The sequence below is a fragment of the Pseudomonadota bacterium genome (assembly GCA_016719885.1).
GTDB lineage: Bacteria > Pseudomonadota > Gammaproteobacteria.
The window spans coordinates 1-57,671 of the sequence record JADJYF010000015.1 but is presented as its reverse complement, the minus strand read 5'-3'; the positions used below and the strand labels follow the sequence as shown (position 1 = coordinate 57,671).

The following is a 57,671-nucleotide window of genomic DNA, read 5'->3' as shown; positions in this document are numbered from 1 at the left end:
CAGGGTGTCGACGAGGGCCGCCTGCATCTGCACTCCGACCACAGCCACGGCATGGTGCGTACCGAAGTGACATGCGCGGCCTGCGATGCGCATTTGGGGCACGTCTTCGATGACGGTCCGCGCCCCACCTACAAGCGCTATTGCATCAATTCGGTGTCGCTGAAGTTCGACCCTAAAGCCTGAGCGTGATGGCCTGTTCGAACCATTTGAGGCGGTCGCGCAGGCCGACCACCGCGCCGACGATGATCAGCAGCGGCGACTGACAGCCGGCCGCCCGCACCAGCGCCGGCAAGCTGTCGAGCGTGCCGGTGACGACGCGCTGGGCGAGGGTCGTGCCGCGCTCCACCACCGCCGCCGGCATGGCGCTGTCCATGCCGGCGGCGACGAGACTCGCGCAGATGGCGTCGAGGTTCGACGCCCCCATGTAGAACACCAGCGTCTGGTGCGGCCGCACCAGGCCCGCCCAGTCGGGCTCGCCGCCGTCGGCGCGGTGATGGCCGGTGACGAACGCGCAGCTGTGGGCGAGATCGCGGTGGGTGAGGGGAATGCCGGCGTAGGCCGCGCAGCCCAAGGCCGCGGTGATGCCGGGCACCACCTGGAAGGCCACGCCGGCGGCGGCCAAGTCCTCGATCTCCTCGCCGCCGCGCCCGAACACGAACGGGTCGCCGCCCTTGAGGCGCGCGGCACGCTTGCCGGCCTTGGCCAGGCGCACCAGCAGCTGGTTGATTTCCGCTTGCGGCATCGCGTGCCGATCGCGCGACTTGCCGACATAGATGCGCTCGGCGTCGCGTCGGCACAGGTCGACAATGGTGTCGCCGATCAGGCGGTCGTAGACCACCACGTCGGCGTTCTGCATGAGGCGCAGGGCGCGAAACGTCAGCAGGTCGGGGTCGCCGGGACCGGTGCCGATGAGGTACACCTCGCCCTCGGGCGGGCGCTCGGTATCGACCGCGGCCAGTCCGCGCTCGATGCTGGCCAGCGCCTCGGCGCGCCGTCCGGCGAAGATCATTTCGGCGGCGGGGCCATCGAGCGTGCGCTCCCAGAAGCGCCGGCGCGCCACGCCGTCGGGCACGGCGCTGCGCACCCGTTCGCGCAGGCTGCCGAGCAGGCTCGCGAGTTCGCCGTAGGCTTGCGGAATCAGCGATTCGAGCTTGGCGCGCAGCATGCGCGCCAGCACCGGTGCATTGCCGCCGGTGCCGATGGCAATCACCACCGGCGAGCGGTCGACGATGGAAGGCATCACCACGTTGCCGACCTCGGGCTGATCGACCACGTTGACCGGCACGTTCAGACGGCGCGCCGCGGCCGCCACCTGCTCGTTGACGCCGGGCGCATCGGTCGCGGCAATCACCAGCGCCGCGCCGTCGACGTCGGCATCCACGAAGGCCCGCTGGCGGGTGGTGATGTGTCCGGCCGCGGCGAGGCGCAACAGCTCATCGCTCAAGGTCGGCGCCACCACCTCGACCCGGGCGCCGGCACGCAGCAGCAGGGCGAGTTTACGTTCGGCGATATGGCCGCCGCCCACCACCACGCAGCGACGCTCGCGCAGGGTCAGAAAAACGGGCAGGAAATCCATCGCGATTCGAAGCGGGCCAGCCGAACGTCAGGTCGTGGCAGTATAACAGCGCGGTGCCGACCCCGTTCGCGAGCGCAGGCCCCGGGCAGCAATCCACGAGAGTGTTCCATGAGTACAGAGCGACGCCGTTACTTTCGCATCGACGACAGCGCCTTGATCAAATACCGCGGCCTCGCCGAGCCGGAACTCGACGGCGCGCGCGCCGAACTTGCCGCGCATCAGCTCGAGGCGGACAACCTGCGCACCGCCCTCGAACCCCTGGACGCGCGCCTCGCCGAGATGATGCCGGCGCTGCGGCGCGAAAGTCGCGCGCTGGCCGAGGCCATCGACATCCTCAATCGCAAACTGGGCTTGCTGGCCGCCGCCACGACCCTCGCACCGGGGGCGGGCGTCGGCGAGGCCGGCGACGAGCATCAGCCGCGCGCGGTGAACCTGAGCGGTGGCGGTCTGGCCTTGCGCGCCGCCGAGGCGATGGCGGCCGGCACTCGACTGCTCATCGACCTCGTGCTGTTGCCGGCCAATCACGCCCTGCGCGCCATCGGGCGCGTGACCGACGTTCGCCGGCGCGGCGAGCAATACGAGATTGGTATCGAGTTCGAGTCCCTGCGCGAAGCGGACCGCGACGCCCTGACCAGCCATGTGCTGCGCAAACAGGCGCAACGCCTGCGCGACGAGCGTGACGGCCACAAGGGCCGCTAGCAGCGCTCAGGCGCGCGGCAGCGTCACGCCCAGCTGACCCTGGTACTTGCCGCCGCGATCGCGGTAGGACACTTCGCAGGGTTCATCCGACTGCAGGAAGATGACCTGCGCCACGCCTTCGTTGGCGTAGATCTTGGCGGGCAGCGGCGTGGTGTTGGAGAACTCCAGCGTCACATGCCCTTCCCATTCCGGTTCCAGCGGCGTGACGTTGACGATGATGCCGCAGCGCGCGTAAGTCGACTTGCCGAGGCAGATGGTGAGGATGTCGCGCGGTATGCGGAAATACTCGACGGTGCGCGCCAGGGCGAAAGAGTTGGGCGGGATCACGCACACGTCGCTGTGCACATCGACGAAGCTCGCCGAATCGAAATTCTTCGGATCGACGATGGTGGCGTTGATGTTGGTGAAGATCTTGAACTCGGGCGCGCAGCGCAGATCGTAGCCATAGCTCGAAGTGCCGAAGGAAATCACCTTGTGCCCTGCGACTTCCCTGACCTGGTTGGGCTCGAACGGCTCAATCAATCCATGAGAAGCCGCCATGCGCCTGATCCAGGCATCCGATTTGACCGGCATAGCCGTTGGTCTCCGCTCGCGCTTCGCGCTGTTCTAAGTGTTTTGAATGACGATCTTGGGGAATTTCGCCGAGAAGTCGCGCGCCCGTAGCGCCAGCTTGGCGGCCACGCGCCGCGCTATTTCGCGATACATGCCGGCGACCTGCGAGTCCGGCGCGATGGCGACCGTCGGGCGGCCATTGTCCACGCCTTCACGGATGGCGATGTCGAGCGGCAGGGACCCGATCAGGTCTACCCCGTACTGTGTCGCCATCGATTGGCCGCCGCCGGTACCGAAGATGTGCTCGGCGTGGCCGCAGTTGCTGCAGATGTGCACGCTCATGTTCTCGACGATGCCGAGCACCGGCACGTTGACCTTTTCGAACATCTTGAGCGCCTTGCGCGCGTCGAGCAGGGCGATGTCCTGCGGGGTGGTCACGATCACGGCGCCCGATACCGGGATCTTCTGGCACAGGGTCAGCTGGATGTCGCCCGTGCCGGGCGGCAGGTCGATGACCAGGTAATCGAGGTCGTGCCAATTGGTGTCGGAAAGCAGTTGTTCCAGCGCGCCGGTCACCATCGGACCGCGCCAGATCATGGGCGTGTCTTCTTCGATGAGGTTGCCGATGGAAATCGTCTGCAGGCCGTAGCTGACGCGCGGCTCCATGGACTTGCCGTCGCGGCTCTCGGGACGCCCGCCGCTGGCCAGCATGCGCGTCTGGCTGGGGCCGTAGATGTCGGCGTCGAGCACGCCGACCTTGCCGCCTTCCTGCTGCAGGGCCAGCGCCAGGTTGGCGGCGGTGGTGGACTTGCCGACGCCGCCCTTGCCCGAGGCGATGGCAATGATGTTGCGGACCTGGGGCAGCGGCTTGGTGCCTTTCTGCACTTCGCGCGCGACGATTTTCGCGCTGATGTCGAAATCCGCCGCGAGGCCGGCCTTGTCCAGCACACCGCGCAGGCGCTGCTCCAGTTCGGCCGCGTAGCGCGCGACCGGGAAGCCGAGTTCCAGCTTGACCCGCGGCGGCGAGACGGCGGTGTCGATGGCGACCACGGCGCCGGCTTTCACCAGGTCCTGGCCGAGATAAGGGTCGATGTCGGTGCCGAGGGCGGCGCGTATGGTTTCTTCTGTGTGATTCATGGCGGTGACTTTCGCGAGAGGGCCGCATTCTATACCAGCAATGGCCGTGCCCGTCGTCGAACCCTATAATTCCCGGCTCATTTCCCTGCGAACCGAGAGGCTATGACCGCCACACGCCAGATCCTGGTCACCAGTGCCCTGCCTTATGCCAATGGACCCATCCACATCGGGCACCTGGTCGAATACATCCAGACCGACATCTGGGTGCGCTTTCAGAAACTGCGCGGCCATGAATGTCATTACGTGTGCGCCGACGATGCCCACGGCACGCCCATCATGCTGCGCGCCGAGCAGGAGGGCATCAGCCCTGAACAATTGATTGCCCGCATCGGCGCGGCGCACCAGCGCGACTTCGCCGATTTCGGCATCGCCTTCGACAACTACTACTCGACCCACTCGCCGGAAAACCGCGCTATCGCCGAGACCATCTACACGCGACTGCGCGACGGTGGCTACATCGCCAAGCGCGCCATCCGCCAGGCCTTCGACCCGGTCAAGCAGATGTTCCTGCCGGACCGCTTCATTCGCGGCACCTGCCCGAAGTGCAAATCGGCCGACCAGTACGGCGATTCGTGCGAAGTATGCGGCGCGACCTACGCACCGACCGATCTCATCGACGCGGTGTCGGCGCTGTCCGGCGTCACGCCCGAACTGAAGGAGTCGGAGCACCTGTTCTTCCGTCTCGGCGCGTTCGAGGACGTGCTGCGCGGCTGGCTCACCGACAACGACCTGCAGAGCGGCATCGTCAACAAGCTCAACGAGTGGTTCGAGGCGGGGCTGCAGGATTGGGACATCTCGCGCGACGCGCCCTATTTCGGCTTCGAGATCCCGGATCATCCGGGCAAGTATTTCTACGTGTGGCTGGATGCGCCCATCGGCTACTTCGCGAGCTTCAAGAATTTCTGCGCGCGCAGCGGCGTCGACTTCGAGCATTTCGTCGGCGCGGACAGCCCCACCGAGCTCTATCACTTCATCGGCAAGGACATCATGTATTTCCATACATTGTTCTGGCCGGCGATGCTGAAGGGCGCCGGCTTTCGCCTGCCCAGCAATGTGTTCGTGCACGGATTCCTGACGGTCGATGGTTTGAAGATGTCGAAGTCGCGCGGCACCTTCATCACCGCGCGCACCTATCTCGACCATCTCAACCCGGAATACCTGCGCTACTACTTCGCGGCCAAGCTCGGCTCGGCCATCGAGGACATCGACCTCAACCTCGAGGACTTCGAGGCGCGCGTCAACGCCGACCTGGTCGGCAAGATAGTCAACATCGCGAGCCGCTGCGCGGGCTTCATCACCAAGCGTTTCGACGGCCGCCTGGCCGCTAGTCTGGACGACGCCGAACTCGTGGCCGAACTCACGGCCGCGGCGGACGGCATTGCCGGCTGCTATGAGGCGCGCGAATTCAGCCGTGCGATGCGTGACATCATGGCGCTCGCCGACCGCGCCAACCAGTACATCGACCGGCGCGCGCCGTGGGTCATCGCCAAGGACAGCGCGCGCGATGCCGAACTGCAGGCGGTATGCAGCATGGGCATCTTCCTGTTCCGCATCCTGCTCATCTATCTGAAACCGGTGCTGCCCGCCACCGCGGCGCGCGCCGAAGCCTTCCTCGGCGGCGCGACGCTGACCTGGGCCGACGTCAACAGCGTGCCACTCGGCGCCAGCATCAACAAATTCGAACCGCTCATGCAGCGTGTTGAACGGGAGAAGATCAATCTCATGGTGGAAGCAAGCAAAGAAGCACAGCCGTCCAAGGCCAGCGCACCGGCCAAGAGCGAAGCGCCGGCCAAGAGCGAGGCCGCAAGCGAAGTCGGCACCATCAGCATCGAAGACTTCGCCAAGGTCGATTTGCGCATCGCGCGGGTGGTCGAGGCCAAGGCCGTCGAAGGCGCCGACAAGCTCGTGCAGCTCACGCTCGACATCGGCACCGAGCAGCGTAACGTGTTCGCCGGCATCAAGGCTGCTTATGCACCGGAAACCCTGGTCGGGCGCCACGTGGTGATGGTCGCCAACCTCGCGCCGCGCAAGATGCGTTTCGGGATCTCGGAGGGCATGGTGCTGGCCGCCGGTCCCGGTGGCTCGGACCTGTTCCTGCTGGGCGTCGACAGCGGCGCCGAGGCCGGGCAACGGGTCAAGTAGGCGCGTCCCTGTCATGCGCGGCGACGCGAGCAAGGAGGCGTCGGATCTGGTCGCCGCCCTCGATGCGCTGCTACCGCAGAGCCAGTGTCGTCGTTGCGGATACGAGGGCTGTCGCCCCTATGCCGAAGCGCTGGTGACCGATGGAGTGTCGCCGGCGCTGTGTCCGCCCGGCGGCGAGACCACGCGACAACGCCTCGCCGCTTTGCTGAAGCGCGATGATGAACATGCCGCCCTGGAGGCCGAGCCGCAACGCGTCGCCGAGATCCGCGAGATGGACTGCATCGGTTGCCGACAGTGCCTCGACGCCTGCCCGGTCGACGCCATCATCGGCGCTGCCGGCCGCATGCACACGGTCTATGCGGCCTGGTGCACAGGCTGTGCGCTGTGCGTGCCAGTCTGTCCGACGGACTGCATAGTGCTGCCGGTGCGTAGTGACGTAGCGCCCGGCGCCGCCGACAACCGTGCGCGTCACGAGCGCCGCGTGGCGCGCCTCGATGGGCGTCATGCCCTGCGCCGCGCGCCCGCCCTGGTCGAAGTCGAATCGCGAACGGAAGACCTGCGCGCGGCGGTGCAGGCCGCCGTGGCGCGCAAGCGCGGTGGCGCATGAACAAGGCCGCCAAGGCGGAATTCTTCCGACGCCTGGCGGCGCGCGATCCGGCGCCGCGCACCGAACTCGAATACCACACGCCGTTTCAACTGTTGATCGCGGTCATGCTGTCGGCGCAGGCCACCGACGTCAGCGTCAACAAGGCCACCGCCACCTTGTTCAAGGTGGCGCCCGATGCCAAGGCGATGCTGGCGCTGGGCGTGGCCGGCGTGAAAGGCCATATCCGCAACATCGGCCTGTTCAACACCAAGGCCGAGAACGTCATCAAGACCAGCCGCATCCTGCTCGATGAATACGCCGGTGAGGTGCCACGGGTGCGCGAAGCGCTGGAGGCCTTGCCGGGCGTCGGCCGCAAGACCGCCAACGTGGTGTTGAACGTTGCTTTCGGTGAGCCGACCATCGCCGTCGATACGCACATATTCCGGGTCGGCAATCGCACCCGGCTCGCGCCCGGCAAGACGCCGCTGGCGGTCGAGCAGGCGCTGCTGCGCGCGGTGCCCGCCGAGTTCCTGCTGCATGCCCATCACTGGCTGATCCTGCATGGGCGCTACGTGTGCACGGCGCGCAAACCCCTGTGCGCGCAATGCGTGGTGGCCGATCTGTGCGAATGGCGAGACAAGCGCAAATATCTCGATGCTTGAAATGGCGCAGCCCGCTGGCGCGCTGGTAGAGTGCCACCATGTTCGTTGAATCCCGAGACCAGTCCCGGCAATTCTTTTTCCAGGTGTGGGAGAAGATGGCGCGCGGCGAGGCCTTGTCACCACTCGAGGCCTTGATTGCCGAGGTCATACGCGCGCATCCCGAGTACCACGTCGTGCTGGGGCAGGGCGAGCGTGCCGTGGAGCGAGACTTCGGCGGCGGCCAGGCCAACCCGTTCCTGCACATGGGCCTGCACGTGGCCTTGATTGAACAACTGCAGACCGACCGCCCCGCCGGCATCACGGCGCTCTACAGACAGCTCGTCAGCGAAGCCGGGCACGATGTGCACGGTCTCGAACACCGCATCATGGAACAGCTCGGCGCGGTGCTGTGGGCCGCCAGCCAGCGCGGCGCCATGCCCGACGAGCAGGATTATCTCGCGCGCCTGCGCGCGCTGCGCCGATGAGCGAGCCGGCGCCGCCCCGCGCGCATGCCGCGCCGGATCTCGCGGCCGGCTTTCTCGCCGATCTCACCCAGGACTTCGCCAGCTCGCTCGACATCGACGAGACCCTCAAGAACGCCATCGATCGCTTCATGGTGCACCTCGATGCCGAGGCCGCGTCGATATTCCTGCTCGAAGACGACGATGCGAGCCTGGTGTGTCGCGAATGCGCTGGGCCGGTGGACATCCGCGGCCTGCGCCTCGCGGCGGGGCAGGGCATCGTCGGCCAGACCGTCGCCCGCATCGAGCCGCGCATCGTGCGCGACGTGGCGGACGACGCGAGTTTCGCGTCCAAGGTCGATGCCGACACCGGCTTCGCCACGCGCTCCATCCTGTGCGTGCCCTTGGCGGTACGCGGTCGCTGCCTGGGCGCGCTCGAACTGCTCAACAAGCGCGGCGGCGACGGACTGTTCGAGCGCAAGGATCTCGAACTGGCAAGCGTGGTGGCGGCCGCCGCGGCACTTGCCATACACAATGCGCGCATGGCCGCCGCGCTCATCGAGCAGGAGCGCGTGCGCAAGGAGCTCGAGCTGGCGCGGCACATCCAGGAAAGCCTGTTGCCGCCGCGCGAAGGCGCTGATTTCGCGGTGCATGGCCTGAACATTCCGGCGCGTGAAGTCTCCGGCGACTTCTACGATTTCATGACGCTGGCCGATGGGCGCGTGTACTTCGCCCTCGCCGACGTGTCGGGCAAGGGCATGAACGCCGCGCTGCTGATGGCCAAGACCACCAGCCTGCTGCGTTGCCTGGCCAAGAGCGCGCCCGGCGCCGGCGCCTTGCTGCACGAGGTCAACAACGAGATCTGCGAACGTAGCACGCTCGGCATGTTCGTGACCGTGGTGGCCGGCTTTCTCGAGCCTGGCACCGGCCGCGTGGAACTTGCCAACGCCGGCCACCATCCGGCCCTGTTACGACGCAAGGACGGCGAGGTGGCCAGCCTGCCCGCCGCCGCGCCACCGCTCGGGGTGCTGGCGGATATCGATTTCCCGGCGGATGAGTTCACGCTCGATGGCGGCGTGCTGTACATGTACAGCGACGGCATCAGCGAAAGCGTGCTTCCCGGCGGCGCCGCGCTCGGCAGCGATGGACTGACCGCCCTGTTCGACGAGGCCGGTGGCCTGTCCGCCGCGCTGCGCCTCGACGCCGTGGTGGCGGCGTGGCGCGCGGCCGGCTATCGCTCGCACGACGACGTCACGCTGATGCTGGTCGAAGTGCCCGGCGAGCGGAGCAGCGCGGCGCCCACCCTCAACTGGCGTTTCGCCGCCGATGCCGCCGAGCTCAAGCCAATGCGCGAACGCGTGCGCGAACTGGGTGTGGCCAGCGGTTGGCCGGACAAGCTCACGACCGACCTGGTGCTGGCCATCAACGAAGCGTGCATGAACATCATCGAGCACGCCTACGGCCCGCAAGCCTCGGGTGAAATCGTGCTGGAGATCCATAATAATGAAAATGAAATCGAGATCGTGCTGACCGACTTCGCCGCGCCTGTCGAGCTCGGCGCCATCCATGGGCGAGCGTTGGAAGACCTGCGCCCGGGTGGCCTGGGCACGCATTTCATCAACACCATCATGGACCGCTCGAGCTATACGCATCTCGCGACCCGTCCCGGCAACGTGCTGCGCATGAGCAAGCGCCTGGACAAGCCCGCGACGGAACGCTGACCATGTGTACTGCCAATGCCTGCCCCGGGACTTCTTGAGTCATGTCGTATCGAGTGCAACAGGAAAGCGGCTACGCCATCGTGTGCCTGACGGGCGACGTCGACCTGTCCTGTTCGCCCGAAGCGCGCAAGACCATACTCGCGAGCCTGAGCCGCGGCCAGCACACGCTGGTGGACTTGAGCGCGGTGTCCTATATCGACAGTTCGGGCGTCGCGAGCCTGGTCGAAGGCTTCCAGACCGCGCGCAGAAAATCATTGCGCTTCGGTCTCGTCGGCGTCAGCGAGGCGGCCATGAGCGTGCTCGAGCTGGCGCGCCTCGACAAGGTCTTTCCCATCCACGCAACGCTTGCCGCGCGCCTCGAGGCGGATGGCTGAGGGCGCGCGGCGCCCGCTCGTCGCCGCGCTCGAGACCGTCGGCCGCGCCTCGCTCGATTTGATCGAGGAGTTCGGTTACTACCTCGCGCTGTGCGTCGAGTGTATCTACTGGCTGGCGTGGGGCACTTTGCGCCGCCAGCCGGTGCGTATCTCCGCCACCGTTCAGCAGATGGTCGAAGTGGGCCTGGCCGGCCTGCCAATCATTTTCATGCTGTCGTTCGCCATCGGCGTGATGCTGGCCATACAGGGCATCCATACCTTGAAGCAGTTCGGCGCCCAGACCCAGGTGGTGCTCGGCATTGCGCTGTCGGTGACGCGCGAGTTCGGTCCGCTCATGACCGGCATCGTGGTGGCCGGTCGTTCCGGTTCGTCGCTGGCGGCGCGCATCGGCACCATGAACATCAACCAGGAGATCGATGCGCTGCGCGTGATGGGCATCAACCCGGTGCGCTACCTGGTGGCGCCGGTGATGGTCGCGATGCTGATCATGATGCCGCTGATGGCCTTGTTCGCCGATTTCGCCGCACTGTTCGGCGGTGCGCTGTTCTGCAATCTCGAACTCGGCTTGAGCTACCGCGCGTTCTGGGACCAGTCCGTCGACTTCCTCGCGGTCGACGACATCATGCAGGGGCTGGCCAAAAGCGGCGTATTCGCGCTGGTGGTGGCGTTGGTCGGGGTCAGCAACGGCTTTTCCGTGGTGGGCGGCGCCGAGGGGCTGGGTCGCGCCACCACTCGCGCGGTGGTGCTGTCGATCTCCTACATCGTGCTCGCCGACATGCTCTTCACCTATTTCTTGAATCGCGGATGAGCGCCGCCATCGAGGTTCGCGAGCTGGTCACCCATTACGGGGCGCGGCTCATACTCGATCAGGTCGATCTGACGGTCGATAGCGGCGAGATCATGGTCATCATGGGCGGCAGCGGCTCGGGCAAGAGCACCTTGCTGCGACACCTGCTGGGGCTGAACCAGCCGACCAGCGGCTCGATCAAGCTGCTGGGGCAGGACATCACCACCGCCACCGCCGCCGAGATGCATGCCCTGCGCAGGAACATGGGTGTGTCGTTCCAGGGCGGCGCGCTGTTCGGTTCCATGAGCGTGCTCGAAAACGTCATGCTGCCGTTGCGCGAACACACCGCGCTCGACGAGCAGACCATGGCCATCATGGCGCGCATGAAGCTCGAAGTGGTGAGCCTCGGCGGGCTCGGGCATCTGCTGCCGTCGCAGTTGTCGGGCGGCATGATCAAGCGTGCGGCGCTGGCGCGTGCCATCGTCATGGATCCCAGGCTGCTGTTCTTCGACGAGCCCTCGGCCGGGCTCGACCCGGTGGTGTCGGCCGAACTCGACGAGCTCATCTTGAAGCTGCGCGACAGCATGCGCATGTCGATAGTGGTGGTGACCCACGAGCTCGAGAGCGCCTTCAAGATCGCCGATCGCATCACGGTGCTCGATCGTGGCAAAATCCTGCTGACAGGCACGGTGGCGGAAGTCCGGAATTCCTCCAACGAACGGGTCCAGGATCTTCTCAACCGTCGGCCACGCCAGGAAGTAATCGATGCCGATGCCTATCTGCGCCGTTTGACGGGGGACTGAATGTCGCGGAGGCGTCGACGCAGGACAGCATGAAGCGGGACAACATCAATTACCTGATGGTCGGCAGCTTCGTGCTCGCGATGGGCGTGGCGCTGGTCGTGCTGCTGTTCGCGGTCACCGGACGCAGCGGCCCGACCGACACCTACTACGTGATCTACGACAACGTGGCCGGGCTCAATTTCGGCACCGGCGTGTTTTTCGAGGGCTATCGTATCGGCCAGGTCGAAGCCATCAGCCCCGAGCCGCAGGCCGCCGGCATGCGCTACCGGCTCGATCTCAGCGTGCGGTCGGGCTGGAAGATCCCGAGCGACAGCGTTGCCACCGTCGCCGCCACCGGCCTCATCTCCGCGGTCACCATAGATATCCACCAAGGCCAGGCCGCCACCGCGCTGCGGCCCGGTGATGTCATCGATGGCCGTGCGCAGACCGACCTGTTCTCGGTGCTGAACCAGGCGGCGAGCGATTTTCGCGTGCTGTCCCAGGAAGGCCTGATGCCGGTGCTGAAAAATCTCGACACGCGCATCAGCACGGTGACCGACGAGATCCTGAAGTTTCGCCATGACGATCTGACGCCGCTGGTGACCATGCTGCACGAACGCCTCGACAAGGAGGTACTGGGCGGCACCATCTCCATCATCAAGCAACTGGATGAAAGCGCGCGCGGCCTCACGTCGATGTTCGGCGCGGCCAACCAGGCCCATGTCAAGGACATCCTGACCCACGTCGACGGCGTGGCGGTCAATCTCAACGAACTGGTCACGCGCGTCGAGACCAGCCGTGCCCAGGCGGACAAGCTGCTGGTGGCATTGGACCAGCTGGTGGCCGACAACCGCGGCGGCGTCGACGCCAGCGTGAGCTCGGCCCAGGTATCGATGCGCGAGCTGCAGCGGGCCCTGAAGACCGTCAACGAGCACCTGGCGCAGATCCTGGTCAATCTCGAAGGCGGCAGCCGCAACATGAACGAATTCGCGCGCACCATCCGTGGCAATCCCGGGCGCCTGTTGCGCAACGCCGAAACCAGCGAGCCGGGGCAGCAGTGAGGCGTACACCGCGCATCGCCGCGCTGGCGCTCGGCCTGTCGGTCCTGGCGGGCTGCGGTGGCGCACCGCCCAAGGACAGCTTCTACCGTCTGCCGGTGTTCGAGGCGGGCGACTCGATGGCGCCGGTCGACTCCGGGCCCATCATCTACATTCCGCCCTTCGCTGCCGACGGCCTGCACGGCGAGCGTGCGCTGGTGTATGCGCATGATGATGGCACGACGCTCGAACAGTACACTTACCACTATTGGGCCGACAGTCCGCGACTGATGCTGCAACAGGCCCTGGCGGCGCGCGTGCGGGGGACACGGCGCGTCGTCACTACGCCGAGCGCGGAGGCGCGCTACACCCTGCGTGGCCGCATCGACCGCCTGGACGTCAAGGGTACGGCCAAGGGCGCAACGGCCGAGGTCAGCCTCGAGTTCGAGCTGTCTCCCGTCGATACAGATGTGCCGGAGTTCACGCGCAGCGTGAAACGCAGCGTGGCGCTCGGCGATGATCGCACGAGCGCGCGCGCCGCGGCGCTGGCGGCCGCGGCCGAGGACGCGCTGGCAAGCTTTGTCAGCGATCTGAACACGAATTGGGGGCACCCGACCGGCGCGCGAGCCACGGTCCGGTGAGCGAAGAGCAACGGTCGCGCAGCCATCACGGCTGCGGGCTGACGGGCGCGGGCCCGAACTTGAGGAGCGCGGGGATTGGGGGCGATACTCGGTAAACTCAAAGACAACTGGGCCCGCGTCGCGATGAGCGCCGCGGTGCTGGTGCTGTTCCTGGTTCACGCCACCGATACCTGGCGTTTCGAATTCATCGAACAGATGGAGAACCTGGCCTACGACAGCCACCTCGAATTCACCATGCCGCGCACGGTGGACGACAGTGTGGTGATCGTCGACATCGACGAGGCCAGTCTCAGCGCCGAAGGGCGCTGGCCGTGGTCGCGCGACAAGCTTGCTCATCTGCTGGACCGCCTGTTTCAGCAGTACAAGGTCAAGCTGGTCGGCTTCGATATCGTGTTCGCCGAGCCCGACGAAAGCTCGGGCCTGAAAACTCTCGAGCGGCTGGCCAAGAACGATCTCAACGCCAACCAGGACTTCGTCAATCGCCTCGACGTCATCCGTCCGCAGCTCGACTACGACGGCATCTTTGCCGAGACCATCCAGAAGTACAACGTGGTGCTCGGGTACTACTTCAACTTCGACAATGAAGAGGAAGTGGCGAAGATTGGCGCACTGCCCGAGCCCTTGTTCGACAAGTCCGACTTCCAGGGCAAGGCCGTGCAGTTCCTGACCGCGACCGGCTACGGCGGCAACATCAAGGCCCTGCAGGCCAGTGCCCTCGGCGCGGGGCACTTTACCCAACAGCCCGATCGCGACGGCGTGGTACGGCGCGTGCCGATGCTGGTGCGCTACGACGACCACTATTACGGCTCACTGTCGCTGGAGATGGTGCGACGGGTACTGGGCGTCGATGCCATCACCACGCGTTTCGAGAAACCCTTGTTCGAGGCGCGCGGCTACCCGGGACTCGAATGGTTGCTGGTCGGCAACGCCGGCGTGCCGGTCGACAAGAACGTCAAGACCCTGGTGCCGTTCCGAGGTCCCAAGGGCAGCTTTCACTACGTACCCGCCACCGATGTGTTGAACGGCAAGGCCGATCCGGCGCTGCTGAAAGACAGGATCGTGCTGGTCGGCACCAGCGCACCGGGCCTGCTTGACCTGCGCGCCACGCCGATGGAAGAGGCGTATCCCGGGGTCGAGGTCCACGCCAATCTCATCGCCGGCATTCTGAACGGCAAGATGTTGGAATTCCCGGCTTACACCATGGGGGCGGAAGTCCTCATGCTGCTCGCCGTCGGCATCGGCATGATCCTGGGCGGCGTTCTGTTGAGCCCGCTCAACACCACGCTGTTCACCTTCATCGGCATCCTGGTCTACATCGCCTTCAACCACCTGGTGTGGACCATGGGCCACACCGTGCTGCCGCTGGCGTCGGGCATCATGATGGCCTTGACCATGTTCCTGCTGCACATGTCCTACGGCTATTTCGTCGAGACCCGCGGCAAGCGCCAGATCACCGGACTGTTCGGCCAGTACGTGCCGCCGGAACTGGTGGACGAGATGGCCAAGGCGCCGACCCAGTATTCGCTGGCGGCCGAGAGCCGCGAACTGACGGTGCTGTTTTCCGACGTGCGCGGCTTTACCACCATTTCCGAAGGACTGTCGCCCGCGGACCTGGCCGACCTCATGAACCAGTTCCTGACGCCCATGACCGAGGTCATCCATCACTGTCGCGGCACCATCGACAAGTACATGGGCGATGCCATCATGGCGTTCTGGGGCGCGCCGCTCGCCGACGGCGAGCATGCACGGCATGCGCTCGAGGCGGCGCTGGAAATGATCGTCAAGCTCGACGACATCAACGCCCAGTTCAAGAGCCGCGGCTGGCCCGAGATCAACATCGGCGTGGGCTTGAACACCGGCCTCATGAACGTCGGCAACATGGGCTCGTCGTTCCGCATGGCCTATACCGTCATCGGCGACGCCGTGAACCTGGGCTCGCGTCTCGAGGGTCTGACCAAGAAGTACGGCGTGCGCCTCATCGTCAGCGAGACCACCAAGGACGCGGTACCGGAATATGCCTACCGCGAACTGGACCGCGTGCGAGTCAAGGGCAAGGCCAAGCCGGTCGCGATCTACGAACCCCTGGGCTTGCTCGAGCAGCTCGATCCGCAGTGGAAAAAGGAACTGCGCCTGTTCGCCGAGACCATGCGCCTGTACCGCGCTCAGCAGTGGGACACCGCCGAGCTGAATTTCGTCAACCTGCAGCGCGGCTCGAAGTCACCGGCGCTGTACAAGGTCTATGCCGAACGAGTCGCGCATTTCCGCAACGCGCCGCCGCCGGCGGACTGGGACGGTGTGTTCGAGCACGAGAGCAAGTAGCGGCGAATTTTCTCGCACCGTCGTGAACAGTCAGGCTGAAGCCTGACCCACAGAAGAAGAGCCTCCTTGTGGGTCGGACTTCAGTCTGACACTCCATTGCAGGCTGCCGGGCGTCAAGCCGGTCCCAATGTGCGAATGAATTCGCACCTACGGGAGCGAGCCAGCGGGGAGGGGATGACGCCCCCGCCGCGGACGCGGCGAGGGCGGAAGAGCGTTACTTGACGAGGCTGAATTCCATCTTGATGCCGGCCAGTTCGATGATGTCACCGTTCTTGATGGCATAGGCCTGCGGGCCTATCGGGGTGTTGTTCACCACCGGGAAGTTGTCGTTCTTGCCGTCGCCTTCGATGTGGGTCAGGAAATAGCCCTGCGGGCGGCGCGAAATCACCGCCACCTGGGTGCCGGGCTTGCCGAGCGTGATGAGCGCCTTGGTCAGCTCCAGTTCCTTGCCGGCAATCGGCCCGTTCAGCACATGCAACTTGGCCAGCGGCATGCCGCCGCCGGGCACCGGCGCGATGGGCGCCACGCGCGGCGAACCGCCGGCGGTGTGGTCCATGGCCGGCGCCGGCGCCTTGGCGGCGGCCTTCTCGACGGCCTTGGCGGCCTCGACGGCGGCGCTTGCCGAGCCGGGCCGGATGATCATGGTCTTCTCGAATTCTTCGTCGTCGGCGGTGGCGTGCTCATTGATGTACTTGAGCTCGTGCTTGCCGAGACCGATCACGTCGCCGTTACGCAACGCGTGCTTCTTGACCAGCTTGCCATTCACGTAGGTCCCGTTCGTACTGCCGAGATCTTCGAGAAAGGAGTCGTCGAGAATCGTGATGATGAGTGCGTGCTTTCCGCTGACGGCCAGGTTATCGATCTGGATATCGTTGTCGGGCTTGCGGCCGATGGATATCCGTTCCTTCCCCAGCTGGAATTCCCCCTGCACCGCCCCGTTCATGCTCAGAACCAACTTCGCCATTGTTCTGTCCTATTCAGCTGCCCTTTTTCAGAAAGCTATTGAATCTAGCCATGATGCCCGCCTGCCCATTGGACGGGTTCTGCGGTCGTACCAGCACAACGGATACGTTGTCCTTGCCGCCATTTTCGTTCGCCAGTCGGACCAGTTCAGTGGCCGCTTCGCCAAGATTAGCACTATATTTACTTAGGGTTAAGTGAATTTCTTCATCATCTACCATATCATTGAGGCCGTCCGAACAGAGCAGGTAGATCTCGCCCGCCTGGCGGTCCTGCTCCTGCACGTCCACCTCGACCGACTGCTCGATGCCCAAGGCCCGGGTGACGAGATTCTTGGGGGTGTTCTCGGCGGCCTCCTCGGGGGTGAAGAATCCGCGGTCGATCAGCTCCTGGATGAGCGAGTGGTCGCGCGTAATCTGCTTGAATTCATTGCCGCGCAGGCGATAAACCCGCGAATCGCCGACGTGCGCGATGCTGACCTTGTCACCGTGATAGAACACCACCACCACGGTCGTGCCCATGCCCTGGCATTGGGGTACCTCTTGGGCGGTGCGGAACACCTCGGCATTGGCCTTGGCCACCGCGTCGCGAATGACCAATGTGGCGCGGCTCAAGCCCGAGTCGCCGACCTTGCTGTTGGCGTTGCCGTTGGCGAGCCCGGCCCGGACCTCGTTCAGGATCAGCTGAGCGGCGATGGCGCTGGCCACTTCTCCGGCCTTGTAGCCGCCCATGCCGTCCGCCACCACCGCCAGTCCCAGGGCCGTGTCGGTCACCGCGCTGTCTTCGTTGTGCGGCCGCTTCAGACCGGTGTCTGAAATGTTCGCGACTTCGATGATGCCCTTGCCCACGGTCACTGGTCCTTGATGTCAGGCTGACTGGGTTTGTTTGGCGCAGCGTTGAATGTCGCGCGCCATGTCCGCGCCGGTCTGGTAGCGCTTGGTCGGATCCTTCTCCAAGGCGCGGTCGATGATGGCCGATACGCAGGGCCGCTGCTTGGCCAGTTCCGGCCGCAGGCTGGTGACTTCGATATGCGCTTCGTTGGCAATCTTGTACATGAGGGTCGCCATCGAATCCCCCTGGAAGGGCAGCTTGCCGGTGATCATCTGGTAGAACATCACCCCCAGCGAGAACAGGTCCGAGCGGCCGTCGACCTTCTTGCCCGACAGCTGTTCGGGTGACATGTACGACGGCGTGCCGAGCACCATGCCGGTCTTGGTCTTGCTCGAATCCGTGATGCGCGCGATACCGAAGTCGGTCAACTTGACCTGCTTGGAGTCGGGCTCGTACATGATGTTGGCCGGCTTGATGTCACGATGCACGACGTTGTGCTTGTGCGCGTAATCGAGCGCCATGGCGGCCTTGAAGATGATGCCCATGACCGTCGGCAATGGCAGCAGGGTGTCGGGCTTGGTGTAGCGCGCCAGATCGTGCCCGGCCAGGAACTCCATGGCGATATAGGCCAGATCGTGTTCCTCGCCGACGTCGTAGATGCGCACGATGTTGGGCTGGTCGAGACGGCCGGCGGTCTCCGCTTCGCGGAAGAAGCGTTCCTTCACTTCGGTCAGTTCGTTGGCGTCGAATTCCTGCGACAGCGCCATGGTCTTGATCGCCACCACGCGGTTGATCTTGGGATCCTTGCCGAGATACACGACGCCCATCGCGCCCTTGCCGAGCTCCTTCTCGACTTCGTAGCGGCCGAGCATGGGCTTGGAGATGCTGCCATCGAGCAACATGGTGCTGGCGGCCGAGGCCGCCGCCGCCGAGCCGCCGATGATGACGGTGTCGTTGAGCTGCTTGGCGCGATTGACCTTGTTGCGGATGTCGCGGAAGTTCGGGTCCTTGGCGGCGATGTACTCGTAGGCCGCGCCGGCCTTGTTGAACTGGCGCTTGCGCTCGAAATCTCCGGCCAGGATGTACACCGCTTCCAGCAGGCTCTCGTCCACCGGGCAGCGACGGAAATACTCCAGCGCCATGTCGAGCTCGCCTTCCTTCTGGAACTTGAGCGCGAGCTGCTTGTTGCTCTGCGCCGAGTCGTAATCGAGACGCCGCTTGGTCGCCTCCGTGACCAGGAAACGCTTGGTGGTGAGCAACACATGGCCAATCACCAGCAGGGTCGCCGCGCCCATGAGCTTGAGCCAGATGGCCTGCGACGCCATGAGGCCAATCTCGGTCGCGAATACCACCACGAACAGGCCGAGGCTGATGAGCGCCGCCGGGCCGGCATTCAGTTTGGGCAGCAAGGCTATGAGGTAACCCGCGACCAGGGCCAGGATCAGCAGTTCCGTCAAGGACGCCCACGAGGGTGAGACGAAGAAGTTCTCGTTGAGGATGCTGGCGACGGTGTGCGCCATGATCAGCACCGGGCCGCTGACGTCGCCGAGTGGCGTGTAGAGCGTCGAGCCGACGCCGAAAGCGGTGGCGCCGATCAGGACGATTTTGTCCTTGAAGTTTTCCATCGGCACGGCGCCCTGCTGGACGTCGTAGAAGGAGTACACGTCGAACGGCGGCCGGTCGCCCTGGCGCTTGCCGTAGAAGAAGGTGTTCATGTTGAGATTCAGATCGGTCTTGATCTCGAGATTGCCGAGCTGAACGCTGTCGCCGAGATTGACCTTGATGTCTTCGGCCTTGAGGTTGTGGTAGGCGGCCGCGACCATCAAAGACTGTGACGGGTAGAACGCGCCGTAATACTCGACCACCAAGGGTTCGAAACGGATACCGCCGTCGACGTCGGGTGGCGTCAACAGGTGGCCGATGCCGCGCGCTGCGCCACCGATGACCGGGATCGGCGAATTGGCGAGGATGGTCTGGATGGGCATCGGGAAGTCGCCGGTCGGGTCGACGACCTTGTCTTCCTTGATGGCGTTGTGCAGCACGTAATCGGGCAAGGCCTTGTCCGGCTTGCCAACTGGCTCGCCCGGTGTGAACTGCATGCCGAGTACGACGTTGCCGGCCTGCTTGAACGAATTGCCGAGCACCGTGTCGGTGTCGAGCGCGAGTTCGGCGGCGGAGAATTTTGCGTTGAGCGCGTCGACCGAGGCACCGGCCTGGGCCAGCTTCTCGGTCTCGGAACGGAATTCTCGTATCCAGTCGAGGCCCGGCGGTACTTCCGGCTCGGAATAGAAAATGGTCGAGCCGATGGTCTTGGTGCCGGCGGCCGTGAGCTTATCGATCATCGCGGCGTGGACCTTGCGCGACCACGGCCAGCGGCCGATGTTCTGGATGCTCTTGTCGTCGATGGCGACCACCACGACCTTGTCGCCGGGATCGCGTGACGAGACCTTGACGCCAAGGTCGTAGGCGTCCCGTTCTATGCTTTCCAGCACAGGCGCACGCCCCCACCAGGCGATGAAAAACACGAAGGACAGGGCGGCGCCGACAAACCAGTCGGATTTCCAGAACGCTTTATTCATCCGGTCATCAGGTCTAGCGAGTCAAGTAGATTCGCCATGTTACCTTCCTTTGTATCGAGAAAATAGGCAGATAGGACGGCGTTTTAAGGCTGATCGCAGGAGTCGGCGACGGCCTCGCGCGCTTTGTCTATCACTTGTTTGTGCTCGGCTTCGCCCAGCACCCTGCGCTCGCCCTGCGGCGTGTACTCGTACATCACGTTGACGCGCTCCGCGGTTTGCCGCCGCGCCTTGGCGCGCATGCAGGCCTGTTCGCGTTGCTCGTCTTCCGCCAGCGCGGCGGCGCGGGATGCCTCGCGCGCCTCGCGCTCCTTCGCATAGCCGTCGAGTACCTGCTTGAGCCGCTCCTGGCTGTGCTCATTAGCGGCCGCCGGCGCCGCGCTCCGTATGGTCACGCTCTCGGCATGGGATTGGGCCGCGGGCGGGCGGTCGCCGAAATGCAGGTGGCCATCGGCATCCCGCCATTTGTAGACCTCGGCGGCACAGACGGGGCCAGTCACCGTGAACAAGCCGGATAGCGTGGCCGCTGCACTCAGCTGTGCCAGCAACGACGCTGCCCGCCTGGGTGTTGGCCGCCGGACAGGCGCCAGGCGCGGGTAGGCTGGGCGAGGTGCTGAGTCGGGCGCGGGAAAATTTCCCGAGTGCTTGCCTGCCGTCACCGTGTCGCGCTCCGTCTTATGCCCTTAAGTCTTTGTCGCCAAAGTGTAAAACTCCATAGCGGCGGCACTCGGGACAAATTTGAGCGGGACACGTGGAGATGGCCAACTAGGCACACGGTGCGTATTCAGCAACGCACCTGCCGCCGCCAGGGATGGCAGCATCCACATCGATACGGGGTGGGGATAGGCGGCGGACCAGGGGTCGTCCAGGGACGGGCGGCTCCTGGTCCACTTTACTGCGCGTCTGGCCGCGCGCGATGCAGGCGGCCGATGTGCATGTCAGCGTTCGAGCAGGTCGAGCTTGCCGGGCTTGCCTTTCCAGTCGTCGGCATCGCCGGCCGGGTCCTTCATTTCGCTGATCACCGGCCATTGCTTGGCGAGTTCGGCGTTCAGACCCAGGAATTGCTGTTCGTCGTCGGTCAGGTCGTCCTCCGACTTGATGGCCTCGGCCGGGCATTCCGGCTCGCACAGCGTGCAATCGATACACTCATCCGGGTCAATCACGAGCATGTTCGGGCCTTCGTGAAAGCAATCGACCGGGCATACCTCGACACAGTCCGTGTACTTGCACTTGATACAGTTTTCTACAACAACAAACGTCATGGCTGCTCTTCGTCAAATTCGGAGGGCCGCATTATATCTGCGTGTCGCGCGCTGCCAAACACTTCATGAGCGCTCGGCCAGGGCGCGCAGGCGATAGAGCGCGTCCAGCGCCTCGCGCGGCGTCAGGGCATCGGGTTCGAGTGCACGCAGCGCCTCGAGCGCCGGATGGGGGCGCTCGAACAGCGGCAATTGCGGCAGTTCGGCATGGCTGGCCCGCGAGTGGCGTTGCTCGAGGGTGTCGAGCAGGGCGCGCGCGCGGGCGATGACGGCGTTCGGCACGCCGGCCCGTCGGGCCACCGCGATGCCAAAGCTGCGCGAGGCTGGCCCCTCGCTGACGCTGTGCATGAACACCACGTCCTCGCCGTGTTCCAGCGCATCGAGCCGCACATTGGCGACCGCCGGTACTTCGTCGGCCAGCGCCGTCAATTCGAAGTAATGGGTGGCGAACAGCGTGAAAGCCCGGTTGCGCGCAGCAAGGTGCTCGGCCGCCGCCCACGCCAGCGACATGCCGTCATAGGTGCTGGTGCCGCGACCGATCTCATCGACGATGACGAGGCTCATGGCGGTGGCGTGATGCAGGATGTTGGCGGTCTCGGCCATCTCGACCATGAAGGTGCTCTGGCCGCCGGCCAGGTTGTCGCCGGCGCCGATGCGCGAATAGATGGCGTCGATGGGCCCCAGCAGGGCGGACCGCGCCGGCACGAAACTGCCGATGTGGGCGAGCAGGGTGATGAGCGCGGCCTGGCGCATGTAGGTCGACTTGCCGCCCATGTTGGGGCCGGTGATGAGCAGCAGGCGGCGTTCGTCGTCGAGTTCCAAATCGTTCGCCACGAACGGCGTGTGCTGGAACTGTTCGACCAGTGGATGGCGGCCGGCGCGGATGCGCAGGCGCGGCTCGGTGCAGAACTCCGGCGCGCACAGCTGCAGGCTTTCGGCGCGCTCGGCGAAGCTCGCCAGCACGTCGAGCTCGGCGAGTGCCGCGCTGGTGTCCTTCAGGCCGCGCACTTCGGGCAGCAGCTCTATCAACAGGCTCTCGTATAGCTCGCGTTCGCGGCGCAGGGCGCGATCGGCGGCCGTCAGGATATGGGTCTCGAAGCCTTTCAGCTCCGGCGTGATATAGCGCTCGACGCCTTTCAGGGTCTGGCGCCGCGTGTAGTCGGCCGGCGCGCGCTCGGCCTGCGCGCGGCTGATTTCGATGTAATAACCATGCACGCGGTTGTAGCCGACCTTGAGATTGGCGATGCCGCTGCGTTCCCGCTCACGCTGTTCGAGCGCGACCAGGAAGGCATCGGCATCGGCGCTGGCGTTGCGCAGTTCGTCCAGTTGGCTGTCGTAGCCCGGCGCCAGCACGCCGCCGTCGCGGATGAGGTGGGGCGGCGATTCGACCAGCGCGCGTTGCAGTCGCGCGCGCACCTCGGGCATTTCGTCGATGGCATTGCGCAGCGCATCGAGGCGCGGGCAGAGATCCGCCAGCAGCAGGCCGCGAATGTCGGGCAGCGCGACCAGCGCATCACGCAGGCGCGCCAGGTCGCGCGGCCGCGCGGTGCCGAGCGCGATGCGGGTGACGATGCGTTCGATGTCATGCACGCGTTTCAGGGATGTGCGCAGGCTGGCCACGTCGTGGCGGGCCATGAGCATGGCCACCGCCTGCAGGCGCGCCCTGAGCGTGCCGTGATCGCGCAACGGCCGCTGCAGCCAGCGGCGCAGGAGGCGCCCGCCCATGGCGGTGCGCGTGGTATCGAACACCGCGACCAGCGTATGCGCCTCGTCGCCGGACAGCGCGCGGGTGATCTCGAGATTGCGGCGCGTGGCCGGGTCCAGGTGCAGGGCATCGCGGGGATGTTCGACCGCCATGCCGAGCACGTGCGCGAGGGCGCCGCCATGCATGTCCTGGCTGTAGGCGAGTACCGCGCCGGCGGCCGCGATCGCCAGGTCCATCTCAGCGCAGCCGAAGCCGTGCAGGCTGCTGACGCCGAATTGCCCGGTGAGGCGCCGCTGTGCGGCCGCGATGTCGAAGCGCCACGCCGGCACGCCCTGGGCGCGCGCCGCCCACGCCGCCGGCAGGTGTGCGCGCTGGTCGTCCGCGACCAGCAGTTCCGCCGGCTGCAGACGTTCGAGCTCGGCTTCCAGCGCCACGGCGCCGTCGGCCTCGCACACCAGGAAGCGCCCGGCGCTGACGTCCAGCCAAGCCAGCCCGCAGCGTTCACCGCCGAAGCAGAGCGCGGCCAGCAGCGTGTCCTGTCGCGCTTCGAGCAGCGATTCGTCGGTGACCGTACCGGGCGTCAGGATGCGCGTGACCTTGCGCGCCACCGGCCCGCGCGACTCGGCCGGGTCGCCTATCTGCTCGCACACGGCGACCGACACGCCGAGTTTCAGCAGCCGCGCCAGGTAGGGATCGGCGGCATGGGCCGGCACGCCCGCCATCGGGATCGGCTGACCGTCACTCACACCGCGCGCGGTGAGCGTCAGGTCGAGCAGCTGAGACGCGCGCCGGGCGTCGTCGAAGAACAGCTCGTAGAAATCCCCCATGCGATAGAACAGCAGGATATCGGGATGCTCGGCCTTGATGCCGAGATACTGCTGCATGACGGGCGAATGGGCGGCTTTATCGGTGGCCATGGCGAAAATTAAGGTCGGCACGCCCTGTGACGCGCGCGCGTACGTCCCTCGAAACGATGCGGTCGCGGGGCGCGACCGTGGGGCGCTATGGTAGCGCGGCGGCCGCGCCGGCGCGCGAAGGACTTGAAATCACCGGGCCGCGACCATAGTTTGCCCGCCTCATTCACGCGACCGCAGAGGACACCATGGCGCTCGATACTGCCAAAGAACAACGGGGCTTCCAGTCGGAGGTCACCCAGCTGCTCGATCTCGTCATCAATTCCCTGTACAGCAACCGCGAGATCTTCTTGCGCGAGCTGGTCTCCAACGCCGCCGACGCCGCCGACAAGCTGCGCTTCGCCGCGCTGTCCGATGACAGCCTGTACGAGAACGACGGCGAACTCGCCATCGAACTCGAATTCGACGCCGAGGCGGCCACCATCACCATTCGCGACAACGGCATCGGCATGACCCGCGACGAGGCCACCGAGCACCTCGGCACCATCGCCAAGTCCGGCACCCGTGAGTTCTTCGGCAAGCTGTCGGGCGATGCGCGCGCCGATTCGCAGCTCATCGGCCAGTTCGGCGTGGGCTTCTACGCGGCCTTCATCGTCGCCGACAAGGTCACGGTCACGTCGCGCAAGGCCGGCCACAAGAACGAGGAAGGGGTGCGCTGGGAATCAGAGGGCAAGGGCGAGTTCACGGTCGAGACCGTCACCGCCAAGCGCCGCGGCACCGAAATAGTGTTGCACCTGAAGGACGACGCCAAGGATCTCGCCAACGAGTATCGCCTGCGCGAGATCTGCAAGCGCTACTCGGACCACATCTCGGTGCCGATCAAGATGCAAAAGACCGGCGAGGAGAAAGGCTGGGAGACCATCAACCAGGCCACCGCGCTGTGGCGCCGCTCGAAGAACGAGATCTCCGACGAGGAATACAAGGAGTTCTACAAGCACGTCTCCCATGACTTCAGCGATCCGACCAGCTGGCTGCATTCCAAGGTCGAGGGCAAGAACGAATACACCACGCTGTTCTACCTGCCGGCGCGCGCGCCCTTCGACCTGTGGGACCGCGAAGTCAAGCACGGCGTCAAGCTCTACGTGCAGCGCGTGTTCATCATGGACGACGCCGAGAAGCTCATGCCGCGTTACCTGCGCTTCGTGCGCGGCGTGATCGACACCAACGACCTGCCGCTCAACGTGTCGCGCGAGATCCTGCAGCACAACAAGACTCTCGAGACCATCCGCAGCGCCTCGGTCAAGAAGGTGCTGGGCATGATCGAAACCCTCGCCGAGGGCGACAAGTACGCCGAGTTCTGGCAGGCCTTCGGCCGCGTGTTGAAGGAAGGCGTAATCGAGGACTACGCCAACCGCGATCGCGTCGCCAAGCTGCTGCGCTTCGCCAGCACCCACACCGATACCGACACCCAGGATGTCAGCCTCGCCGCCTACCTGGCGCGTATGAAGGAAGGCCAGGACGCCATCTATTACATCGTCGCCGATGGCTTCTCGACCGCGCGCAACAGCCCACACCTCGAATACTTCCGCAAGCAGGGCATCGAAGTGCTGCTGATGCACGAGCCCATCGACGAGTGGCTGGTCACGCACCTGTCGGAGTTCGAGGGCAAGCCCTTGAAGTCGGTCGTGCACGGCGACATCAAGAGCGAGGATGAAGCCGACCAGGACAAGCAGCAGGACGAGCAAGTCAGTCCCTTGTTGAAGCGCATCAAAGGTGCGCTCGATGCGCGCGACGAGGACGTCAAGCGCAGTCAGCGCCTGACCAGTTCACCGGCCTGCCTGGTGTCTGCCGATGCGGCCATGAGCGCCAACCTCGAGCGCCTGCTGAAAGCCGCCGGCCAGGACGTGCCGGCCGCCAAGCGCATCCTCGAACTCAACCTCGAGCACCCCATGATCAAGTTCATGGACGACATGCAGGACGAGCAGCAGTTCGCCAACTGGGCGAGCCTGTTGTTCGAGCAGTCGATACTGGCCGAAGGCGGCAAGCTCGACGACCCGGCGGGCTTCGTCAAGTGCATGAACGACGTGGTGCTCGAACTGGTCGTCGTGCGTGGCTGAGGGCGCGACGCCGGCCACGGCGCGCGCGCTGATTGACGATGCGGCCCGGCGCTTTCATGACGCCGGCCTGTATTTCGGACACGGCACGGACAACGCTCTCGACGAGGCGGCGTTCCTGGTGCTGCATGGTCTCGGCCTGCCGCCCGACGCCGGCGATGCGCTGCTCGACCAGGCGGTGACGACCGAGGCCTGCGCGGCGGCCGAGCAATTGGTGAGTGCGCGCCTGGCGCGCCGCTGTCCGGCCGCCTATCTCACCCACCGCATGTGGTTCGCGGGCCATGAGTTCTATGTCGATGAGCGCGTGCTGGTGCCGCGCTCGCCGCTTGCCGAACTCATCGGCCAGCAGTTCGCGCCATGGCTTGCGCCGGACGGGGTCAAACGCATCCTCGACATCGGCACCGGCAGCGGCTGTATCGCGCTGGCCTGCGCCCTGGAATTTCCCGACGCCGAGGTCGATGCGACGGATCTCAGCGCCGACGCCCTCGCGGTGGCCGACATCAACCGCGCGCGCCATGGTCTCGAGTCGCGCGTGCGGCTGTTCGAAGCCGATCTGTTTCCGCCCGCGGGACGCACTTACGATCTCATCGTCAGCAATCCACCCTACGTGCCGGCGCCACGCAAGAACGAACTTCCCCAGGAGTATCTCGAAGAACCGGCCCTGGGCCTCTACGCCGGCGACGAGGGCTTCGATTGCGTCGACGGCATTCTCGCGCGCGCCGCCGAATACCTGGCGCCGGGCGGCGTGCTGGTGGTCGAGGTGGGCGAGATCGCCGCGGCCGTGGATGCGCGTCATGCCCATCTGCCCTTGACCTGGCTGGAGTTCGAACACGGTGGCGAAGGCGTGTTCGTGATCTCGCGTGAAGACCTGGTGGCCGCCAGCCATCGATGACGCGCGCGGCGCATGGTGGCAAGCCTGTCCGGCGAGTTTGCCTGCTAGAATACCGCCATGGCCGGTAACACGATTGGTAAACTGTTTTCTCTTTCCACCGCGGGCGAAAGCCACGGGCCGGGCTATGTCGCGATCGTCGACGGATGCCCACCCGGCCTCGCGCTCAGCGAAGCCGATCTGCAACATGATCTCGACAGGCGCAAGCCCGGTCAGTCGCGCCACACCACGCAGCGACGTGAAGAAGACAAGGTGCGCATCCTGTCTGGTGTGTTCGAAGGCCGCACCACCGGCACCTCGATTGGCCTGTTGATCGAAAACACCGATCAGAAATCCAAGGACTACTCCAACATCCAGGACAAGTTCCGTCCTGGCCATGCCGATTACACCTATATCCAGAAGTACGGCGTGCGCGATCATCGCGGCGGCGGACGTTCCTCGGCGCGCGAGACCTGTATGCGCGTCGCGGCCGGCGCGATCGCGAAGAAATACCTGCGCGAAAGCTGCGGCGTCGAAGTGCGCGGCTACCTCGCTCAACTTGGTCCCTTGCGTCTCGCCTGCGAAGATCTTGCCGCGGTCGACGGTAACCCGTTTTTTTGCGCCGAGCCGTCGCGTGTGCCCGAGCTCGAAGCCTACATGGACGCGTTGCGCAAGGAAGGCGATTCCATCGGTGCGCGCGTGACGGTGATCGCGACGGGTTTGCCGCCCGGCTGGGGCGAGCCGGTGTTCGACCGCCTCGATGCCGATCTGGCCAAGGCGCTCATGAGCATCAACGCGGTGCGCGCGGTGGAGATCGGCGACGGCTTCGCGGTGGTCGAGCAGAAGGGCAGTGCGCATCGCGATGCGATGTCGCCGCGCGGCTTTGCCAGCAATCACGCCGGCGGCATCCTGGGCGGCATTTCCACCGGCCAGGACATCGTCGCCAGCATCGCCTTGAAGCCGACCTCCAGCATTCGACTGGATGGCGACACCATCGACATGAACGGCGACGCGACCTCGATAGTGACGCTCGGGCGCCACGACCCGTGCGTCGGCATACGCGCGGTGCCGATAGCCGAGGCCATGGTGGCGCTGGTCCTCGTCGATCACTTCCTGCGCCAACGTGGACAGAACGCCGACGTCGAGGTGCGTACTCCGGTCATCACCCGCGATTCCTCGTGCTGAGTAGTGACGCGCATGGCGTCTGAAGGCGAAGCCGGCAGCGTCCGCGCCAGCGTCGACGAGCCGGCGGTCGCGGCGCTGGTCGCGCGCGTCAAGGCGGCGAGCGCCAACGCCACGCCGCTGCGTATCCAGGGCGGTGGCAGCAAGTCGTTTTACGGCCGCGTCCTGCATGGCGAGCCGCTCGATACGCGGGCCTTGAACGGCATCGTCGCTTACGAACCGACCGAACTCGTCATCACCGCCCGCGCCGGCACGCCGCTCGCCGATATCGAACACACGCTGGCGGCACAGAACCAGATGCTTGGTTTCGAGCCGCCGCACTTCGGCGGCGGCGCCACCCTTGGTGGCGCGGTCGCCAGTGGCCTGTCGGGCCCGGCGCGCCCCTACCACGGCGCCGCCCGCGACTTCGTGCTCGGCGTCGACATCATCGATGGGCGCGGTGAACTCTTGAGTTTCGGCGGCCAGGTCATGAAGAACGTCGCCGGCTTTGACGTCGCGCGTCTGCTTGCCGGTTCCCTCGGCACGCTGGGCGTGATCGTGCAGGTGTCGTTGCGTGTGCTGCCGCGGCCGCGCGTCGAGCGCAGCCTGTTGTGGCGACTCACCCCCGAAGAGGCGCGGCAGCGCATGACGGAACTCGCCGCGGCGCCATGGCCGATCACGGCCATGTGTTACGACGGCGAGCTGCTGCGCCTACGTGCGTCCGGTAGCGAAGAAGCGGTTGGCCATGCCTGCGCCGAACTCGCGCCCGATGTGGAAAGCGATGCGCTCGATTACTGGCGCGACCTGCGCGATCTGCGCCTCGGTTTCTTCTTCGACGACCCACGGCCCGTGTGGCGCATGAGCCTGCCGCCGGTCGCGCCCGACCCGCAGGATGTCGGCCCGGTGCTGCACGATTGGGGCGGCGCGCAACGCTGGCTGCATGGCGCGCTCGATGATCCACGGTTGCGCGAACATGCCGCCGCGCTCGGTGGTCATGCGACCTGCTTCGCGGTCAGCGATGCACCGTTCGCGGCGCCCGCCGCACCGCTGCGCGCGCTGATGCAGCGGGTCAAACGCGGGCTCGATCCGCAGGGCATATTCAATCCCGGCCGACTCTACGACTGGTTATAACAAGCCATGCGCAGTTTGTTGAACGAGCGTTTGCAGGACGATCCGCTGGCGGGCGAAGCCGCCGATATCGTACGCAGCTGCGTGCATTGTGGTTTCTGCAATGCCACCTGTCCGACCTACCAGGTCAGCGGTGACGAGCGCGACGGGCCGCGTGGACGCATCTATCTCATGAAGTCATGGCTGGAAGCCGACGCCGCCACGGCCACCACCCAGGCCCATCTCGAACGTTGCCTGCTATGCCGCAGTTGCGAGACCACCTGCCCGTCGGGGGTGCGCTACGGGCGCTTGCTGGATCTCGTGCGCCCGCGCGTCAACCAGGCGGTCGGTCTCTCGGCCTGGCAACGCGCCACTCGCGCGGTGTTGAAACATGTCATTCCCTATCCGCGCCGCTGGCGCGCCGCGGTTGCGATGGGTCGCCTGTTGCGGCCACTGCTGCCGGCCGCCATCACGCGGCTATATGCCTTGTCCGACCCGCCACCAGTCTACGCGCCCGCCGCGCACACGCGCCGCGTGCTGCTGCTCGGAGGCTGCGCGCAGGCGGTGCTCAATCCCGCCATCGACACGGCGGCCATGCGTGTCTTCGACGCCGTCGGCATCACGCTCGAACGCCTGCCCGGCGTCGATTGCTGTGGCGCCCTGCCTTACCACCTCGGTGACGAGACGATGGCCGCGCGCCTGGCGCGCGCCAACATCGACGCCTGGTGGCCGGCCATCGAGGCCGGCGCCGAGGCGGTGATGGCGACCTCGTCGGGTTGCGGTCTGCAGCTGCGTGACTATGGCCAGGTGCTGGCCGGCGACCCGCTGTACGGGCCACGCGCGTCGCGCCTGGTGTCGATGGTGCGTGACCCGCTGGAGTTGATCGAAGCCAAGGCCTTGCATGCGCGGGTGCGTGGCGCTGGTCGGCGCGTGGCCGTGCAGACGCCCTGCACCCTGCAGCACGGTCAGCGCCTCGGCGGCCGTATTGAAGCTTTGCTACGCGAACTCGGCTGGGACATCGTGCCGGCCAACGAAGGCCACCTGTGCTGCGGTTCGGCTGGCAGCTACTCGGTGCTGCAACCGGGCATGTCGAACACGCTGCGCGAGCGCAAACTCGGCCATCTCATGGCTGGCGGACCGAGCGCCATCGTGACCGCCAATATCGGCTGCCAGCTCCACCTCGCGGCGCAGGCCGCGGTGCCGGTCAAACATTGGCTGGAAGTCTTGGCAACGGCCCTCGATTGAGCCGTGGCCGTTGCCGCGAACCAGGGCGGTTCGCGGCCTTCGGGCAGGGACGGGAGCGAGCGGGACCTCAGTAGACGCGCAGTACCGCGGCGTCGCCCTGGCCTTCGATGTAGTCCTCGTAGCCATCGCCGGGCGGGTTGCCGTCGTAGATGTCGTATTCACGCTGCTGGCGCCACGCCTCGCGCACGAAGGTATAGGGGTCGAGTGCCGCCTGGTCGCGGATACGGGTCGCGTCCAGCAGGTTGGCGCGGGTGTTGACCGCGCTCACCACGCCGGCCGGGATGGTCACCACCGACGCGAAGTAGGTCAGCGGGTTCAGGAACATGTCCATCACCGGCGAGCCGATGTCGCGGAACGAACTCGGACCCATCAAGGGCAGCATCAGGTAGGCGCCTTCCTTCGCGCCCCACGTGCCGAAGGTCTGGCCGAGATCTTCGTCGTGCTGCTTCAAGCCCATGCTGGTGGCGGGGTCGAACAGGCCGCCGATACCGATGGTGCTGTTGACCAGGAAGCGGCCGGAGTCCGACGCGGTCTGGGTGAACTTGCCCTGCAGGAGATCGTTGGCGATGGTGTTCAGGTAACCGGTATTGTCGAAGAAATTGGTGATGCTGTTGCGGACCGGGTCCGGGGTGTACTGGGCATATTTCTTCGCCACCGGCTCGACGAAATGCTTATCGAGCGTGTCGTTGAAGGTGTAGAACTTGCGGTTCATGTTCTCATAGGGGTCGCCGCTGTTCTTGGCCGCGTCGTTGGACGCGCAGCCGCTAACGGCAAGCAGGACGACAGTCGCGGCAAGCAGGCGCGACAGGACACTGAACTCAGTCATGTTGAAAGTTCCGCAGGCTTGGGTATTCAGTAAGAATATTGCCACAAACGTTGTTGATCCGCACTACGGTGGCCAGCCAACCGCTCACGAACCCTTACTCATTTCGGCTACCTTCTTCTCCAGGCGATTGATCAATGAATCAAAGCCTTCGGTCTTGATAACGGCCGTGTAATCGGCGCGCTTGAGCGACAGGTCGGAAACGCCCTGCGCGACCACGTTCATGATGCGCCATTCGCCGTTGGCCTGACGCAACAGGTAGTTCAAGGGCACCGGCTCGCCATCGGTGGGGCGCAGGGTGGTGCGCACCACCAGCGCGTCGTGGTCGGCCTCGCTGCCCTCGGTCTGGAACTTCTCGCCGGAGAAGCTGGCGAAATTGCTGGCATAGGTGGCCACGCTCAGCCTTTTGAACACTTCGATGAAGCGCGTCTTCTGTTCGTCGCTGGCCGATTTCCAGTAGCGGCCGGTGACGATGCGGCAAATCGAATCGAAATCGAAACTGCCGGCGATGACCGGCGCGAGCATGTCCTCGCGCCCCTTGAAGCCAGCCGAGGCGCCGGCCTGCATGGCGCCGAGCAAGGCTTGGTGGAGTTTTTCGACCACCGCCTTGGCGTCGGCGTCGTCGGCCGCGGTGACGACGCCGGATAGCAGCAACAGCGCGGTGGCGAGCACGGATTTCAATATTTTCATCGCGATTGATCCTTTCCCGCCGAAACAGCGTGGTGTGAGGTCGGCCCCGGCGCTGGCGGTCGCCACGCGAGGGTGGATTCAAGGAACTCCGAGCGCGGCCGCTCGGCGCAGTTCAATGGCCTTCGATCTTATCGTAGCTGCGACTCTTCCAGCGGCTGCGTTCCCCCGTCCAGTAGCGCCAGGCCGAGGTCCAGGTCATGGCCAGGAACAGGCAGGCGGCGACGCTCAGGGTCGCGACCCACAGCGGATTGAGATCGTAGAACTTGATGGTGGGGCGGTAGGACCAGCTCATCGCCGCCAGCGCCACCAGCGCCGCGCCGGTCGCGGGCGCATTGCCGCTCACCAGTCCAATCAGGGGCGCGATGAACGACAGGCCCAGCATCAAGGTGCAGATCACCAGCAGGACATTCGAATAACGCAGCTGTGTGAAGGCGGTGCGCGCCACCATGTTCCAGATATTGGCCAAGGTCTCGTAGGGGCGGATGGCGCGCACGTCGCGGCTCAGGCCCAGCCAGGTCCGACCGCCGTTGCGCTTGATGCGCTGGGCCAGCGTGCAATCGTCAATGATCGCCTCGCGCAGGGAGGCGAAGCCGCCGATCGCGCGCAGGCTTTCGGTGCGCAGCAGCACGCAGCCGCCGGCCGCCGCCGCTATCGGCGAACGCGGCCGGTTGGACAGCGCGAAGGGATAAATGAGCTTGAAGAAATAGATGAACGGCGGCAGCAGCAGCTTCTCGAAGGCATTGCCCATGTGCAGGCTCGCCATCACCGAGGCCAGCGTCAGGTCGTGGCGCTGCATGTGCTGCTTGAGCGCCGCCAGCACGCGCGGGCCGAGTTCGATGTCGGCGTCGAGCAGCAGGGTATAGGGTGTCTCGGCCCGCGCCGACGCCTGCTCCAGGGCCCACAGCTTGCCGCTCCAGCCGACCGGCAAGGGCGTGCCGTCCAGCACCACGAGATTGTCCAGGCCGACGCCGCGCGCCACCGCGCCGGTGCCATCGCTGCTTTGGTCGTCGACCAGCACGATGCGCGCGATATTGCCCTGCGCGGCCAGCGCCCGCAGGGTGGCGGCGATGCAGCTCGCCTCGTCGCGTGCCGGGATCAGTACGGTCACGTCGCCAAGATCGATTTCGCCGAGATCGTGCGGAATGCGCAGGCGTTCAGCGGTGGACCACGGCCGCCAGGGCAGCACCAGCACGGTCAGCCACAGCAGGGCGGACAGGGCCGTCGCGGTCAATAGCATGGGGGAGGAGGGGATTGGCGCCGGCCGCGCACGCTGGCGCGGTCCGGCTGGCCCGGGCCCGTATCAGGCCACTCGCTTGGAGCTGCAGCTCGCGCCGCTGGCGGCCTCGACCGACGCCACCAGGCGCGGCTTGGCCGTTTCTTCCTCGTAGGTGAACGGCAGTTCGGGCGCCATCGGTCCGTCGGTGCGCGGCCCGAACAGCGCCACGCGCGCGGCTTTCAGGGGATGGGCGAAGGTGTCATCGACCGCCGTCATCTCGTAACCGCAATGCATCATGCAGTTGTCGCACTTCGGATTGCGGCCGGTGCCGTACTTCTCCCACGGCGTGTCGTCGATCAGCGAGCGATAGGTTGGCGCATAGCCTTCGCCGACCAGCAGGTAGCAGGGCTTCTGCCAGCCGAACACGTTACGCGTCACGGCGCCCCACGGCGTGCACTCGTAGGTCTGGTTGCCGGCCAGGAAGTCCAGGTACATGGACGACTGGTTGTAGCGCCACTTGCGGCCCTTGCCCAGGCGGAAGATGTCGCGGAACAGCTGCTTGCTGCGCTGCCGGCCGAGGAACACGTCCTGCTGCGGCGCGCGCTCGTAGTTGTAGCCGGGCGCGATGGTCACGCCTTCGAGGCCGAGCGCCATCATCTGGTCCATGAATTCGCCGACTTCCTCGGCGGTCTCGCCCTGGAACAGGGTGCAGTTGGCGGTCACGCGGAAGCCCCGCGCCAGGGCCTTCTTGATGACTTCGATGCACTTGTCGAACACGCCCTGACGGCAGACCGAGGCGTCGTGGCGCTCACGGCCACCGTCGAGGTGGATGGAGAAGGTCAGGTAGGGGCTGGGCTTGAACTCGTCCATCTTCTTGTCGAGCAACAGTGCATTGGTGCACAGGTAGACGAATTTCTTGCGCTCGATGAAGCCTTCGGCGATGCGCACGATGTCCTTATGGATCAGCGGTTCGCCACCGGCGATGGAGACCACCGGCGCACCGCACTCGTCGACTGCCCGCATGCAGTCGTCGAACGACAGGCGCTTGTCGAGGATCTCGTCGGGGTAGTCGATCTTGCCGCAGCCGGCACAGGTGAGGTTGCAACGAAACAGGGGTTCCAGCATCAGCACCAGCGGATAGCGCTTGTTACCCTTAAGCTTCTGCCCAAGGATATATCGACCCACGCGATACTGCTGAATGAGAGGAACGCCCATGCTTTAACCCTATAAAATAAACAGGAATTTCTTTTTGTGTTTCAAATAATTGCGGTTTGAAGCACAATGGCGCGCAACCTTACTGTAATGACACACGAAAGTACAGGCCCATGGTCGGGAACCACCGTGTCGCGGGGCATGCAAAGCATCGCGCATCCGGCCCTCACAGCGACGTCGCCGAGGCCCTTTCGATGCGGTCGCGGATGCCCCTCCTTGCTTGCACTGATCCAACCTGCTCCCCATAATTCACGGCCCGCCGCCGGGCTGCCTGTATCGGTGAGATTCGACGCTCCATGACACAAAGTTCCCATTACCCCCTGCTCGACAAGATTGACCTCCCCGCTGATCTGCGCGCCCTGCCGGAATCAGCGCTCCCGCAGGTGGCCGCCGAGGTCCGGGCCTTCCTGCTCGACTCGGTCAGTCAAAGCGGCGGCCACTTTGCCGCCGGTTTAGGCTCCGTCGAACTCACCGTCGCACTGCACTACCTGTACAACACCCCCGAGGATCGCATCGTGTGGGACGTCGGCCACCAGGCCTACCCGCACAAGATCCTGACCGGCCGCAAAGACCGGCTGCGGACCATCCGCAAGGCCAACGGCCTCGCGCCCTTCCCGAAACGCGAAGAGAGCGTCTACGACACCTTCAGCGTCGGTCATTCCAGCACCTCCATCAGCGCCGCCCTCGGCATGGCGATCGCCGCCAAGCTGACCGGCTCCAACCGCCGCGCGGTGGCGGTGATCGGCGACGGCGCGATGACGGCGGGCGTGGCCTTCGAGGCCCTCAACCATGCAGGCGATCTCAGCACCGACCTGCTGGTCATCCTCAACGACAACAACATGTCGATTTCGCCGAACGTCGGCGCGCTGTCCAACCGCTTCGCCCAGATCCTGTCGGGCAAGCTCTATACCACGGTGCGCGAAGGCAGCAAGAAAGTGCTGTCGCAGATGCCGTCGGTGTGGGAACTGGCGCGGCGCGCCGAAGAGCACGTCAAGGGGCTGATCGTGCCCGGCACCCTGTTCGAGGAATTCGGCTTCAACTACATCGGCCCCATCGACGGGCACGACATGGACGCCCTGCTGCATACCCTGCGCAACGTCCAGCAGCTGCACGGCCCGCAGCTGCTGCATGTCATCACCAAGAAAGGCAAGGGCTACGCGCCGGCCGAGGCCGATCCGGTCAAGTACCACGGCGTCAGCCCCTTCGACCCGCACAAGGGCATCGTGCCGTCGGCGAAGAAGAGCGCCCTGAACTACTGCGACGTGTTCGGCAACTGGGTGTGCGACATGGCCGCCAAGGACCGTCGCCTGGTCGCGATCACGCCGGCCATGCGCGAAGGCTCGGGCCTCGTGCGTTTCGAGCGCGAGTACCCGACGCGCTACTTCGACGTCGCCATCGCCGAGCAGCACAGTGTCAACGTGGCGGCCGGCATGGCCTGCGACGGCCTCAAGCCGGTGGTGGCGATTTATTCGACCTTCCTGCAGCGCGGTTACGACCAGGTCATCCATGACGTCGCCAACCAGAACCTGCCGGTATTGTTCGCGCTCGACCGCGCCGGCCTGGTCGGCGCCGACGGCCCGACCCACAACGGCAGCTACGACATTTCCTTCATGCGCTGCCTGCCCAACATGACGGTCATGACGCCGGCCGACGAGAACGAGTGCCGGCAGATGCTCTACACCGGCTTCACGCTCGACGGCCCGTCGGCGGTGCGTTACCCGCGCGGCACCGGCCCGGGCGTCGATATCCAGGAAGACATGCAGGCGCTGCCCGTCGGCAAGGCCGAACTGCGGCGGCGCGGCCGACGCGTGGCCGTGCTGGTGTTCGGCGTGTTGCTGGCGCCGGCGCTGGAAGTGGCTGAAAAGCTCGACCTGACGGTCGTCAACATGCGCTTCGTCAAACCGCTGGACGAGGCCATGGTGCTGGAAATGGCCCGCAGCCACGAACTGTTGGTGACGTTCGAGGAGAACGTTGTCGCTGGCGGCGCCGGCAGCGCGGTCAACGAATGCCTGGCCGCCCACGGTGAAAGCGTGTCCATCGCCAACTGCGGATTACCCGATCGCCTCATCCAGCACGGTTCGCGCGAAGAGATGCTGACCGATGCCGGCCTCGATGCGGCGGGCTTCGAGCAGTTCGTGCGTGCGCGGATCGCGATGCTGGACGCGCAGGCGCCGGCGGTGCGCCGCGCCTGAACCGTCGCGGCGGCACCTAGTCCGCCAATACTTCCCTGAAGGCCCGGCACAGCCGGGCCAGGTCCTCGGCGCTGATGTCGCCCATCGCGGAAACGCGGAACACGCGCTCCGACAAGGCGCCTTGCCCGGCATAGATGATGAAGCCGCGCGCCTTCAGCGCATCGTGCAGCGCGGTGTAGTTGCGGCCTTCCGGCAATTCGAAGGCGTGCAGCACGCACGAAGTCTCATCGACGGGTAACAGCGCGCGCACCTTCAATTGCGCCAGTGTCTCGTCCACCTGCGCCATGCGCGCTTGAAACAGCTGCTGGCGGGCGCCCATGCCGCCGGCTTCGAAGAATTCGTCGAGCGCCGCATCCAGCGCGTAGAAGGTCTGCACCGACTGGGTGAAGGGCGTGCCCTGGCCGTCCTGCTTCGCCAGGTATTCCTTGAGATCGAAATACACCGAGCGCGATATGTTCGCGGCCGCCGCCAGCGCGGCGCGCCGCACCATCACGAACGCCGTGCCGGGCACGCCGTGCAGGCACTTGTTGGCGGTGGCCGCGCAGGCGTCGATGGCCCACGCTTCGAAGTCGATGTGCTCGGCGCCAAAGCTCGACACGCCATCGAGCAGCAGGCGCGTGCCGGTCTCGCGGCACACGGCCGCCAGCGTCGCCAGTTCGTTCAAACGCCCGGTGGTGGTTTCATGGTGGACGACGGCGACATGGCTGTGCGGCGTCGCGCGCAAGGCACTGGCAATGGCCGCCACATCGAGGCGCGCGCCCCACGGTGCCTGGATGCGCGTGGTGGCGATGCCGTGGCAGTCGGCAATGCGGCTCATGCGTTCGCCGTAGACGCCGTTCTCGGCCACCAGCAGGCGCGCGTCGCGCGGCACCAGGCTCGTGATCATCGCTTCCACCGCCGCCGTACCCGAGCCGGTCAGCAAGGCGGCGCCCCACTCGTCCGCGGGCAGGGCATAGACCGCCAGCAGCTTGCGGCGCAGGCCATCCTGCAGTTGCGCGAACTCCGTTTCGCGATGACACAGGTCGGGACCGAGCAGCGCGCCGCGTACACGTTCGCTCAAGGTCACCGGGCCGGGGTTGAGCAGGATGGTTTTCATGGCGCGCTGCCGATGTGTTGCATGAGTCGCGCGCGCACCTCCGGCGGGGTGATGGCCGGGCGCGGCAGGTCGTCGCGCGCACCGGTCGCGATCTTCATGTGCATGAAGGCGCTGCCGTCGGTCTGCCGCACAGCGAGGAAGCGCGCGAGTTCGTCGAGGTCGTCGCTGCGCATCACGCGTGCGTAACCGCAGGCGGCCGCGATCGTCGCGAAATCGGTGCAGGCGCTGACGGTGGCCTGCGCGCCGGTGGAGTCATGGGCTTCGTTGTCCAGCAGCAGGTGCACGAGGTTGGGCGCGTTGTAGGCGCCGAGCGTGGCGAGGTTGCCCATGCGCATGAGCGCCGCGCCGTCGCCATCCACCACCAGCACGCGGAGATCGGGGCGCGCCAATGCCAAGCCAAGACCCAAGGACGAGGCACAGCCCATCGAGCCGACCATGTAGAAATGCTGGGGCCGGTCGGCCAGCGCGTACAGTTCGCGGCCGCTGAAGCCGGTGGTGGCGATGACCACGCTGCGCCGGTCGTCACTTGCGGCCAGCACCTGTTCCAGGGCTTGCGTGCGCGTCGCGCGCCGATTCACGGCGCGTTGATGCCCGCTGCCCTCGACCGCGCTCGCTGGGCGCGGCGCCGGCATTGCCGCGGTGGCCAGGGCGAAGGGTTCACAACTGCCCTTCTGCATGATCAAGGCAAAGGGCTGAGAATGATCGCGCATGTGCGCGTCGACGCGCTCGAGCATACCGTCGATGGCCGCCGCGTCGCGCGGGAACGTTGCCCACGGGATGCCCATGGTCTCGAACAACTGCTCGGTGATGGTGCCCATCAAGGCATGTTGCGGTTCATCGCTGACGCCCGGCGCGCCGCGGTGCGTGCAGATCACCAGCACCGGTATGCCGAAGGTATGGGTCAGGGAGGTGAGGGGACTGACGGCATTGCCGAGCCCCGAGTTCTGCATCATCGCGATGCCGCGCCGGCCGCCCAGCCATGCGCCGGCCGCCATCGCCACCGCGTCGCCCTCGTTGGCGGCCGACAGGTAGCGCAAACCGTCCGCACCGATCACGTAATTGATGAATGGCGTCAGAAACGAACAGGGCACCCCGGCGTAGACATTGAAGCCACGCCGCCCGGCGGCGTCGACGAAGTCGCGCGCATGAATCATGACAACAAACCCTCAGCGTTGGCCGGCGGTGAAACGCCCGGCCTGTTCCAGGTCGCGGAGCGAATTGACGTCGAGCCAGTGTCCGTGAATGTAGATGACGCGCACCGCATGGCCGCGTGCGACGATGTGATTGAGCAGGTCGCCCATGTCCAGACTGTCGAAATCCTCGCGCTCGGCGAGCGCGTCGAGCGCGTTCTCCAGCCATTCACGGCCGCGCGCGCGGGTACGCAACATGCCTATCCAACGGCCATGGGCGGGGCCGTCGCACGACTCGGCGAGTGACGAGATGCGCTCCAGCAGCACGTCCTGGCCCCATAGCGAGCGATCGTCGGGCACGCTGCAGTAGGCGTAATCGGGTTTGCCGCTGCCGCCGCTGCTGGCAACGCTGTACTGCGAGTCCACCACCACCGTCAGGTCGCGGTCCGATTCCATGAGGCCGCGCAGCACGTAGCTGCGGAAGATGAGGTCGCCATACATCACCACCATGTCGTCGCGAAAGATGGGCCGCGCGCAGGCGAGGGACGCCAGTTCGCCGCTGTCGGCATAGCGCGGGTTGTGCACGATGTCGATGCCGCCGACATCGATGTGTTCGGCCTTGTAGCCCGCCACCACCGTCACCGAGTCTACCTGCTGTTTGCGGCAGCGCTCGACCAGGCGTTTCAACAGCGGCTTGCCGTTGACCGGCAACATGACCTTGGGCCGTTCGCGGGTCAGGTCGTCGAGGCCCTCGCCGCGGCTCGCGGCCAGGATCACGGCGCGCGTGTCGCGCCGCGCTTCGTACACATAGCGTCGCTCGGCTTCGGCCAGTTCGTCCGCGCCCTGCAGGCGGAAGATCTCCTTCACGCTCGCGATCTGGTCTTCGACCGTCACCAAGGTCTGGTCGGCGTGGATCTGGCGCGCGGTTTCCTGCATGGCATCGACCGCGCTGCGAATGAGGTGATTGGCCCAGATCACGAGGCTGATGCCGGCCTCGCGAAACACCGGGGTGGGCGTCGAGTAGTACTTGGTCGGCACGATCACGAGCGGCGCGCGATTGGCCCACTCGCGCGCGAACTCGAGGATCTGATCCGGCGTCGACCAGGCGCTGTGCACCAGGATCGCATCGGCGCCGGCGGCGTGATAGGCGCTCGCGCGGCGCAAGGCTTCACGCGTGTCCCAGCCGGCGATGTAGGCCTCGATGCGCGCCACCACGCAGAAGTCGTCGTCGCTCTGCGAGTCCTTGCCGGCGGCTATCTTGCCGCAGAACTCGTCGATGTCGGCCAGTTCCTGGCGTTCGCCGTCGATGAAGCTGTTGGTCTTGGGAAACAACTTGTCTTCGATGCACACGCCGGCCACGCCGCGCTGTTCGAGCTTGCGCACCAGGCGACGCATGTTGTTGAAGTTGCCGTAGCCGGTATCGCCGTCGAGCAGGATCGGGATGCGGGTGACATCGGACATGAATTCCACCATGTCGACGACCTGCGTCCAACTCGCTTCATTGTTGTCGCGCACGCCGAACTGCGCCGACAGCGCGAGACCGCTGGCCCAGATACCCTTGAAGCCGGCTTCCTCGACGATGCGCGCGCTGATGCCGTTGTGCGCTTCGAGGATGAACTCGAGTTCACGGCTGGCCAGCAGCTGGCGCAGCTGGGTGGTCTTGCGCGCGCCGGGCGCGAGATGGCGATCAGCGTTCATCGAGCAAGGGCAACACCTGTTGTTCGGCACGCACCAGGTCCTCGGGGAAATCGATCTCCAGCCATGGCAGGCCGGTGATGTCCTCGACGCCGATGTCGAGTTGCGGGCACAGCGCCAGATCGCGCAGCGCTTCCTCGTGGGGTTGGTCGCGGCGCCCGTCGGCGACGTAGGCGTCCATCAACCGTGCCAGCCGCAGCGCGGTGGCGGCGTCGAACTTGAAGAAGCCCACCGATTCGCCGATGCGGTCGTAGACCAGGCCGTCGGCCACGCGCTTGCGGAACTCGACGATGCGCGGGCCGTGCGTGCACAGCTTGACCGGTTCATCGCCCGCGACGAAATCACGATCGAGGAGGAAACAGTTGCGCATTGGACTCGTCACCAGGCGCTGGAGTATTTGCGGGTGATAGAGCACGTCGGCGTCCATCACCAGTACATCATCGCCGCAGGCGAGCGCGGCGCGCGCGCTCCACAGGCTGACGCTGGAACCCAAGGTGTAGAGCGGGTTGTGGCAGAGCAAGGTGGCGGGGCGCGGCAAGGCGTCGAGGGCGCGCGCGATTTGATCCGACTCGTGGCCGACGCTCACCGTCAGCGTCTCGACGCCGCACGCGAGCAGATTGCGACAATGGCGCTCCAACAGCGTCATGCCGCCGAACTCCAGCAGGCACTTGGGCTTGGGCTGACCCTGGTTCAGGCGTCGGCCGACGCCGGCGGCGAGGAGGATGGCGTGCAAGCGCGTGACTCAGGAGCGCTTGACGCCGGAGAACACCTGGCGAAAGCCGAAGTAGGCGATGGCGTCCTTCATGTTGGAGACGAAGCGGCGCAGCGGATGCATGCCGAGCGTGGTCACGTATTCCAGCGTCAGCGCCACGCGACGTTCACCGGCGGCGGCCGGCGTCACGCGATGCCAGAGCTTGTCGCCATTGAACACCACCAGCATGCCGGGCGTGAGCGCGGTGCCGCCACTCACGCTCGCGCGTTGCGGATCGTCGCGATGGAGCTCGTACTCGAGGCGGCAGCTCGACTCGTCCACCAGGCCCAACAGCACCGTGTAGCGCGCGCCCTTGTAGTAGGACGTGTCGTAATGCCAGCCGATGTGATCGCCGGCTTCGGTGTAGTAGTACAGCGCGTAGGTATGCGGGTCGTCGGCCGGACATTCCAGCAAGGGCCGGCCGCACAGCGCCTCGAGAAAAGACCTGAACGCCGGGCTGCGGTAGAACTCGGGGAAGGCCGGCGCGCTGGCATCGAGGTCGTAGCGCGAAATACTGCCGCCTTTCTTGTGTCCCGGGATGAAGTTGCGATGCACGCGCGCTTCGAGCGCCGGCAGGGCGTTCACCAGCGGCGCGATGTCATCGGCCGACAGGAAGTCCGGGATCGCGATGAACTCCGCGTTGGCTTCGAACTCGGCGCGCAGCGCCGCCGTGTCCAGCGCCGACAGGCGAGCTTGGAGCGCGGCGAAAGGCGGCGACTCAGACAGCAGGGATGGCTTCATGGCATGAATCAATGACGGCGACGATGCCGAGCAAGGGTACTTGGCCCGTTGCGCGGTCGCAACCGTGGCGGCGGCACGCGCGGCGCGGCGTATTGCGCGAGATCAAGTGAGGCGCGGCTACACGTCCGGCGCGTCGCGACGTGGTCTGCGGCGCGCGCCTGTGCGATAGTCGCGCCTGCATGCGAGACCGCCGCGGTGGGCGGCGCGGCGCGAGAAACCATGGTCCGATTCGCCAAACTGTCATTCCTTCTGCTCGGCCTGGTCTTGCTCGGCGTGGTGCTGCACAACACCGACCTGGGCGCGTTGTGGCAGCAGGTCGAGCGCATCGGCCTTGGCGGCATGCTGGCGGTGCTGTGTGTTTATGCGCTGTATTTCGGCGCCGACGCGGTGAGCTGGCACATCGTGCTGCCAGCAGTGGCCATCAACGGACGCTGGCTCGCGCGCATGTTCGCGGTGCGCATGATCGGCGAGGCCTACAACAACATCACGCCCACCGCGTCGATGGGCGGCGAGCCGATCAAGGCCTGGCTGCTGAAATCCAACTGGGGCATTCCGCTGCGCGACTCGGGCGCGTCGCTGGTGATCGCCAAGACCACCAGCATGTTTTCGCTGGTGCTGTTCGTCGGCATCGGCGCGGCGATGCTCATCGATCACGAACGCTTCAGCGCCCAGCACAAACTGATGGCCGTCGCCGGCTTTGCCTTCATCGTGCTGTCGGCGGTGGTGTTCTTCCTCATGCAGCACTTGCGGCTCTCGACCCATGTCGCGCGCTGGGTGGGGCGCACGCGTTTCGGTCAGCGTCTCGGCGGGGCGCTGCGCGCCGCCGAGGACATCGATCGCCAGTTCGCGGCGTTCTACAGCGGTCATCGCCTGCGTTTGCTGTGGTCGCTGGTGTTCGCGATGGGCAACTGGGTGCTGGGCGCGGTCGAGGTCTACCTCATCATGACCCTGCTGGGATTTCCCCTGAGCTTCGCCGAGGTGTGGATGATCGAATGCATGGTGCAACTGGTGCGCACCATCGCGTTTTTCATCCCGGCCGGACTCGGCGCGCAGGAAGGCGCGTTCCTGGTCGCGGTCGGCGCCTTGACCGGCGTGCCATCGGCCGGCGTGGCAACCGCCCTGGTGCGGCGTTTTCGCGACGTGCTGTGGATAGCCTTGAGCCTCGCCGTGGCGGCCGCCTACGCGGTCACCCCGGGGCGCTACGCGCGCGGCGAACTCGACGCCGCCAATTCCTGAGCGCTGGCGCTCAGCCGAGCATGCCCTGGGCGCGAAACCACGCCACCGCATCGGCGATCGCCTCGCCCGCCGGGCGGCTCCGGTAGCCGAGTTCACGGCGCGCGCGGCCGGCGTCGAAATACATCTGCTTGGCCGCCATCTTCAGACCGTCCATGGTGACCTGCGGTTCGGGCAGGTTGCGCAGCCGCGCGTGCGCTTCCGACACCCACGCCACCGGGTAGAGCAGGCGTAGCGGCAGTTCGATGGTGGGCGGCTTGCGTCCACACAGACGCGCCACCAGGGTCAGGATTTCACGCAGCGCAAGATCGTCGCCGCCGAGGATGTAGCGGCGGCCGATCACGCCGCGCTCGAAGGCCAGCAGGTGGCCGTGCGCGACGTCATCGACGTGGGCGACGTTGAGCCCGGTGTCGACGAAGGCGGGTATGCGGCCGAGCGCCGCGTCGCGTACCACGCGGCCGGTCGGCGTGGGCTTGATGTCGCGCGGGCCGATCGGCGTCGACGGGTTGACGATCACGGCCGGCAGAGCGCGGTTCGCCACCAGTTCGTCGACCACGCGCTCGGCGAGGAATTTCGAGCGCTTGTAATGACCAATCATGTCGTCGATGGTGACCGGCGTGTCTTCATCCGCCGCGCGGCCATCGCGGTGGTAGCCGAGCGTCGCGACGCTGCTGGTGTAGACGATGCGCTCGACGCCGCTGTCGAGCGCCGCCAGCATCAAGGCGCGCGTGCCTTCGACATTGCTCTGGTAGAGCTCGTTGGTGTCGCGCACCCACAGACGATAATCGGCGGCCACGTGGTACAGCCCGGCGCAGTCGCGGCAGGCGGCGAGCAAGGACGCCGGGTCGCGAAGGTCGCCGTAGGCGATGTCGACCGGCAGACCTTCGATGTTGGCGCCCGCGCTATGGGGCCGCACCAATACCCGTACCCGTTCGCCGCGCGCCAGCAACAGGCGCGCCACGGCGCTACCGAGAAAACCGGTGGCGCCGGTGACGAGCACGGTCATACGCGCTGACCGCGCGGTTCCCGCATCACGCGCAGGTAGCTGACGCCGACCAGCACACAGGCCAGCGGCGCGCCGACGGCGGCCGCGTACAGGAACGCGTTCAGACCATCGAACAAGGTCACGAGCGGCATCAGGTACAGGATGTCTTCAGCCTCGAAGCCGGCCCAATGCGGCTGGCGCGTGACCTCCTTGCCATGCGCGTTCTCCATCTGGTTGCGCAGGTGGAAGATCAGCGCGACCGCCGCGCCGGCCACGAGGCCCAGCGCCATTTCCATGATGCTGTCGTCGTCCCGCGCCAGACCGATGCCGATGCCGGCGAACATGCCGACCGTCACCAGCGCGTCGGACGCGAGATCGTAAAAATGACCGAAGCGGCTGGTCTTGCCGCTCATGCGCGCGAATTCGCCGTCGGTGTGATCGAGGAAGTTCGACAGCACCACCAGCATCGCGGCAAGGTTGGGCCACGCACCGCTGGCGAAGGCGCCGGCCCCCGCCGCGCCCACCAGCAGGCGCACGGTGGTGAAGTGATTGGGATGCACCCAACGCGAACCGAGCAGCGGTCGCACCAGCGCCGCGGCCACACGCGCATCCCACGGTTTGTCGCTGGCAAGGCGGTCTTGCTCGGTGCTCATCGCTACGCGTCTCTGCTTTCTTGATGTTGGGTAGCGCGCCGAGGTATCACCGCACTTGACTGCACAAGCGTGCCGCCGCATCGCGCAGGGCACGCAGGGCGCCACCGTACCACAGTGCAAGCCGGATCAGATCGGGCAATTCCCAGGGCCGCCGCAGCAGCGCCGCGGCGCTCGCCAACGGCCGATTGCCGCCGTCTTCCGCCATGCCGACCAGGGCCGCGCGCGGCAAGCTGAAGTCGCTGGGGTCGACCACGCAGCGCAGCGCCGCGAAGGGCACATCATGGGCGCGCGCCACGCGGCCGATGGCGGCCGATTCCATGTCGACCGCGAGCACCGCCAGGCGCTCGTGCAGCGCCCGCTTGTGCGCATGGCTGACGACCGGCAGCTCGGCGCCATACAGCAGCGCGTCGTGCCGCACGTCGTCGCCGAGCTCGCATTCGAGCAGCGTGCGCAGTGCATCGGAACACGGCAGTGATGCTTGCTCGGCGGTGAGGATGGCGCTCGCGTTCAGCAGCGCGCCGGCGCGCAAGCTCGGGTCGAGTCCGCCGGCCAGGCCGAAGCTCAGCAAGGCGTCGCAGCCCTGGCCCAGCAGCGCACTGGCGGCGTGTTCGGCGCGACGCGGTCCGGGACCTGACAGCATCACCTGGTAGCGGTGGTGGCGGGCGAAAGCGCCGTGCTCGGCCGGCAACTCGCGCGCTTCGGCCGCCAGGGCCACGACGATGCCGATGCGCATGGCCGAGGTCTGCACCAACGCCGTCGTGTGTCAGTGCGCGATCGAGTTGCCGGCGATGCCCGCCACGCTGGCCAGCGGCGTGGCGATGCGCTGTTGTGGCATGCCGACCGAGGCCAGCGCGAACAGCGTGTTCAACAGCCAGTCCGACGACACCAGCAGGTTGGTGGTGACGATGGTGGCCTTGACCGCGCCGCGCGTGATCTTGACCTCGGGACCGCTGGCGAAATCGCGGTGTCCGTCCAGCTTGCGCAGGGTCAGCACCGCCATGCCTATCGCCCACAGGCAGAAGCGCCGTATGCCCGGTTCGCTGGCGGGGATCATGAGCGTGTAGCGCAGCGCGTTGCGCAGGTGTCCATGGGCGATGGCGATCAGTTGTCCCAAGCCGGCGGCGAAGGCCGCACCGCCCTGGCCAGGCTTGACGTCGCTCAGGGTCACGCCGTGCGCGGCGAACAGGTCGCGCGGCAGCCAGCACGCGCCGCGTGCGCGGTCGTCCCAGATGTCCTTGAGGATATTGGTCATCTGCAGGCCTTCGCCGAACGACACCGCGAGGTTCATCATTTCGCTCTCGCGCCCGGCGAGCTCGGGACAGTGATCGCAGAACAGGCTGGTCAGCATCTCGCCCACCACGCCGGCCACGTAGTAGCAGTAGCGGTCCATGGCGCCCTGGTCGTCCACGCCGTCCAGCGTCTCCTGGCCCTGGTAGAACACCATGCCCTCGCTCATGATGCGCACGCAGCGCGCCATCGCGGCGCGCACGCGGCCGTTCAGGCTGTGGGTGATGCGGATCACGCGCGCGGTTTCGGTGATGAGCTCGCGCTCGGCGGCGGTGGCATGGTCGGCCAGGCGCGGCGCAAGCTCGGCGGCGAAGGGTTCGGCCGCCGCCTGGCCCTCGACGATGGCGATGAATTCGGCGGCGTAACGGCGCTTATCGTCGAAGGACAAGCCGGCGTCGTCCTCGATGGTGTCGGCGATGCGGCACAAGAGGTAGGCGTTCGACACCGCGCGATCGAGGCCGGCCGGCAACTGCGGAATGGTCAGCGCGAAGGTGCGTGACACGCCCTGCAGGATATGGCGCTGGAATTGTTCGTCTTCGACGGAAGGCAGGGCGGAGGACATCGCGACTCGCTGGCGGCTTGGGGGCGGAACGGCGCGGCGGATTCTACACCGGCATGCCGGCCGGCGCAGCCCGCCGCTAGCCCGCGATGATCGGCACGCCGGTCAGGGCGCGATGCAATCCCATGATGAAGGCGCCGTAGACGATGAGGCCCACCACCACCGCCAGCACGTCGAACAGCGCGTGCGGGGTCTCGACCACCGAACTGCGGCCGCCGCGCTTGACGGCGATGAGGTCGACCACCCCGAACGCGAGGAACGCACCGAACAGCAGCATCGACGCCAGGTCGCCGTTGATAAGAAGATGCGCGAGCGCCCAGGTCTTCACGGCCAGCAGCATGGGATTGCCGAGGCGCGCCTTGATATGCCCCGGCACGTAGGCGGCGGCCAGCAGCACGAACACCGGCAGCATGAGCAACATGGTCACATGCCGCAGGGCGACAGGCGGCAACCACACGTCGATGCGCGGCGCCTGCGCGTAGCCATGCACGATGAGCGCGAAGCCCGCCAGCGAGACCAGCGAATAGAGCCCGCGATAGGGCAGCGCGCCGAGCTTCGCCAGCAGCCGTGCGCGGGCTTCGCGGAACATGCTGAAGGCGTGGGCGGCGAAGAACAGCACGAGGCCGGCGGTCAGTTCGAGCATGGTCTGGACGTTCCTTCGGTCGATACCTTGTGTGGCGAAACCCGAACTCGCGCGGTCCGTTGAGCGGACCGCGCCCGCGACGGAGGCTTGGCGCTCAGAGGTCGGGCTTGGCGACCAGCGCGCCTTCCTTTTCGAGCTTGCGCACCTCGGCCTCGCTGACGCCTGCGTAGCGGGTGAACACGTCGACGTTGTGTTCGCCCATGTAGGCGGCCTGCAGATCGGGATGACGCGGCGCTTCGGAGAAACGCAGCGGCATGCCCGGCACCTGGTAGCTGCCAAACACCGGGTCGTGCACCGTGCGTATGGTTTCGCGTTCGACCAGGTGTGGATGCTTGACCGCCTGCTCGACGGTCAGGATCGGTGCTATCGGCACGTGGTGATTGAAGCCCCAATCCTCGGCGGCGTCGATGGCCGTCGGGTAACGGGCCAGGGCTTGTTCGATCAGGGCATTGAGCGCGTCGCGGTTGGCGATGCGCGCGGGGCCGTCGATGAAGCGCGGGTCATCGACAATCTCGGGCCGGCCGAGCGCCTTGCAGAAGTTCGGCCACTGGTTGGGCAGCACGGCGATGATCACATAGCCTTCCTTGCACTTGAACACGCCGAGCGGCGACACCGCGTAATGATGGGCGCCGCAGCGGAATGGCTTGATCTCGCCGCCCGAGGCGGTGTGCGCCTGCACGTTCACCTCGTGGCAATGGAAGTAGGAATCGAGCAGCGAGGCTTCCACGTACTGGCCGCGGCCGGTGCGCTCGCGATAGAACAGGGCGCCGTTGATGGCGGCCAGCAGGTGAGTGCCGGTCATGACGTCGCCGATGCCGAGCATGTAGAAATAGGGCGGGCCATCGGCCTCGCCGATCATGCTCAACACGCCGGCGTAGGCGGCGCCGATGTAGTCGTAGCCCGGCAGCGAGGCCAGCGGCCCGGTCTGGCCGAAAGCCGAGATCGACCCCATGATGAGACGCGGGTTGACCTTGTGCACGACGTCCCAGCCGAACCCTAAGCGACTGATGGCGCCGGGCGCGAAGTTCTCCACCAGCACGTCGCATTTTTCCAGCACCTTCATCACGAGATCGACGGAGCGCGGGTCCTTGCGGTCGATGGCGATGCTCTTCTTGCCGCGGTTCTGCTGGATGTAATAGCCCGAGCGGCCGTTGCGCAGGTAGGGCAGGGCGCGCGAGGCTTCGCCATTGGGCGCCAGTTCGACCTTGATCACCTCCGCGCCCATTTCCGCCATCAAGCGCGTGGTGGTCGGGCCGGCGAGGGCCTGGGAGAAGTCCAGTACACGAATACCATCGAGAATATTGTTCGGTGTGGCCATGGTTGCTCGTCCTTTCGAGTGCGCGTGGGCGGAGCGCCGTACTAGAATGCGTGCGGCCTGACCCACCGCGATGGGCCTCCGGTTCGGGCCGATACTAACCGAGTCGAACGCGCCGTGTCCGCTCACCGAAGGGGGGAGATGGCGGCGCCGTCGTCGGCGCATGGCGATGCTGCATTGCGGCCAGCGGTCAAGGAAGTTTGCGGTTCTCGATGCCCCACGCGCGCGCTGCCGCGACGGCCACGGCTGCGCGCGATGAACAACAATCCGGCCCGCTCACCGCGCGGGCCGGCCGGTGATACCGCGTGGCGCGCGGACGCCGCCGTGCACCTGGGAACCGAGAGCCACTCGCCATGAACATGTCTCTGTCTTTCGATATCTTCCAGTGGAACGACAAGTACGATACCGGCATCGCCATCATCGATGAGCAACATCGCACGCTGGTCGCGCTGCTCAACGAGCTCATCGGGCACATCGCCCACCAGGCAGGCGCGCCGACCCTGGAGCGGGTCTTTGCGCAGCTCAAGGACTACGCCGTTTTCCATTTCCAGAGCGAAGAGGAAATCTGGGACAGGTATTTCCAACGCGATGCCTGGGCCGTGGAGCACCAGGCGACCCATGCGCGTTTCGTCGAAGACCTGGCCACACTGGAATCAACTCATCAGCAGCTCGGCATCGGCGAGGTCATCGCCAAGGTCTCGTCCTATCTCACCCATTGGCTCGCGCACCACATCCTCGAGAACGACAAGCGCCTGGCCAAGGCGGTGCTGGCGATGGAGCAAGGGCGGTCGCTCGAGGAGGCCAAGCAAGTCGCCGATCAGCAAATGGAAGGCGCGACCAAGGTGCTCATCGACACCTTGATGAACATGGCCGACGTACTGGCGCAGCGCACCGTGCAGTTGATGGACGAAGTCAATGCGCGACGCGCGCTGGAGATCAAGCTCACCGCCGCCACCCAGGCCAAGAGCGCGTTTCTCGCCAACGTTTCCCACGAGATCCGCACACCCATGAATACCATCGTCGGCATGACGCACCTGTTGCTGCGGCGTGGCGACATGAGCGCCGAGCAGAGCGACAAGCTCGGCCGTATCGCGATGGCGGCCGATCACCTGATGGCGGTCGTCAACGACGTGCTGGACTTGTCCAAGATCGAAGCCGGCAAGGTCGAGCTCGAGAACCGCAGGTTCCGCAGCGCCGATCTGCTCGCCCGCGTCACACAGATGATTGCCGGACCGATACAGGACAAAGGGCTGGCCTTGGTGGTCACGGCCGACGACCTGCCCTACGAACTGGTCGGCGATGAAATGCGTCTGGCCCAGATTCTGCTGAATTACTTGAGCAACGCCGTGAAGTTCACGGCGCAGGGCAGCATCACCCTGCGCGCGGACATGGTCGAAGACGACGGCGAGGCCTTGTTGATCCGTTTCACGGTCGAAGACACCGGCATCGGCATCGCCGCCGAGCAGCAGGGCCGCTTGTTCGAACTGTTCGAGCAGGCCGACGGCAGCACCACGCGTCGCTATGGCGGCACCGGGCTCGGCCTTGCCATCAACCGCCACCTGGCCGAGCTGCTGGGCGGCGAGGTGGGGCTGGCGTCGCAACCGGACGTGGGCTCGAGTTTCTGGGCGACGGTTCGCCTGCGTCGCGGCCAGGCCCAGGGCGCGCCTGCCGCCGCCAGTGATGGCAGCGACGGCGAGGCGGCGGACGCGCAGCTCGCCGCGCGTCATCGCGGCAAGCGCGTGCTGATTGCCGAAGACAACGAATTGAACCGCGTACTGGTGCGCGAGATCCTGGCCGAATGCGCGCTGGAACTTGCCTTCGCCAGCAACGGTCGCGAGGCGGTCGAGATGGCCGCGCGCCAGGATTACGACCTCATCCTGATGGACATGCAGATGCCGGAGATGGACGGTGTGCAGGCGACCATGCGCATACGTCAACTGCCGCGCGGCGCATCCTTGCCGATCATTGCCATGACCGGCAACGCCTTCGGCGAGGACCGCGAGGCCTGCTTGGCGGCGGGCATGAACGATTACCTTTCGAAACCGATGCTGCCCGAACACATCTACCGCACGATGCTGCGCTGGCTCGACCACGCCGCCGGCGCACCGGTGTCATAGCCCCACGCGTGGCGGTCCAGGCTCTCGATGATCATGAGCCGATCGTGGACGATGCTGAGGTCACTCATGGCGCGCGCGGTCCTGTCGTGATGAAGGGGCCAGCATCGTCGCGCGACCGACGCGCTCCAAGCCACGCGGTGGGGTGACGAAGTCGGCGACAAGGCATACGCTGCGTGTTCGGCCTCGCGACGACCGCGGGCGGCCACTACCGCGAGCGAGGCTGCGCCACCGTGACTCGAAAAATGCATCTGGCCGGCTTCCAGATAGCCGCGCCCGTCGCCCACAGCCACGCCGCCTGGCGCCATCCCAAGTCGCAGGCGGATTATCTCGACTTCGCCTATTACCGCGACATCGCGCGCATCCTCGAGCGCGGCAAGTTCGATTTCCTGTTTTTCGCTGACGTGCTGGCCACGCCGCGACGCTACGGCAACGATCTGAAGGACCCGATACGGCGCGGCACGCAGGGCGCGGTGGGCCTCGACCCGACCATGGTGGTGGCGAGCCTGGCGGGCGCGACCGACAAGTTGGGCCTGGCCGTCACCAAGTCGGCGACCTACTACACGCCGTTCGACATCGCGCGCGCCTTTGCCACGCTCGACCACCTGAGCCGCGGGCGCATGGCCTGGAACGTGGTGACGTCCTTGAGCCAGGCCGAAGGTCAGAACTTCGGCTACGACGACATGCTCGACCATGACCAGCGCTACGAGCGCGCCGAGGAGTTTCTCGAAGTCGCGTTCGCGCTGTGGCGCAGCTGGGAGCCGGACGCCCTCGTCGAGGACACCGCGACCGGTGTGTTCGCCGATCCCGAACGCGTGCATGCCATCGACCACGTCGGCGAGTATTTCAAGGTGCGCGGGCCGCTCAACGTGCCGCGTTCGCCGCAGCAGCGGCCGGTGATCATCCAGGCCGGCGCCTCGCCGCGTGGCAAGGACTACGCCGCGCGCTGGGCCGAGGCGGTGTTCGAGATCGAGCCGTCCGCCGACAACCGTCGCGCCTACTACCGGGATCTCAAGGCACGCGTGGCGAATTTCGGCCGCGACCCGTCGCGGGTGCTGGTGTTTCCGGCCATGATGCCCTTCATCGGCGCGAGCGCCGCCGAAGCGCGCGAAAAGCAGGCCATGCACAACGAGCTGGCCGATCCGGTGTCGGGCCTGATCACGATGTCGATGCACACCGATCACGATTTCGCGCAGTACCCCATCGACAGCCCGATCGCCGATATCTCGGTGCCGGGTTCGCAAGGCCTGTTCGCCACGGTGCGCAGCTTGAGCAACAAGCAGGACTTGACCCTGCGCGACGTCGGCAAACTCTACGCGCAAGGCATCACCGTGCCGCAGCTGGTGGGCACGGCGCGTGACGTGGCCGACATGCTGGAGCACAGCCTCGCGGCCGAGGAAGCGGACGGCTTCATGATCTCGGCGGCCCATTCGCCGGGCGCCTTCGCCGAGTTCGTCGAACACGTGGTGCCGGAGCTGCAAAGGCGCAAACTGTTCCGCGACGACTACAGCGGCAGCACCCTGCGTGAGCATCTCGGCCTGGGCAGCGCCAACCTGCAGCCGGTGGCGCGGCGTCCGCGCTAGTGCATGCGCAATTTCTATTCACTCCTTGAAGAGGGCCTGGCCTTGAGCACAGACACCGACATCTTCCATGTCATGAAGACCATGCGCGCCATGCGGCGCCTGAAGCGCGACCCGGTGCCCGACCACGTGCTGGCCCAGGTGCTGGAAGCGGGCACCTGCGCGCCCAGCGGCCAGAACCTGCAGCGTTGGTCGTTCCTGGTGGTGGAGGACGACGCCGGCAAGCAGTTCTTCGGCGAGCGCTACGCGTACTGGATGCGCGAGCGTTTCGCCGATGTGCTGCGTGGCATCGACTACGACAGCGCCGCCGGCCGCCAGGCCAAGGCCGCCATGCATCTCGCCGACCACATGCACGAAGCGCCGGTGCTGCTGTTCTGCTGCGGCACCCGCGACTGGCCGTTCGCGGTCGCGCCCGCGCAGCGCGTCGGGCGCGCGCCGCCGTCCTATGGTTCCATCTACCCGGCGGTGCAGAACATCCTCTTGGCCTGCCGTGCCCTGGGCCTGGGCGCGAGTCTCACCACCATGCACCAGATGTTCGAAGACGACATGCATGCCTTCTACGGTATTCCTGAAACGCATGGTGTGGTGGCCGTCATCCCCATTGGATACCCGGCCGGCAAGTTCGGTCCGATCACGCGCGAGCCTGCCGCGCACAAGACCCACTTCAATCGTTGGGGGCAGGGCAAGCCGGGTCTCGCGGCGCCCACCACGGCGTAGTCGCGCTCGGTGTCGCGCGCGCCGGGTGCGCCGTGTCGCAGCGCCGCAAGGCGCTGCGTGCAGCGCCAGTGTCATTTCGCGCGCGCGACCTGCTGGCACACGGCGGCGCGCTGAGGCACCATCTCGCTACGTGCCACGGAACGCGCATGGCGTGCCATGCAGCCCGGGCGCTCAACCAGAAATTTCATCGATGACCATCCGTCAGGGGAGATGTCCATGCCGATCAATTCCGTACTTGGCCCAATCAAAGTGGAAGACCTGGGCTCCACACTTATTCATGAGCACCTGGGCGTGGGCTGGCCTGGCTGGGAACTCGACCACAAGGATTTCGATCGCAAGAAGGACGGTCTCAAGGTCACCAAGCGGCTGAAGGAGATCCGTGAACTCGGCATTCGCAGCATCGTCGACCCGTGCCCGATGGAACTCGGTCGTGATCCGGTGTTCGCCGCCGAGATGTCCGAGAAGTCGGGCGTGCAGATCGTGGTCGCCACCGGTCTGTACAACGATGCGCTCGGCATTCCGATGCATTTCCGCCTGATGGACGTCGACGGTATCGCCGAATGCTACGCGCGCGAAATCGAGGACGGCATCGGCAACACCGGCATCAAGGCCGGCATCATCAAGACGGCTTCCGGCGGCATCCATGGCGTGACCCCGCCTGGTCGTGGCATCCAGGAAGTCGAGATCAAATGCCTGCGCGCCGCGGCGCGCGCCAGCAAGGCGACCGGCGCGCCGATCCTGTGCCACAACGACGAATTCGAACCCTTCGGTCGCGAGACCCTGGACGTGTTCGACGATGAGAAGGTCGATTTCAACAAGGTGCTGATCGGTCACGCCTGCGGCGTCGGCGACATGCGCTACTACTTCGACATCCTCGAGCGCGGCGCGTGGCTGGGCTTCGATCGTTTCGGCATCGAAGCGATTGCTTCGGACAAGATGCGCCTGGCCGCGCTCATCGGTCTTCTCGCGGTGGGCTACGATCGCATCATGCTCTCGCATGACTCGGTGGAATGCTGGCGCGGTCGCGATACCGGCGCGCTGGACGGCATGATCGCCGCTTCGCCCAACTGGAACATGGCGCACATCTCGCGCAACATCCTGCCGGCGCTGCGCAAGGCGGGTGTGCCGGACGCCATCATCGACAAGCTGATGGTCAACAATCCCGCCAGCTACTTCGGTCCGGTGAAGGGCAAGGGCAAGGCCGCGGCCAAACCCGCCGCCAAGGCCAAGGGCCGCAAGTAAGCAGCGGCGCGCGCGGGCGTCGCCACCCCGGTGACGCCTGCCACCGGCCTGCCGTGGCGTGCCACGCCTGGCTGGTCGATGTCGCAAGGCCTGCGTCGCTCGGCGCCGTGCCGACGGCACAGGAGAGAAATCGTGGAAAACGTCGCCATTACCGGTCTCGGTGTGATCTCATCCATCGGCTTGAACGTGCGGGACTTCAACGCCAACCTGCTGGCCGGCAAGGTGGTGGCGGGCCCGGTGGCATCAAGGGACGACCACGAGAACATCTGGATGTCGCTCATCGATGGTTTCGATGCCAGCGCCTGGATGGAAGAGCGCGTGGTGCGCAACTCGACCGCCTTCTCGCAATACGCGGTGGCCGCCGCCGCGCAGGCCGTCAAGGATGCGGGCATTGAAGAATTTGATCCGATGCGCACCGCGGTGGTCATCGGCAGCGCACTCGGCGGTGTCGATTCGCTGGCCGATGACCAGGCGCGACTCAGCATCGAGGGGCCGGCCGCCGTGTCGTCCAAGTTCATGGTCAACCATCTGCTCAACATGCCGGCCGCACACATTGCCCTGCGCTATGGTCTGCACGGGCCGCAGCTTTCCATCGCCACCGCCTGCGCGTCGTCCCATGACGCGATGGGCATCGCGGCGCGCATGATCGAATCGGGAGAAATCGACGTCGCCATCACCGGCGGCACCGATTGCGCTATCAGTCCGCTGGTGTTTTTCGGTGCGCGCAACAACAAGATGTTCCGGCCGCAGCCCGATCCCCTGAAGACCTGCCGGCCGTTCAACATCGAGCGCTTCGGCGTAATGCTCGGCGAAGGCGCCGGCATGTTCGTGCTGGAGCGCGCCGACCGCGCGCGCAAGCGCGGCGCCACCATCCATGGACGCCTGCGTGGCTATGCCACGCTCGCCGATGGTTACCATCCTTCGTCACCGGAGCCGGAAGGCCGCTGGGAGCAGCGCGTGATGGAACTCGCCATCGAAACCGCCGGCCTGGCGCGCGGCAAGGATGGCGTCGATGCCGTGGTGGCGCATGGCACCGGCACGCCGGTAGGCGACATCGCCGAACTGGCTGCGTTGAATCGCATTTACGGCGACCGGAAAGCGCCACTGCGCGTGATGTCGCCCAAGGGCAATTTCGGACACCCGCACGGACCGGCCGGCGCGCTCGGGCTGATGGTGGGATTGTTCAGCATGAGCCAGAACGCACTCATGCCGACCGCCGGCACCTACGACGAACGCGAACTCATGCCGGAAGTCGGCAAGCTGCATGCCGTGATAAAGGCACCCGCCGAGGGACGCATCGAAACCTTGCAGGTCAACGCGTTTGGCTTCGGCGGGCAGAACGCGTCCTTGGTGGTGACGCGGGAATAATTACGCGACGTTCCGCCGCGCGAGTGGCGGAGTGGTGAACCTCAACCCGCGTCCGGCGCGGCGTCCTTGTTCGGCTTGAGGGCGGCAAGCACTTTCTTTTCTTCTTCGGGCGAGATGCCGTGCGTCGTATCCAGTCCGAAACGGCGCTTCAAGTATTCTTCGAAAGTCAGCCATTGCCCTTCGAATTCGACGGTGCGACTCCATGCACACATCCGGACCAACCCTTGTACACGCTCCCGGAGCTCATTCGTTTGACGCGCGGTGCGCTGCACGAGCCAGGCGAGCAGCGTGAGCACCATGGCGCGCACGGCGTAATTGGTGGCCGCAAAAATCAACGGATAAGGAGGTTCCACGTATTCGCGAATGAAGAAGCGCGCCAGCGGCAGCCCGATGGCAAGCACGTAAGTGGTCTTGTCCTCGCGATACCACGCCGACAGCACGACCGGGATGATGTACAGCACGGGAAATTGCAGGTAGCGCCCGGTGAGGACGTCCAGGGTCATCATCACCAGCGCGAAGACGACGTAAAAGAATTGGCTGGCAAGGAGCCTGTTCAGCAGATCGCTTCGGGCAGACAACGGCGCGGCACCGGGTGAGCAATTCCTTTTTGATTAGCGGGACGCGGCCCGAAAAATTGAGCGGCGCGTGGCGCGGTCGCGGTACTCACTGCCAGTGCGGCGGTGGCTCGCACCTGAATACCTGGATGAAATGGTCGGGGTGACAGGATTCGAACCTACGACCCCTGCCTCCCGAAAGCGGATTCCACACCCTATTGGGTTCAACGAGTTACATCATAATACAAATTAAAACAGTCACAAAGCTTCTCGCTGGATCGCGTTCAATCCACTGGTTCGCGTTCGCATTGGCAAATTGTGGCAAAGAATCGTGGTTATACCAACTGCGTTTACCAACTTTTTGATGGCGATCTCAGGATCGTTGTTGCTTGCATTGCGACCTAACGAAGGCACGTGCCAACAGTCGGGTCGCTTGGGGCTTCGGTCAAATTTTCGCGCGGTACAGCACGCGAAGTCACCAAGGCCCGATTGGCAATCTGCGGCCTGAGTGGTTGTCAATATGGACGTTCAACGCCGTTTGAGAAGGCGTGATAGGTGCGGTGCGCAACCACGGTCAGTACGGCGACAGTCGTGGATGGGGTTTTACCCACACCTCATGAGCGTCTACAGCGTGTCGCGCGGCCTCACGGGCATGGACGCCCGGCGGTTATCGCGACCACCGAACACGTGTTAGTTGTCGAGCGTCGGCGATCGCTGAGCGGCTGACCTAAAGTCATTGTCACAGATACACCGCAGTAATTTCTGAAAGGAAACCGGTAGACGGTCGCAACGGCGACATTAATGCCCCGTTGCGACGATCATCGCCTATAGTTGGTCCAGGGGACTAGAGACTTGCCTTGTAACCTCCAACACATGCGTATAGAGCATTGTTGTCTGGAGGCTCCGGTGACCCAGGAGTAATTGAATAGTGCGGATATCGGTCCCCGTAGCCAGCAGATGCGTGGCGAAGCTATGACGCAAGCAATGAACGCTAGCGTGCTTTTGTATATCAGCATGCCTTAACGCGTCACGAAACGAACGTTGGACAGTAGAGTCTGAAACATAACAACGAACCGATCGAACGCCATCCTTCCAGCGTCAGGTCACCGCGGACGGGAAGACAAATTGCCACGCACGTGCTCGAGATGCGGAAGGAAATTTGCGTTCTAGCGCATCCGGCATCGGGACAAATCCATCTCCCTTTAAGAGGTCATTTTGGTGTAGCGTCACAACGCGGACCAAGTGGGCCTGCAAAGGAAGATAGAGTAGGTCCGGCAGCACGGTTGTGCGGTCTTTTGAGCCCTTTGCTGTTCCGGATGGAAATAGCGCGGGAAGAAAAATCTAAGATCTTGATCCGCAAGGTACAACATTCGTGAACACGGAGCGCCGCGCCGTTACATAAGTTCTGCCATCAAGCGCAGGTTCCGCCTATCTGATTCAAGACACGCTTAACCTCGTCACGGCTGAGAACTACGGGAACACGGTGCCGTCGCTGGACGCGTTTCAAGCCACGCATCTCTCCCAATGGTTTTGCCAGAACTGCGTCATAGAGGAACACAAGTGCGTTCAAGGCCTGGGATTGAGTAGAGGCCGCTACGCCCTGATTGACAGCAAGGTGATTAAGAAAGATCCGACCTCCGAAGGTCCAAGCTCAAGGTGGCGTTTGCCGTGGAAAAGAACGAATTGCTAGGTCCAGTGTCAATAAGCTTGCTCGGTATTCCGACTGAAGTGCCGACGGCG

General features: G+C 65.6%; 50 protein-coding genes and 1 pseudogene (1 of these 51 running past the window's edge). 25 read left to right on the top strand and 26 right to left on the bottom strand.

The window, feature by feature from the left end; translation table 11 throughout:
• Nucleotides 1-183, top strand: partial view of a peptide-methionine (R)-S-oxide reductase MsrB gene (gene msrB, locus IPM80_16345; protein ID MBK8959941.1) — the 3' end only. It extends 213 nt beyond the left edge of the window; only the last 183 of its 396 coding nucleotides appear in the window; its start codon lies off the left edge, out of view; its stop codon occupies nucleotides 181-183.
• On the opposite strand, the gene cobA is transcribed toward msrB, so the two are convergent.
• Nucleotides 173-1,576: a uroporphyrinogen-III C-methyltransferase gene (gene cobA / locus IPM80_16340; protein MBK8959940.1), complete on the bottom strand. Its 1,404-nt coding sequence runs from the start codon at nucleotides 1,574-1,576 to the stop codon at nucleotides 173-175. The genes msrB and cobA overlap by 11 nt on opposite strands.
• Nucleotides 1,577-1,684: 108 nt before the next feature.
• Here cobA and IPM80_16335 point away from each other — a divergent pair, with 108 nt between their 5' ends.
• Nucleotides 1,685-2,275, top strand: a complete 591-nt coding sequence (locus IPM80_16335; GenBank protein MBK8959939.1) for a PilZ domain-containing protein — start codon at nucleotides 1,685-1,687, stop codon at nucleotides 2,273-2,275.
• Between the two features lie 6 nt (nucleotides 2,276-2,281).
• Here IPM80_16335 and IPM80_16330 read toward each other — a convergent pair whose 3' ends face one another.
• Both IPM80_16330 and apbC read right to left on the bottom strand, forming a co-directional pair.
• Nucleotides 2,282-2,848, bottom strand: coding sequence for a dCTP deaminase (locus IPM80_16330; protein MBK8959938.1), 567 nt, complete (start codon nucleotides 2,846-2,848; stop codon nucleotides 2,282-2,284).
• A gap of 33 nt (nucleotides 2,849-2,881) precedes the next feature.
• Nucleotides 2,882-3,964, bottom strand: coding sequence for an iron-sulfur cluster carrier protein ApbC (gene apbC, locus IPM80_16325; protein ID MBK8959937.1), 1,083 nt, complete (start codon nucleotides 3,962-3,964; stop codon nucleotides 2,882-2,884).
• A 102-nt stretch (nucleotides 3,965-4,066) separates the two neighbouring features.
• Between apbC and metG the strand changes: the two genes are divergently transcribed.
• The 11 genes from metG (at nucleotide 4,067) to IPM80_16270 (ending at nucleotide 15,455) form a co-directional block, all read left to right on the top strand.
• Complete coding sequence (gene metG, locus IPM80_16320; protein MBK8959936.1) at nucleotides 4,067-6,106, top strand: methionine--tRNA ligase; 2,040 nt, start codon at nucleotides 4,067-4,069, stop codon at nucleotides 6,104-6,106.
• Nucleotides 6,107-6,119: 13 nt separating this feature from the next.
• Nucleotides 6,120-6,713 carry an RnfABCDGE type electron transport complex subunit B gene (locus tag IPM80_16315; protein ID MBK8959935.1) on the top strand — a complete coding sequence of 198 codons (594 nt, stop codon included), beginning with the start codon at nucleotides 6,120-6,122 and terminating at the stop codon, nucleotides 6,711-6,713.
• Complete coding sequence (gene nth, locus IPM80_16310; GenBank protein MBK8959934.1) at nucleotides 6,710-7,354, top strand: endonuclease III; 645 nt, start codon at nucleotides 6,710-6,712, stop codon at nucleotides 7,352-7,354. The genes IPM80_16315 and nth overlap by 4 nt, the downstream gene beginning before the upstream one ends.
• Nucleotides 7,355-7,392: 38 nt before the next feature.
• Complete coding sequence (locus IPM80_16305; GenBank protein ID MBK8959933.1) at nucleotides 7,393-7,818, top strand: DUF1841 family protein; 426 nt, start codon at nucleotides 7,393-7,395, stop codon at nucleotides 7,816-7,818.
• On the top strand, nucleotides 7,815-9,515 hold the full coding sequence (locus IPM80_16300; GenBank protein ID MBK8959932.1) for a SpoIIE family protein phosphatase: 1,701 nt from the start codon (nucleotides 7,815-7,817) through the stop codon (nucleotides 9,513-9,515). The genes IPM80_16305 and IPM80_16300 overlap by 4 nt, the downstream gene beginning before the upstream one ends.
• A 41-nt stretch (nucleotides 9,516-9,556) precedes the next feature.
• Entirely contained in the window at nucleotides 9,557-9,889 is a 333-nt protein-coding gene (locus IPM80_16295) for an STAS domain-containing protein (GenBank protein MBK8959931.1), read from the top strand.
• Complete coding sequence (locus tag IPM80_16290) at nucleotides 9,882-10,697, top strand: ABC transporter permease (protein ID MBK8959930.1); 816 nt, start codon at nucleotides 9,882-9,884, stop codon at nucleotides 10,695-10,697. Before IPM80_16295 ends, IPM80_16290 begins: the two co-directional genes overlap by 8 nt.
• Nucleotides 10,694-11,479: an ATP-binding cassette domain-containing protein gene (locus IPM80_16285; GenBank protein MBK8959929.1), complete on the top strand. Its 786-nt coding sequence runs from the start codon at nucleotides 10,694-10,696 to the stop codon at nucleotides 11,477-11,479. Before IPM80_16290 ends, IPM80_16285 begins: the two co-directional genes overlap by 4 nt.
• 29 nt (nucleotides 11,480-11,508) lie before the next feature.
• Nucleotides 11,509-12,519 carry an MCE family protein gene (locus IPM80_16280; GenBank protein MBK8959928.1) on the top strand — a complete coding sequence of 337 codons (1,011 nt, stop codon included), beginning with the start codon at nucleotides 11,509-11,511 and terminating at the stop codon, nucleotides 12,517-12,519.
• Nucleotides 12,516-13,136, top strand: coding sequence for a membrane integrity-associated transporter subunit PqiC (locus IPM80_16275; protein MBK8959927.1), 621 nt, complete (start codon nucleotides 12,516-12,518; stop codon nucleotides 13,134-13,136). The genes IPM80_16280 and IPM80_16275 overlap by 4 nt, the downstream gene beginning before the upstream one ends.
• A 123-nt stretch (nucleotides 13,137-13,259) precedes the next feature.
• Nucleotides 13,260-15,455 carry an adenylate/guanylate cyclase domain-containing protein gene (locus tag IPM80_16270; GenBank protein ID MBK8959926.1) on the top strand — a complete coding sequence of 732 codons (2,196 nt, stop codon included), beginning with the start codon at nucleotides 13,260-13,262 and terminating at the stop codon, nucleotides 15,453-15,455.
• Nucleotides 15,456-15,669: 214 nt separating this feature from the next.
• Here IPM80_16270 and IPM80_16265 read toward each other — a convergent pair whose 3' ends face one another.
• The 6 genes from IPM80_16265 to mutS form a co-directional block, all read right to left on the bottom strand.
• A complete protein-coding gene (locus IPM80_16265; GenBank protein MBK8959925.1) occupies nucleotides 15,670-16,419 on the bottom strand; it encodes an FHA domain-containing protein in 750 nt (249 codons plus the stop codon).
• 13 nt (nucleotides 16,420-16,432) lie between these two features.
• Entirely contained in the window at nucleotides 16,433-17,251 is an 819-nt protein-coding gene (locus IPM80_16260) for a Stp1/IreP family PP2C-type Ser/Thr phosphatase (GenBank protein ID MBK8959924.1), read from the bottom strand.
• Nucleotides 17,252-17,281: 30 nt separating this feature from the next.
• Nucleotides 17,282-19,825, bottom strand: a complete 2,544-nt coding sequence (locus IPM80_16255) for a CHASE2 domain-containing protein (GenBank protein MBK8959923.1) — start codon at nucleotides 19,823-19,825, stop codon at nucleotides 17,282-17,284.
• 83 nt (nucleotides 19,826-19,908) lie between these two features.
• A complete protein-coding gene (locus IPM80_16250; protein MBK8959922.1) occupies nucleotides 19,909-20,370 on the bottom strand; it encodes a DUF4124 domain-containing protein in 462 nt (153 codons plus the stop codon).
• 390 nt (nucleotides 20,371-20,760) lie between these two features.
• Nucleotides 20,761-21,084, bottom strand: a complete 324-nt coding sequence (locus tag IPM80_16245; protein MBK8959921.1) for a ferredoxin family protein — start codon at nucleotides 21,082-21,084, stop codon at nucleotides 20,761-20,763.
• Nucleotides 21,085-21,147: 63 nt separating this feature from the next.
• The gene (mutS, locus tag IPM80_16240) at nucleotides 21,148-23,703 is read right to left on the bottom strand and encodes a DNA mismatch repair protein MutS (GenBank protein MBK8959920.1); all 2,556 of its coding nucleotides are present in this window, start codon (nucleotides 23,701-23,703) and stop codon (nucleotides 21,148-21,150) included.
• Between the two features lie 185 nt (nucleotides 23,704-23,888).
• Here mutS and htpG point away from each other — a divergent pair, with 185 nt between their 5' ends.
• Genes htpG through glcF form a run of 5 tightly spaced genes read left to right on the top strand, consistent with a single transcriptional unit; the run spans nucleotide 23,889 to nucleotide 30,135 of the window.
• Nucleotides 23,889-25,757, top strand: a complete 1,869-nt coding sequence (gene htpG / locus IPM80_16235; GenBank protein ID MBK8959919.1) for a molecular chaperone HtpG — start codon at nucleotides 23,889-23,891, stop codon at nucleotides 25,755-25,757.
• Nucleotides 25,758-25,785: 28 nt separating this feature from the next.
• A complete protein-coding gene (gene prmB, locus IPM80_16230; protein ID MBK8959918.1) occupies nucleotides 25,786-26,646 on the top strand; it encodes a 50S ribosomal protein L3 N(5)-glutamine methyltransferase in 861 nt (286 codons plus the stop codon).
• 57 nt (nucleotides 26,647-26,703) lie between these two features.
• A complete protein-coding gene (aroC, locus tag IPM80_16225) occupies nucleotides 26,704-27,807 on the top strand; it encodes a chorismate synthase (GenBank protein MBK8959917.1) in 1,104 nt (367 codons plus the stop codon).
• Between the two features lie 12 nt (nucleotides 27,808-27,819).
• Entirely contained in the window at nucleotides 27,820-28,914 is a 1,095-nt protein-coding gene (gene glcE, locus IPM80_16220; GenBank protein MBK8959916.1) for a glycolate oxidase subunit GlcE, read from the top strand.
• 6 nt (nucleotides 28,915-28,920) lie between these two features.
• Nucleotides 28,921-30,135 (top strand): glycolate oxidase subunit GlcF, encoded by a 1,215-nt coding sequence (gene glcF, locus IPM80_16215; GenBank protein MBK8959915.1) that lies wholly within the window; start codon nucleotides 28,921-28,923, stop codon nucleotides 30,133-30,135.
• A gap of 67 nt (nucleotides 30,136-30,202) precedes the next feature.
• On the opposite strand, the gene IPM80_16210 is transcribed toward glcF, so the two are convergent.
• The 4 genes from IPM80_16210 to hpnH form a co-directional block, all read right to left on the bottom strand.
• A complete protein-coding gene (locus IPM80_16210; protein MBK8959914.1) occupies nucleotides 30,203-30,961 on the bottom strand; it encodes a VacJ family lipoprotein in 759 nt (252 codons plus the stop codon).
• Between the two features lie 84 nt (nucleotides 30,962-31,045).
• Nucleotides 31,046-31,648, bottom strand: coding sequence for an ABC transporter substrate-binding protein (locus IPM80_16205; GenBank protein ID MBK8959913.1), 603 nt, complete (start codon nucleotides 31,646-31,648; stop codon nucleotides 31,046-31,048).
• Between the two features lie 112 nt (nucleotides 31,649-31,760).
• Nucleotides 31,761-32,885: a glycosyltransferase gene (locus IPM80_16200; protein ID MBK8959912.1), complete on the bottom strand. Its 1,125-nt coding sequence runs from the start codon at nucleotides 32,883-32,885 to the stop codon at nucleotides 31,761-31,763.
• A gap of 63 nt (nucleotides 32,886-32,948) precedes the next feature.
• Complete coding sequence (gene hpnH / locus IPM80_16195) at nucleotides 32,949-34,079, bottom strand: adenosyl-hopene transferase HpnH (protein ID MBK8959911.1); 1,131 nt, start codon at nucleotides 34,077-34,079, stop codon at nucleotides 32,949-32,951.
• Between the two features lie 293 nt (nucleotides 34,080-34,372).
• On the opposite strand from hpnH, the gene dxs reads away from it, so the two are divergent.
• Nucleotides 34,373-36,268 (top strand): 1-deoxy-D-xylulose-5-phosphate synthase, encoded by a 1,896-nt coding sequence (gene dxs / locus IPM80_16190; protein ID MBK8959910.1) that lies wholly within the window; start codon nucleotides 34,373-34,375, stop codon nucleotides 36,266-36,268.
• A gap of 16 nt (nucleotides 36,269-36,284) precedes the next feature.
• Here dxs and IPM80_16185 read toward each other — a convergent pair whose 3' ends face one another.
• Genes IPM80_16185 through IPM80_16165 form a run of 5 tightly spaced genes read right to left on the bottom strand, consistent with a single transcriptional unit; the run spans nucleotide 36,285 to nucleotide 41,681 of the window.
• Nucleotides 36,285-37,364, bottom strand: coding sequence for a 2-aminoethylphosphonate aminotransferase (locus IPM80_16185; protein ID MBK8959909.1), 1,080 nt, complete (start codon nucleotides 37,362-37,364; stop codon nucleotides 36,285-36,287).
• Nucleotides 37,361-38,518: a phosphonopyruvate decarboxylase gene (gene aepY, locus IPM80_16180; protein MBK8959908.1), complete on the bottom strand. Its 1,158-nt coding sequence runs from the start codon at nucleotides 38,516-38,518 to the stop codon at nucleotides 37,361-37,363. Before aepY ends, IPM80_16185 begins: the two co-directional genes overlap by 4 nt.
• A gap of 12 nt (nucleotides 38,519-38,530) precedes the next feature.
• Nucleotides 38,531-40,192, bottom strand: coding sequence for a phosphoenolpyruvate mutase (gene aepX, locus IPM80_16175; protein MBK8959907.1), 1,662 nt, complete (start codon nucleotides 40,190-40,192; stop codon nucleotides 38,531-38,533).
• Nucleotides 40,182-40,922 carry a phosphocholine cytidylyltransferase family protein gene (locus IPM80_16170; protein MBK8959906.1) on the bottom strand — a complete coding sequence of 247 codons (741 nt, stop codon included), beginning with the start codon at nucleotides 40,920-40,922 and terminating at the stop codon, nucleotides 40,182-40,184. The genes aepX and IPM80_16170 overlap by 11 nt, the downstream gene beginning before the upstream one ends.
• A 9-nt stretch (nucleotides 40,923-40,931) precedes the next feature.
• Nucleotides 40,932-41,681: a 2OG-Fe(II) oxygenase gene (locus tag IPM80_16165; protein MBK8959905.1), complete on the bottom strand. Its 750-nt coding sequence runs from the start codon at nucleotides 41,679-41,681 to the stop codon at nucleotides 40,932-40,934.
• A gap of 219 nt (nucleotides 41,682-41,900) precedes the next feature.
• Between IPM80_16165 and IPM80_16160 the strand changes: the two genes are divergently transcribed.
• Nucleotides 41,901-42,917, top strand: a complete 1,017-nt coding sequence (locus tag IPM80_16160) for a flippase-like domain-containing protein (GenBank protein MBK8959904.1) — start codon at nucleotides 41,901-41,903, stop codon at nucleotides 42,915-42,917.
• Between the two features lie 10 nt (nucleotides 42,918-42,927).
• On the opposite strand, the gene IPM80_16155 is transcribed toward IPM80_16160, so the two are convergent.
• The 6 genes from IPM80_16155 to IPM80_16130 all read right to left on the bottom strand — a co-directional run bounded on the left by IPM80_16155 (nucleotide 42,928) and on the right by IPM80_16130 (nucleotide 48,359).
• The gene (locus IPM80_16155) at nucleotides 42,928-43,920 is read right to left on the bottom strand and encodes an NAD-dependent epimerase/dehydratase family protein (GenBank protein MBK8959903.1); all 993 of its coding nucleotides are present in this window, start codon (nucleotides 43,918-43,920) and stop codon (nucleotides 42,928-42,930) included.
• A complete protein-coding gene (locus IPM80_16150; protein ID MBK8959902.1) occupies nucleotides 43,917-44,552 on the bottom strand; it encodes a CDP-alcohol phosphatidyltransferase family protein in 636 nt (211 codons plus the stop codon). The genes IPM80_16155 and IPM80_16150 overlap by 4 nt, the downstream gene beginning before the upstream one ends.
• A 46-nt stretch (nucleotides 44,553-44,598) precedes the next feature.
• Entirely contained in the window at nucleotides 44,599-45,300 is a 702-nt protein-coding gene (locus IPM80_16145; protein ID MBK8959901.1) for a hypothetical protein, read from the bottom strand.
• 15 nt (nucleotides 45,301-45,315) lie between these two features.
• On the bottom strand, nucleotides 45,316-46,401 hold the full coding sequence (locus IPM80_16140; GenBank protein ID MBK8959900.1) for a phytoene/squalene synthase family protein: 1,086 nt from the start codon (nucleotides 46,399-46,401) through the stop codon (nucleotides 45,316-45,318).
• A gap of 76 nt (nucleotides 46,402-46,477) precedes the next feature.
• Nucleotides 46,478-47,041, bottom strand: a complete 564-nt coding sequence (locus tag IPM80_16135) for an NnrU family protein (GenBank protein MBK8959899.1) — start codon at nucleotides 47,039-47,041, stop codon at nucleotides 46,478-46,480.
• 94 nt (nucleotides 47,042-47,135) lie between these two features.
• Nucleotides 47,136-48,359: a CoA transferase gene (locus tag IPM80_16130; GenBank protein ID MBK8959898.1), complete on the bottom strand. Its 1,224-nt coding sequence runs from the start codon at nucleotides 48,357-48,359 to the stop codon at nucleotides 47,136-47,138.
• A gap of 350 nt (nucleotides 48,360-48,709) precedes the next feature.
• Between IPM80_16130 and IPM80_16125 the strand changes: the two genes are divergently transcribed.
• From IPM80_16125 to IPM80_16105, 5 genes are all read left to right on the top strand, one after another.
• Nucleotides 48,710-50,473: a bacteriohemerythrin gene (locus tag IPM80_16125; GenBank protein ID MBK8959897.1), complete on the top strand. Its 1,764-nt coding sequence runs from the start codon at nucleotides 48,710-48,712 to the stop codon at nucleotides 50,471-50,473.
• A 230-nt stretch (nucleotides 50,474-50,703) separates the two neighbouring features.
• Entirely contained in the window at nucleotides 50,704-52,053 is a 1,350-nt protein-coding gene (locus IPM80_16120) for an LLM class flavin-dependent oxidoreductase (GenBank protein MBK8959896.1), read from the top strand.
• Between the two features lie 42 nt (nucleotides 52,054-52,095).
• A complete protein-coding gene (locus tag IPM80_16115; GenBank protein MBK8959895.1) occupies nucleotides 52,096-52,767 on the top strand; it encodes a nitroreductase family protein in 672 nt (223 codons plus the stop codon).
• Nucleotides 52,768-52,983: 216 nt separating this feature from the next.
• Complete coding sequence (locus IPM80_16110) at nucleotides 52,984-54,009, top strand: hypothetical protein (protein MBK8959894.1); 1,026 nt, start codon at nucleotides 52,984-52,986, stop codon at nucleotides 54,007-54,009.
• A 132-nt stretch (nucleotides 54,010-54,141) separates the two neighbouring features.
• Entirely contained in the window at nucleotides 54,142-55,377 is a 1,236-nt protein-coding gene (locus tag IPM80_16105; protein MBK8959893.1) for a beta-ketoacyl-[acyl-carrier-protein] synthase family protein, read from the top strand.
• Between the two features lie 41 nt (nucleotides 55,378-55,418).
• Here IPM80_16105 and IPM80_16100 read toward each other — a convergent pair whose 3' ends face one another.
• Nucleotides 55,419-55,955 carry a hypothetical protein gene (locus IPM80_16100; protein ID MBK8959892.1) on the bottom strand — a complete coding sequence of 179 codons (537 nt, stop codon included), beginning with the start codon at nucleotides 55,953-55,955 and terminating at the stop codon, nucleotides 55,419-55,421.
• Nucleotides 55,956-56,756: 801 nt separating this feature from the next.
• Nucleotides 56,757-57,671 (bottom strand): annotated as a pseudogene (locus IPM80_16095) (integron integrase).

Excerpts from the sequence above, each read along its gene's own strand:
- apbC (MBK8959937.1), bottom strand. The coding sequence starts at position 3,964 with ATGAATCACACAGAAGAAACCATACGCGCCGCCCTCGGCACCGACATC.
- htpG (MBK8959919.1), top strand. The coding sequence starts at position 23,889 with ATGGCGCTCGATACTGCCAAAGAACAACGGGGCTTCCAGTCGGAGGTC.
- IPM80_16245 (MBK8959921.1), bottom strand. The coding sequence starts at position 21,084 with ATGACGTTTGTTGTTGTAGAAAACTGTATCAAGTGCAAGTACACGGAC.
- IPM80_16150 (MBK8959902.1), bottom strand. The coding sequence starts at position 44,552 with ATGAGCACCGAGCAAGACCGCCTTGCCAGCGACAAACCGTGGGATGCG.
- glcF (MBK8959915.1), top strand. The coding sequence starts at position 28,921 with ATGCGCAGTTTGTTGAACGAGCGTTTGCAGGACGATCCGCTGGCGGGC.
- hpnH (MBK8959911.1), bottom strand. The coding sequence starts at position 34,079 with ATGGGCGTTCCTCTCATTCAGCAGTATCGCGTGGGTCGATATATCCTT.
- aroC (MBK8959917.1), top strand. The coding sequence starts at position 26,704 with ATGGCCGGTAACACGATTGGTAAACTGTTTTCTCTTTCCACCGCGGGC.
- IPM80_16265 (MBK8959925.1), bottom strand. The coding sequence starts at position 16,419 with ATGGCGAAGTTGGTTCTGAGCATGAACGGGGCGGTGCAGGGGGAATTC.
- glcE (MBK8959916.1), top strand. The coding sequence starts at position 27,820 with ATGGCGTCTGAAGGCGAAGCCGGCAGCGTCCGCGCCAGCGTCGACGAG.
- IPM80_16165 (MBK8959905.1), bottom strand. The coding sequence starts at position 41,681 with ATGAAGCCATCCCTGCTGTCTGAGTCGCCGCCTTTCGCCGCGCTCCAA.
- IPM80_16200 (MBK8959912.1), bottom strand. The coding sequence starts at position 32,885 with ATGCTATTGACCGCGACGGCCCTGTCCGCCCTGCTGTGGCTGACCGTG.
- IPM80_16210 (MBK8959914.1), bottom strand. The coding sequence starts at position 30,961 with ATGACTGAGTTCAGTGTCCTGTCGCGCCTGCTTGCCGCGACTGTCGTC.
- metG (MBK8959936.1), top strand. The coding sequence starts at position 4,067 with ATGACCGCCACACGCCAGATCCTGGTCACCAGTGCCCTGCCTTATGCC.
- aepY (MBK8959908.1), bottom strand. The coding sequence starts at position 38,518 with ATGATTCATGCGCGCGACTTCGTCGACGCCGCCGGGCGGCGTGGCTTC.
- dxs (MBK8959910.1), top strand. The coding sequence starts at position 34,373 with ATGACACAAAGTTCCCATTACCCCCTGCTCGACAAGATTGACCTCCCC.
- IPM80_16130 (MBK8959898.1), bottom strand. The coding sequence starts at position 48,359 with ATGGCCACACCGAACAATATTCTCGATGGTATTCGTGTACTGGACTTC.
- IPM80_16160 (MBK8959904.1), top strand. The coding sequence starts at position 41,901 with ATGGTCCGATTCGCCAAACTGTCATTCCTTCTGCTCGGCCTGGTCTTG.
- cobA (MBK8959940.1), bottom strand. The coding sequence starts at position 1,576 with ATGGATTTCCTGCCCGTTTTTCTGACCCTGCGCGAGCGTCGCTGCGTG.
- IPM80_16330 (MBK8959938.1), bottom strand. The coding sequence starts at position 2,848 with ATGCCGGTCAAATCGGATGCCTGGATCAGGCGCATGGCGGCTTCTCAT.
- IPM80_16305 (MBK8959933.1), top strand. The coding sequence starts at position 7,393 with ATGTTCGTTGAATCCCGAGACCAGTCCCGGCAATTCTTTTTCCAGGTG.
- IPM80_16280 (MBK8959928.1), top strand. The coding sequence starts at position 11,509 with ATGAAGCGGGACAACATCAATTACCTGATGGTCGGCAGCTTCGTGCTC.
- IPM80_16285 (MBK8959929.1), top strand. The coding sequence starts at position 10,694 with ATGAGCGCCGCCATCGAGGTTCGCGAGCTGGTCACCCATTACGGGGCG.
- IPM80_16155 (MBK8959903.1), bottom strand. The coding sequence starts at position 43,920 with ATGACCGTGCTCGTCACCGGCGCCACCGGTTTTCTCGGTAGCGCCGTG.
- IPM80_16335 (MBK8959939.1), top strand. The coding sequence starts at position 1,685 with ATGAGTACAGAGCGACGCCGTTACTTTCGCATCGACGACAGCGCCTTG.
- IPM80_16110 (MBK8959894.1), top strand. The coding sequence starts at position 52,984 with ATGCCGATCAATTCCGTACTTGGCCCAATCAAAGTGGAAGACCTGGGC.
- IPM80_16300 (MBK8959932.1), top strand. The coding sequence starts at position 7,815 with ATGAGCGAGCCGGCGCCGCCCCGCGCGCATGCCGCGCCGGATCTCGCG.
- mutS (MBK8959920.1), bottom strand. The coding sequence starts at position 23,703 with ATGGCCACCGATAAAGCCGCCCATTCGCCCGTCATGCAGCAGTATCTC.
- aepX (MBK8959907.1), bottom strand. The coding sequence starts at position 40,192 with ATGAACGCTGATCGCCATCTCGCGCCCGGCGCGCGCAAGACCACCCAG.
- IPM80_16255 (MBK8959923.1), bottom strand. The coding sequence starts at position 19,825 with ATGAATAAAGCGTTCTGGAAATCCGACTGGTTTGTCGGCGCCGCCCTG.
- IPM80_16205 (MBK8959913.1), bottom strand. The coding sequence starts at position 31,648 with ATGAAAATATTGAAATCCGTGCTCGCCACCGCGCTGTTGCTGCTATCC.
- IPM80_16135 (MBK8959899.1), bottom strand. The coding sequence starts at position 47,041 with ATGCTCGAACTGACCGCCGGCCTCGTGCTGTTCTTCGCCGCCCACGCC.
- IPM80_16125 (MBK8959897.1), top strand. The coding sequence starts at position 48,710 with ATGAACATGTCTCTGTCTTTCGATATCTTCCAGTGGAACGACAAGTAC.
- nth (MBK8959934.1), top strand. The coding sequence starts at position 6,710 with ATGAACAAGGCCGCCAAGGCGGAATTCTTCCGACGCCTGGCGGCGCGC.
- IPM80_16315 (MBK8959935.1), top strand. The coding sequence starts at position 6,120 with ATGCGCGGCGACGCGAGCAAGGAGGCGTCGGATCTGGTCGCCGCCCTC.
- IPM80_16270 (MBK8959926.1), top strand. The coding sequence starts at position 13,260 with ATGAGCGCCGCGGTGCTGGTGCTGTTCCTGGTTCACGCCACCGATACC.
- IPM80_16295 (MBK8959931.1), top strand. The coding sequence starts at position 9,557 with ATGTCGTATCGAGTGCAACAGGAAAGCGGCTACGCCATCGTGTGCCTG.
- IPM80_16290 (MBK8959930.1), top strand. The coding sequence starts at position 9,882 with ATGGCTGAGGGCGCGCGGCGCCCGCTCGTCGCCGCGCTCGAGACCGTC.
- IPM80_16185 (MBK8959909.1), bottom strand. The coding sequence starts at position 37,364 with ATGAAAACCATCCTGCTCAACCCCGGCCCGGTGACCTTGAGCGAACGT.
- IPM80_16140 (MBK8959900.1), bottom strand. The coding sequence starts at position 46,401 with ATGTCCTCCGCCCTGCCTTCCGTCGAAGACGAACAATTCCAGCGCCAT.